55 protein-coding genes, 8 tRNA genes and 3 rRNA genes (2 of these 66 only partly in view) are annotated in these 57,671 nt (G+C 37.3%); 58 read left to right on the top strand and 8 right to left on the bottom strand.

What is annotated here, in order from left to right; translation table 11 throughout:
* From secY to AB3U99_RS00950, 22 genes are all read left to right on the top strand, one after another.
* Positions 1-1,058, top strand: the 3' portion of a protein-coding gene (gene secY / locus AB3U99_RS00845; protein WP_400244873.1) for a preprotein translocase subunit SecY. The gene continues 238 nt to the left of window position 1, outside the view; 1,058 of the gene's 1,296 nt are visible here — the last part of the coding sequence; its start codon lies beyond the left edge, outside the window; the stop codon is at positions 1,056-1,058.
* Between the two features lie 61 nt (positions 1,059-1,119).
* The gene (locus AB3U99_RS00850) at positions 1,120-1,770 is read left to right on the top strand and encodes an adenylate kinase (protein WP_400244875.1); all 651 of its coding nucleotides are present in this window, start codon (positions 1,120-1,122) and stop codon (positions 1,768-1,770) included.
* Between the two features lie 829 nt (positions 1,771-2,599).
* Positions 2,600-2,818 (top strand): translation initiation factor IF-1, encoded by a 219-nt coding sequence (gene infA, locus AB3U99_RS00855; protein WP_016204578.1) that lies wholly within the window; start codon positions 2,600-2,602, stop codon positions 2,816-2,818.
* A 37-nt stretch (positions 2,819-2,855) separates the two neighbouring features.
* Entirely contained in the window at positions 2,856-2,969 is a 114-nt protein-coding gene (gene rpmJ / locus AB3U99_RS00860; RefSeq protein WP_000868344.1) for a 50S ribosomal protein L36, read from the top strand.
* A 22-nt stretch (positions 2,970-2,991) separates the two neighbouring features.
* Complete coding sequence (gene rpsM, locus AB3U99_RS00865; protein ID WP_031537915.1) at positions 2,992-3,357, top strand: 30S ribosomal protein S13; 366 nt, start codon at positions 2,992-2,994, stop codon at positions 3,355-3,357.
* Positions 3,358-3,379: 22 nt separating this feature from the next.
* Entirely contained in the window at positions 3,380-3,769 is a 390-nt protein-coding gene (gene rpsK, locus AB3U99_RS00870; protein ID WP_312097526.1) for a 30S ribosomal protein S11, read from the top strand.
* A gap of 172 nt (positions 3,770-3,941) precedes the next feature.
* The gene (locus AB3U99_RS00875) at positions 3,942-4,886 is read left to right on the top strand and encodes a DNA-directed RNA polymerase subunit alpha (protein ID WP_109768975.1); all 945 of its coding nucleotides are present in this window, start codon (positions 3,942-3,944) and stop codon (positions 4,884-4,886) included.
* A gap of 57 nt (positions 4,887-4,943) precedes the next feature.
* Positions 4,944-5,306: a 50S ribosomal protein L17 gene (rplQ, locus tag AB3U99_RS00880; protein WP_016204582.1), complete on the top strand. Its 363-nt coding sequence runs from the start codon at positions 4,944-4,946 to the stop codon at positions 5,304-5,306.
* Between the two features lie 577 nt (positions 5,307-5,883).
* Positions 5,884-6,723 (top strand): energy-coupling factor ABC transporter ATP-binding protein, encoded by an 840-nt coding sequence (locus AB3U99_RS00885; RefSeq protein ID WP_400244880.1) that lies wholly within the window; start codon positions 5,884-5,886, stop codon positions 6,721-6,723.
* Positions 6,699-7,571 carry an energy-coupling factor ABC transporter ATP-binding protein gene (locus AB3U99_RS00890; protein WP_400244882.1) on the top strand — a complete coding sequence of 291 codons (873 nt, stop codon included), beginning with the start codon at positions 6,699-6,701 and terminating at the stop codon, positions 7,569-7,571. Before AB3U99_RS00885 ends, AB3U99_RS00890 begins: the two co-directional genes overlap by 25 nt.
* A complete protein-coding gene (locus AB3U99_RS00895; RefSeq protein WP_400244883.1) occupies positions 7,571-8,365 on the top strand; it encodes an energy-coupling factor transporter transmembrane component T family protein in 795 nt (264 codons plus the stop codon). The genes AB3U99_RS00890 and AB3U99_RS00895 overlap by 1 nt, the downstream gene beginning before the upstream one ends.
* Before the next feature lie 11 nt (positions 8,366-8,376).
* Positions 8,377-9,114 (top strand): tRNA pseudouridine(38-40) synthase TruA, encoded by a 738-nt coding sequence (truA, locus tag AB3U99_RS00900; protein WP_400244885.1) that lies wholly within the window; start codon positions 8,377-8,379, stop codon positions 9,112-9,114.
* Positions 9,115-9,424: 310 nt separating this feature from the next.
* Positions 9,425-9,862 carry a 50S ribosomal protein L13 gene (gene rplM / locus AB3U99_RS00905; RefSeq protein ID WP_235251447.1) on the top strand — a complete coding sequence of 146 codons (438 nt, stop codon included), beginning with the start codon at positions 9,425-9,427 and terminating at the stop codon, positions 9,860-9,862.
* Between the two features lie 22 nt (positions 9,863-9,884).
* A complete protein-coding gene (gene rpsI, locus AB3U99_RS00910; protein WP_016204588.1) occupies positions 9,885-10,277 on the top strand; it encodes a 30S ribosomal protein S9 in 393 nt (130 codons plus the stop codon).
* A 374-nt stretch (positions 10,278-10,651) separates the two neighbouring features.
* Positions 10,652-11,569: an ATP-binding cassette domain-containing protein gene (locus AB3U99_RS00915; RefSeq protein ID WP_400244889.1), complete on the top strand. Its 918-nt coding sequence runs from the start codon at positions 10,652-10,654 to the stop codon at positions 11,567-11,569.
* Positions 11,562-12,341: an ABC transporter permease gene (locus AB3U99_RS00920; RefSeq protein WP_400244891.1), complete on the top strand. Its 780-nt coding sequence runs from the start codon at positions 11,562-11,564 to the stop codon at positions 12,339-12,341. Before AB3U99_RS00915 ends, AB3U99_RS00920 begins: the two co-directional genes overlap by 8 nt.
* A gap of 10 nt (positions 12,342-12,351) precedes the next feature.
* Positions 12,352-13,023, top strand: a complete 672-nt coding sequence (locus tag AB3U99_RS00925; protein ID WP_400244893.1) for a response regulator transcription factor — start codon at positions 12,352-12,354, stop codon at positions 13,021-13,023.
* Between the two features lie 21 nt (positions 13,024-13,044).
* Complete coding sequence (locus AB3U99_RS00930) at positions 13,045-13,953, top strand: sensor histidine kinase (RefSeq protein WP_400247921.1); 909 nt, start codon at positions 13,045-13,047, stop codon at positions 13,951-13,953.
* A 384-nt stretch (positions 13,954-14,337) separates the two neighbouring features.
* Complete coding sequence (gene proC / locus AB3U99_RS00935; protein WP_400244895.1) at positions 14,338-15,180, top strand: pyrroline-5-carboxylate reductase; 843 nt, start codon at positions 14,338-14,340, stop codon at positions 15,178-15,180.
* A gap of 21 nt (positions 15,181-15,201) precedes the next feature.
* Positions 15,202-16,329: a glutamate 5-kinase gene (gene proB, locus AB3U99_RS00940; RefSeq protein ID WP_400244897.1), complete on the top strand. Its 1,128-nt coding sequence runs from the start codon at positions 15,202-15,204 to the stop codon at positions 16,327-16,329.
* A 17-nt stretch (positions 16,330-16,346) separates the two neighbouring features.
* On the top strand, positions 16,347-17,612 hold the full coding sequence (locus AB3U99_RS00945) for a glutamate-5-semialdehyde dehydrogenase (protein ID WP_400244899.1): 1,266 nt from the start codon (positions 16,347-16,349) through the stop codon (positions 17,610-17,612).
* 207 nt (positions 17,613-17,819) lie between these two features.
* Positions 17,820-18,260, top strand: coding sequence for a DUF2521 family protein (locus AB3U99_RS00950; RefSeq protein WP_400244901.1), 441 nt, complete (start codon positions 17,820-17,822; stop codon positions 18,258-18,260).
* A 38-nt stretch (positions 18,261-18,298) separates the two neighbouring features.
* On the opposite strand, the gene AB3U99_RS00955 is transcribed toward AB3U99_RS00950, so the two are convergent.
* Positions 18,299-18,910 (bottom strand): TetR/AcrR family transcriptional regulator, encoded by a 612-nt coding sequence (locus AB3U99_RS00955; protein ID WP_400244902.1) that lies wholly within the window; start codon positions 18,908-18,910, stop codon positions 18,299-18,301.
* Entirely contained in the window at positions 18,864-20,141 is a 1,278-nt protein-coding gene (locus AB3U99_RS00960) for an MFS transporter (protein WP_400244904.1), read from the bottom strand. The genes AB3U99_RS00955 and AB3U99_RS00960 overlap by 47 nt, the downstream gene beginning before the upstream one ends.
* A gap of 217 nt (positions 20,142-20,358) precedes the next feature.
* Here AB3U99_RS00960 and cwlD point away from each other — a divergent pair, with 217 nt between their 5' ends.
* Positions 20,359-21,078, top strand: coding sequence for an N-acetylmuramoyl-L-alanine amidase CwlD (gene cwlD, locus AB3U99_RS00965; protein ID WP_400244906.1), 720 nt, complete (start codon positions 20,359-20,361; stop codon positions 21,076-21,078).
* A gap of 145 nt (positions 21,079-21,223) precedes the next feature.
* Positions 21,224-22,279, top strand: coding sequence for an Mrp/NBP35 family ATP-binding protein (locus AB3U99_RS00970; RefSeq protein ID WP_400244907.1), 1,056 nt, complete (start codon positions 21,224-21,226; stop codon positions 22,277-22,279).
* A 65-nt stretch (positions 22,280-22,344) separates the two neighbouring features.
* On the opposite strand, the gene gerD is transcribed toward AB3U99_RS00970, so the two are convergent.
* Together gerD and pdaB are read right to left on the bottom strand one after the other, a co-directional pair.
* Complete coding sequence (gene gerD / locus AB3U99_RS00975) at positions 22,345-22,914, bottom strand: spore germination lipoprotein GerD (RefSeq protein ID WP_400244908.1); 570 nt, start codon at positions 22,912-22,914, stop codon at positions 22,345-22,347.
* Between the two features lie 205 nt (positions 22,915-23,119).
* A complete protein-coding gene (pdaB, locus tag AB3U99_RS00980; RefSeq protein ID WP_400244910.1) occupies positions 23,120-23,869 on the bottom strand; it encodes a polysaccharide deacetylase family sporulation protein PdaB in 750 nt (249 codons plus the stop codon).
* Positions 23,870-24,012: 143 nt separating this feature from the next.
* Here pdaB and AB3U99_RS00985 point away from each other — a divergent pair, with 143 nt between their 5' ends.
* The 13 genes from AB3U99_RS00985 (at position 24,013) to rocF (ending at position 31,762) form a co-directional block, all read left to right on the top strand.
* Positions 24,013-24,246, top strand: coding sequence for a hypothetical protein (locus AB3U99_RS00985; protein WP_400244912.1), 234 nt, complete (start codon positions 24,013-24,015; stop codon positions 24,244-24,246).
* A 276-nt stretch (positions 24,247-24,522) separates the two neighbouring features.
* A 16S ribosomal RNA gene (locus AB3U99_RS00990) occupies positions 24,523-26,070 on the top strand.
* 358 nt (positions 26,071-26,428) lie between these two features.
* Positions 26,429-29,365: ribosomal RNA gene (locus AB3U99_RS00995) — 23S ribosomal RNA — on the top strand.
* A 272-nt stretch (positions 29,366-29,637) separates the two neighbouring features.
* Positions 29,638-29,755: ribosomal RNA gene (rrf, locus tag AB3U99_RS01000) — 5S ribosomal RNA — on the top strand.
* The 16S, 23S and 5S rRNA genes sit together here with 8 tRNA genes alongside, the layout of an rRNA operon.
* Positions 29,756-29,767: 12 nt before the next feature.
* Positions 29,768-29,842: transfer RNA gene (locus AB3U99_RS01005), tRNA-Asn, on the top strand.
* Positions 29,843-29,870: 28 nt separating this feature from the next.
* A tRNA-Thr gene (locus tag AB3U99_RS01010) sits at positions 29,871-29,943 on the top strand.
* A gap of 16 nt (positions 29,944-29,959) precedes the next feature.
* A tRNA-Glu gene (locus AB3U99_RS01015) sits at positions 29,960-30,034 on the top strand.
* A 4-nt stretch (positions 30,035-30,038) separates the two neighbouring features.
* Positions 30,039-30,114, top strand: a tRNA-Val gene (locus AB3U99_RS01020).
* A gap of 25 nt (positions 30,115-30,139) precedes the next feature.
* Positions 30,140-30,215 (top strand) — tRNA-Thr (locus tag AB3U99_RS01025).
* 31 nt (positions 30,216-30,246) lie between these two features.
* Positions 30,247-30,330, top strand: a tRNA-Tyr gene (locus AB3U99_RS01030).
* Between the two features lie 44 nt (positions 30,331-30,374).
* Positions 30,375-30,449 (top strand) — tRNA-Gln (locus AB3U99_RS01035).
* 1 nt (position 30,450) lies between these two features.
* Positions 30,451-30,523 (top strand) — tRNA-Lys (locus AB3U99_RS01040).
* 342 nt (positions 30,524-30,865) lie between these two features.
* Positions 30,866-31,762, top strand: a complete 897-nt coding sequence (gene rocF / locus AB3U99_RS01045) for an arginase (protein WP_400244914.1) — start codon at positions 30,866-30,868, stop codon at positions 31,760-31,762.
* A gap of 102 nt (positions 31,763-31,864) precedes the next feature.
* Here rocF and AB3U99_RS01050 read toward each other — a convergent pair whose 3' ends face one another.
* The gene (locus tag AB3U99_RS01050; protein WP_400244916.1) at positions 31,865-32,032 is read right to left on the bottom strand and encodes an aspartyl-phosphate phosphatase Spo0E family protein; all 168 of its coding nucleotides are present in this window, start codon (positions 32,030-32,032) and stop codon (positions 31,865-31,867) included.
* Between the two features lie 525 nt (positions 32,033-32,557).
* Here AB3U99_RS01050 and sigW point away from each other — a divergent pair.
* From sigW to glmS, 6 genes are all read left to right on the top strand, one after another.
* A complete protein-coding gene (gene sigW / locus AB3U99_RS01055; RefSeq protein WP_312094554.1) occupies positions 32,558-33,121 on the top strand; it encodes an RNA polymerase sigma factor SigW in 564 nt (187 codons plus the stop codon).
* 19 nt (positions 33,122-33,140) lie between these two features.
* Complete coding sequence (locus tag AB3U99_RS01060) at positions 33,141-33,791, top strand: zf-HC2 domain-containing protein (protein WP_400244918.1); 651 nt, start codon at positions 33,141-33,143, stop codon at positions 33,789-33,791.
* A 348-nt stretch (positions 33,792-34,139) separates the two neighbouring features.
* On the top strand, positions 34,140-34,964 hold the full coding sequence (gene cdaA / locus AB3U99_RS01065; protein WP_400244920.1) for a diadenylate cyclase CdaA: 825 nt from the start codon (positions 34,140-34,142) through the stop codon (positions 34,962-34,964).
* Positions 34,957-36,279 (top strand): YbbR-like domain-containing protein, encoded by a 1,323-nt coding sequence (locus tag AB3U99_RS01070; RefSeq protein WP_400244921.1) that lies wholly within the window; start codon positions 34,957-34,959, stop codon positions 36,277-36,279. The genes cdaA and AB3U99_RS01070 overlap by 8 nt, the downstream gene beginning before the upstream one ends.
* A gap of 42 nt (positions 36,280-36,321) precedes the next feature.
* The gene (gene glmM, locus AB3U99_RS01075) at positions 36,322-37,674 is read left to right on the top strand and encodes a phosphoglucosamine mutase (protein ID WP_400244923.1); all 1,353 of its coding nucleotides are present in this window, start codon (positions 36,322-36,324) and stop codon (positions 37,672-37,674) included.
* 636 nt (positions 37,675-38,310) lie between these two features.
* Positions 38,311-40,113, top strand: a complete 1,803-nt coding sequence (glmS, locus tag AB3U99_RS01080; protein ID WP_400244925.1) for a glutamine--fructose-6-phosphate transaminase (isomerizing) — start codon at positions 38,311-38,313, stop codon at positions 40,111-40,113.
* 76 nt (positions 40,114-40,189) lie between these two features.
* On the opposite strand, the gene AB3U99_RS01085 is transcribed toward glmS, so the two are convergent.
* Positions 40,190-40,378: a hypothetical protein gene (locus tag AB3U99_RS01085; RefSeq protein ID WP_400244927.1), complete on the bottom strand. Its 189-nt coding sequence runs from the start codon at positions 40,376-40,378 to the stop codon at positions 40,190-40,192.
* Positions 40,379-40,615: 237 nt separating this feature from the next.
* On the opposite strand from AB3U99_RS01085, the gene AB3U99_RS01090 reads away from it, so the two are divergent.
* From AB3U99_RS01090 to AB3U99_RS01105, 4 genes are all read left to right on the top strand, one after another.
* Positions 40,616-40,915, top strand: a complete 300-nt coding sequence (locus AB3U99_RS01090; RefSeq protein ID WP_400244929.1) for a hypothetical protein — start codon at positions 40,616-40,618, stop codon at positions 40,913-40,915.
* A gap of 86 nt (positions 40,916-41,001) precedes the next feature.
* Entirely contained in the window at positions 41,002-41,838 is an 837-nt protein-coding gene (locus tag AB3U99_RS01095; protein ID WP_400244931.1) for a bacteriochlorophyll 4-vinyl reductase, read from the top strand.
* A 430-nt stretch (positions 41,839-42,268) separates the two neighbouring features.
* Positions 42,269-42,727, top strand: coding sequence for a hypothetical protein (locus AB3U99_RS01100; protein ID WP_400244933.1), 459 nt, complete (start codon positions 42,269-42,271; stop codon positions 42,725-42,727).
* Between the two features lie 541 nt (positions 42,728-43,268).
* A complete protein-coding gene (locus tag AB3U99_RS01105) occupies positions 43,269-43,937 on the top strand; it encodes a hypothetical protein (RefSeq protein ID WP_400244935.1) in 669 nt (222 codons plus the stop codon).
* A 244-nt stretch (positions 43,938-44,181) separates the two neighbouring features.
* Here AB3U99_RS01105 and AB3U99_RS01110 read toward each other — a convergent pair whose 3' ends face one another.
* Positions 44,182-44,640: a helix-turn-helix domain-containing protein gene (locus AB3U99_RS01110; RefSeq protein WP_400244936.1), complete on the bottom strand. Its 459-nt coding sequence runs from the start codon at positions 44,638-44,640 to the stop codon at positions 44,182-44,184.
* A gap of 252 nt (positions 44,641-44,892) precedes the next feature.
* On the opposite strand from AB3U99_RS01110, the gene AB3U99_RS01115 reads away from it, so the two are divergent.
* The 5 genes from AB3U99_RS01115 to AB3U99_RS01135 all read left to right on the top strand — a co-directional run bounded on the left by AB3U99_RS01115 (position 44,893) and on the right by AB3U99_RS01135 (position 48,527).
* On the top strand, positions 44,893-46,431 hold the full coding sequence (locus AB3U99_RS01115) for a hypothetical protein (RefSeq protein ID WP_400244938.1): 1,539 nt from the start codon (positions 44,893-44,895) through the stop codon (positions 46,429-46,431).
* The gene (locus AB3U99_RS01120) at positions 46,428-47,210 is read left to right on the top strand and encodes a DUF1385 domain-containing protein (protein WP_400244940.1); all 783 of its coding nucleotides are present in this window, start codon (positions 46,428-46,430) and stop codon (positions 47,208-47,210) included. Before AB3U99_RS01115 ends, AB3U99_RS01120 begins: the two co-directional genes overlap by 4 nt.
* Complete coding sequence (locus AB3U99_RS01125; RefSeq protein ID WP_400244941.1) at positions 47,207-47,644, top strand: hypothetical protein; 438 nt, start codon at positions 47,207-47,209, stop codon at positions 47,642-47,644. The genes AB3U99_RS01120 and AB3U99_RS01125 overlap by 4 nt, the downstream gene beginning before the upstream one ends.
* Before the next feature lie 32 nt (positions 47,645-47,676).
* A complete protein-coding gene (locus AB3U99_RS01130) occupies positions 47,677-48,150 on the top strand; it encodes a DnaD domain protein (protein WP_400244943.1) in 474 nt (157 codons plus the stop codon).
* 89 nt (positions 48,151-48,239) lie between these two features.
* Positions 48,240-48,527, top strand: coding sequence for an ankyrin repeat domain-containing protein (locus AB3U99_RS01135; protein WP_400244945.1), 288 nt, complete (start codon positions 48,240-48,242; stop codon positions 48,525-48,527).
* Positions 48,528-48,547: 20 nt separating this feature from the next.
* On the opposite strand, the gene AB3U99_RS01140 is transcribed toward AB3U99_RS01135, so the two are convergent.
* Complete coding sequence (locus AB3U99_RS01140) at positions 48,548-49,066, bottom strand: hypothetical protein (RefSeq protein WP_400244947.1); 519 nt, start codon at positions 49,064-49,066, stop codon at positions 48,548-48,550.
* Positions 49,067-49,253: 187 nt separating this feature from the next.
* On the opposite strand from AB3U99_RS01140, the gene AB3U99_RS01145 reads away from it, so the two are divergent.
* From AB3U99_RS01145 to pglX, 6 genes are all read left to right on the top strand, one after another.
* A complete protein-coding gene (locus AB3U99_RS01145) occupies positions 49,254-49,532 on the top strand; it encodes a multiprotein-bridging factor 1 family protein (RefSeq protein WP_400244949.1) in 279 nt (92 codons plus the stop codon).
* 411 nt (positions 49,533-49,943) lie between these two features.
* On the top strand, positions 49,944-50,180 hold the full coding sequence (locus AB3U99_RS01150; protein ID WP_400244950.1) for a TIGR04540 family protein: 237 nt from the start codon (positions 49,944-49,946) through the stop codon (positions 50,178-50,180).
* Positions 50,181-50,211: 31 nt separating this feature from the next.
* Complete coding sequence (locus AB3U99_RS01155; protein ID WP_400244952.1) at positions 50,212-50,808, top strand: DUF1819 family protein; 597 nt, start codon at positions 50,212-50,214, stop codon at positions 50,806-50,808.
* Between the two features lie 11 nt (positions 50,809-50,819).
* The gene (locus AB3U99_RS01160) at positions 50,820-51,386 is read left to right on the top strand and encodes a DUF1788 domain-containing protein (protein WP_400244954.1); all 567 of its coding nucleotides are present in this window, start codon (positions 50,820-50,822) and stop codon (positions 51,384-51,386) included.
* 18 nt (positions 51,387-51,404) lie between these two features.
* Positions 51,405-54,983, top strand: a complete 3,579-nt coding sequence (brxC, locus tag AB3U99_RS01165; protein ID WP_400244956.1) for a BREX system P-loop protein BrxC — start codon at positions 51,405-51,407, stop codon at positions 54,981-54,983.
* A 14-nt stretch (positions 54,984-54,997) separates the two neighbouring features.
* Positions 54,998-57,671, top strand: partial view of a BREX-1 system adenine-specific DNA-methyltransferase PglX gene (gene pglX, locus AB3U99_RS01170; RefSeq protein WP_400244957.1) — the 5' portion only. It continues 755 nt past the right edge of the window; the window shows 2,674 of its 3,429 coding nt (coding positions 1-2,674); its start codon is at positions 54,998-55,000; its stop codon lies off the right edge, out of view.

Raw genomic sequence — 57,671 nt, forward strand, 5'->3', positions numbered from 1 at the left:
CATCCATTATTGTTAGCTTATTACAAATGGATGTTGTTCCAAAGTTTACGGAATGGTCAAAGCAGGGTGAGGCTGGACGTAGAAAGTTAACACAATTTACGCGTTACTTTACAATTGTTCTAGCTCTTATCCAAGGTTTTGGTATGTCATACGGTTTTAATAATCTTGCAGGTGGTGCACTGATTACAAAACCTGGATTTACGTCATATTTAGTTATTTCTATTGTATTAACAGCAGGAACTGCCTTTTTAATGTGGTTAGGTGAACTAATTACTTCTAAAGGTGTTGGAAATGGTATTTCTATTATCATTTTTGCTGGTATTGCTGCAGGAATTCCTTCAATGGCTAATCAAATCTATGCACAGCAGTTTGATAACCCAGGAGATCAATTATTCCTTAATATTGTAAAGTTAGCTTTAATTATTATAGCTGTTGTTGCAATAGTAGTTGGAGTAATTTTTATCCAGCAAGCTCTTAGAAAGATACCTATTCAATATGCAAAAAGAATGGTAAATGGTAATAGCAGCACAGGTGGTCAATCAACACATTTACCGTTGAAAGTAAACTCTGCTGGTGTTATTCCAGTTATCTTTGCAGTTTCCTTCTTGGTAACTCCAAGAACAATTGCATCGTTCTTACCGCAAAATGACGTTACTTCCTGGATACAAAGAGTATTTGATTATACTCATCCAATAGGAATGCTTATATATACTGTGTTAATTATTGCGTTTACTTATTTCTATGCTTTCATTCAGGTAAATCCAGAACAGGTTTCTGAAAACCTGAAGAAACAAGGTGGATACATCCCAGGTATTCGTCCTGGTAAAAGTACGCAAGATTATTTGTCACGTGTTCTATCTCGTTTAACACTAGTCGGAGCTCTATTCTTAGCTGTTATTGCAATACTACCTGTATTTTTTATTAATATTGCAGGTCTTCCACAATCTGCACAGATTGGTGGAACAAGTATTATAATCGTGGTTGGGGTTGCATTGGAAACGATGAAACAATTAGAGTCTCAATTAGTTAAACGACACTATAAAGGTTTTATTAAATAGTATAATTTAGGGGACATTAGTCCCTTGAATTTTATGTAAGAGAACTTGAGGGGGAATACGCATGAATTTAGTCTTAATGGGGCTCCCTGGCGCAGGTAAAGGTACTCAAGCTGAGAAGATTGTCGAGAAATATGACATCCCTCATATCTCAACTGGCGACATGTTCCGTGCGGCTATGAAAGATGAAACAGAACTTGGACTTAAGGCAAAATCTTTTATGGATAAAGGTGAACTTGTACCGGATGAAGTTACAATTGGTATTGTTCGCGAAAGACTTAGCAAGGATGACTGTGAAAAAGGCTTTCTTTTAGATGGTTTTCCTCGTACAGTTCCTCAAGCATCAGCTTTAGAAAATATTTTGTCTGATTTAAATAAGAAGTTAGACTTTTGTATCAATGTTCAAGTGGATCAAGAGATATTAATGGAGCGTTTAACAGGACGCCGCATTTGTAAAAGTTGTGGTGCAACCTATCATTTAGTATTTAATCCGCCATCAAAGCCAGATACTTGTGATCGTTGTGGCGGCGAATTATACCAACGTGCTGATGATAATGAAGCTACTGTAAAAAATCGCTTAGAAGTTAATATTAAACAATCCCAACCATTACTTGATTTCTATGAGTCAAAAGGTTATCTTCGTAACATAAATGGTCAACAAGATATTAATAAAGTATTCGTAGATCTTGATGAGTTACTAAGTACTTTAAAATAAGAGTGACTTTTGCTTGGACTAATCTGTTATCTAGCATGGACATAAATCAGAGATAATAAATAGAAGAATTGGGATGAAATGGCTGAGGAGTTTATTCCTAAACATGATGCATTTCCTTTTTTCAAAAGGTATAATAATTTTCATGGTTATATCTGTAACAAAAAAAGCATAACCGTGTTATTTTGACATGTTTATCTTCGTTAAAAGATTAATCAATTTAGATAATTGGTGCAGAGTATTTTGGATTTCATGGTAACTCCGCTTAAATTGCTTTTTTATCTAGTAGTGAAGAAGGTAATGTAACTATTATTCTTTCTATTATGACGATTGGTATTAGACCAGGTGTGCAGTTGTCGAACACTCTACGAAATCCTGTAATACGAAATCTATGTGGCTTTTCAAGTGAAAAGAGTATGTAGGGAATGATTTAAGGCTAGACTCTTGAAGGATGATTTTTTTCTTGAAATGGTCTTTACGTTACATGCTTACTTCTATTCGATAAGACACACGCTGTTGATAGAATGTTCGTAATCAGAGGAAAGATCATTTCTTTTCCAATAATGAATGATCTAGCAATGCTAAGTTTAGTTGGTAACATTAAACTTTTTATTTCTTTCTTCCCTATAATTATATTTTTTATAATTAATAGCGGACGAAGTGCCTACTCTTATGGTATAATCAATTAGTTGCAGTCTCATGCAGTTTTATTTTATTATAGGAGCAGTTCAGAGTAGTTTAATGTACACCAATCGTGTGACAAGAAGAGCTACACTTTGCTATATTAGTTAAGATGGATCTCGTATTTTTTTATGGAAAGGAGAGATATTCGATGGCTAAAGACGATGTAATCGAAATTGAAGGCACAATCACCGAAACTTTGCCGAACGCCATGTTTAAGGTAGAATTAGAAAATGGTCATACTGTATTGGCTCACGTTTCTGGTAAAATTCGCATGCATTTCATCCGTATTTTACCTGGTGATAAAGTAACGGTTGAGTTATCTCCATATGACTTAACTCGCGGAAGAATTACTTACCGCTTTAAATAATCTGATTGCACTCCGTACTATCAAGGAGGTTAGGATAATGAAAGTTAGACCATCTGTTAAACCAATCTGCGAAAAATGTAAAGTTATCCGCAGACGTGGTAAAGTTATGGTTATCTGTGAAAACCCTAAACACAAACAAAAACAAGGTTAATAACAAGGAGGTGCGCATATAGATGGCACGTATTGCTGGTGTGGATATTCCACGTGAAAAACGTGTAGTAATATCTTTAACATACATTTACGGTATTGGAAAAAATACTGCACAACAAGTATTAGCAGAAGCTGGTGTTTCTGAAGATACACGCGTTCGTGATTTAACAGAAGATGAATTAAATAAAATTCGTGATATTATCGACCGTTTAAAAGTAGAAGGAGATCTTCGTCGTGAGATTTCTCTAAACATTAAGCGTCTAATGGAAATTGGTTGTTACCGTGGTCTTCGTCACCGTCGTGGCTTACCAGTTCGCGGACAAAACACGAAAAACAACGCTCGTACACGCAAAGGTCCTCGTAAGACTGTAGCTAATAAGAAAAAATAATCGGTAAAGGAGGTACAATATAATGGCACGTAAAACTAATACACGTAAACGTCGTGTTAAAAAGAATATTGAGGCTGGTGTAGCTCATATTCGTTCTACTTTCAACAATACTATCGTAACTATTACAGACGTTCATGGAAATGCTCTTGCTTGGTCAAGCGCAGGCGCACTTGGATTCAGAGGTTCTCGTAAATCTACTCCATTTGCTGCTCAAATGGCTGCAGAAACAGCTGCGAAAGCATCTATGGAACATGGTATGAAAACTTTAGAAGTAACAGTTAAAGGACCAGGTGCAGGTCGTGAAGCAGCAATTCGTTCTCTTCAAGCTGCAGGTCTTGAAGTTACAGCAATTAGAGATGTAACTCCAGTTCCTCATAACGGTTGTCGACCACCTAAACGTCGCCGAGTTTAATTTTTCTGTATAAATTTTGTATCCTTGTCTATAATGGGATATGAATAAAACTTTTAGAACCCGTACAGATTTATTAACTAACCCAGTTGTTGTGCACAAGCGGGAACGTAAACATGGGGAATTTCGGTAATGCTTACCGAGGTTTCGACGTTTTGAAGGAGGGTATATCTTGATGATCGAAATAGAAAAACCAAAAATCGAAACGGTTGAGATCAACGATGATGCCAAATATGGTAAATTCGTCGTCGAGCCACTTGAGCGTGGATATGGTACTACTTTGGGTAACTCCTTACGTCGTATTCTACTATCCTCACTGCCAGGTGCCGCTGTCACATCCATTCAAATTGATGGGGTACTTCATGAGTTCTCAACAATTGAAGGTGTCGTAGAAGATGTTACAGCTATCATATTAAATATCAAAAAACTAGCATTGAAGATATACTCTGATGATGAAAAAACTTTAGAGATTGATATGCAAGGTGCAGGGGTAGTTACAGCAGCTGATATTACACATGATAGTGATGTAGAGATCTTAAATCCAGATCTTCATATCGCAACTTTAGGCAGCAACGGGAACTTCCGTATGCGTTTAACTGCAAAGCGTGGTCGTGGTTACACACCAGCTGAGCAAAACAAACGTGAAGATCAGCCTATTGGTGTAATTCCTATTGACTCTATCTTTACACCAGTATCTCGTGTTTCTTATCAAGTAGAGAATACTCGTGTTGGTCAATTGACTAATTATGATAAGTTAACTTTTGACGTGTGGACTGACGGTAGTACAGGTCCTCAAGATGCTGTTGCACTTGGTGCAAAGATTTTAACTGAGCATTTAAATATCTTTGTTGGTTTAACTGATGAAGCACAAAATGCTGAGATTATGGTAGAAAAAGAAGAAGATCAAAAAGAAAAAGTTCTTGAGATGACAATCGAAGAATTAGATCTTTCTGTTCGTTCTTATAACTGCTTAAAACGTGCGGGTATTAATACCGTACAGGAATTAGCTAATAAGACGGAAGAAGATATGATGAAAGTTCGAAACTTAGGTAGAAAATCTCTAGAAGAAGTAAAACATAAATTAGAAGAGCTTGGATTAGGCTTAAGAAAAGATGACTGATTAGTCTCTTGATTATGTCTATAAAGCTTGTACTTTAACAAAAGGAGGGAATCTCACATGGGTTACAGAAAGTTAGGACGCACAAGCGCACAACGTAAAGCTATGTTACGTGACTTAACTACAGACTTAATCATCAATGAGCGCATTGAAACAACTGAAGCTCGTGCAAAAGAACTTCGTTCTGTTGTAGAAAAAATGATTACACTTGGTAAACGTGGAGATCTACATGCACGTCGTCAAGCAGCTGCTTATGTACGTCACGAGGTTGCTAACGCTGAAACAAACCAAGATGCTGTACAAAAATTGTTCAGTGATGTTGCTGCTCGTTATACTGATCGTCAAGGTGGTTACACTCGTATCATGAAAATGGGACCTCGTCGTGGAGACGGAGCACCAATGGTAATTATCGAGTTAGTGTAATAGGATTTCAAAGAAACTTAGGGTGCGGGACAGTTTATATTGTTATGAAACTTGTTCAAGTGCCCTTTTTCTTTAATTCTCGCTTTATGATCAAGCCAATTTAGAGTGTTACGATGAGCATTGGTTTCTTTAATGACTCGTCTAGCTCGTGCGCCTCTTCTTTCGATATATCGTTTGAATGAGGTGCGGGCTTTTTTCATTTTTAATTAGGACTGCTGGGTGCTAAGAAGTGGAATACCATAAGATATATTTTAACAAGCATAGAAATAGGATATCAAAGATTATTCAAATAATCTTATGTTAAACCAATTCAAAGCTCGCCCAATTGGCGAGTTTATTTTTTTATCCACCTCTTAAACTTCAATAAGATCCAACCGTAAGCTTATGATTTTTGAGGAAAATGGGTGGTGAATGACTGTCTGTATAGGTCCGAATGGTTCAATTAACCATCAGTGGGGATGGAGGAAAACCCTTACTGATGAAAGTTTCACTTTATCTAATTATTAATACTTTGTTTATAAATAGTCCTATGTAATATAAAATCGACAATATCTAGTAAGTAAATGGTGGGAGTGTAATGGACCAAACGATTTTAGTAAAGGTAGAAGATGTATCCTTTAAATATGAGGAGCAATTAGAAAACGCCCTAGATCACGTTTCTTTACATGTTAATAGAGGGGAATGGGTTGCTGTAGTTGGACACAATGGTTCAGGTAAATCTACGCTAGCTAAGTTATTAAATGGATTACAATTTTCTAATGAAGGTTCAATTATAATAGATGGTATTCCGATTACAGAGGATTCTGTGTGGGATATTAGAAAAAAGGTTGGAATGGTATTCCAGAATCCTGATAACCAGTTTGTTGGTACAACGGTTAAGGATGATGTGGCTTTTGGTTTAGAAAATAACGCCGTTCCAAGGAGTGAGATGGTAACAAGAGTAGAGAGTTCTTTAGAAAAAGTAAAGATGTTAGCTTTTCTTGATCAAGAGCCGCACCATCTATCTGGAGGACAAAAACAGAGAGTCGCTATTGCAGGAATTATTGCCTTAAAGCCTGAAATTATCATATTAGATGAGGCTACCTCTATGCTTGATCCTCAAGGAAGAGAAGAAGTATTTGAAATCATGAGAGATTTGCAAAAAGAGAATATGACAATTATCTCGATCACCCATGATTTAGATGAGGCTGCTAAGGCTGACCGAATCATCGTGATGAATAAGGGAAAAGTGTATAAAGAGGGAAGCCCTAAAGAAATTTTTAAGCTTCAGAAGGAACTTGTAGAAATTGGTTTAGATATCCCTTTTACCATTAAACTAAGAGAAAGTCTATTGAATAAAGGTATTCCATTAGAAGAAGTATATTTAACAGAAGAAGAGTTGGTGACAGGCATATGGACATCTCACTTCAAAAAGTAGAGTATCGTTACCAGGAGAATTCGCCATTTGAACGGTTAGCGATAGAGGACGTAAGTTTTGATATTCCCTCAGGAAGCTATGTTGCCGTGATAGGGCATACTGGCTCTGGGAAATCGACTATTTTACAGCATCTTAATGCGCTTTTAACTCCATCAAAGGGGAAAGTTATAATAGGTGACCGCACTATTGAAGGTGGACAAAAGCATAAAAATTTGCGGAGTATTCGACAAAGAGTAGGTATTGTTTTTCAGTTTCCAGAACAGCAGCTGTTTGAGGAAACAGTAGAAAAAGATATTTGCTTTGGTCCTCTGAATTTTGGGATCTCCGAGTCGGAGGCAAAGATTAGAGCGGAAAAGGCATTGCGTGAAGTAGGTTTATCGGAAGAGTTTCTTTTAAAATCTCCTTTTGATTTATCTGGTGGCCAGATGAGAAGAGTCGCCATTGCGGGTGTATTAGCAATGGAACCGGATGTGCTTGTTTTGGATGAGCCGACAGCTGGCTTAGATCCAAGAGGCAGACGAGAAATAATGGATATGTTTTATAAGCTTCATAAAGAGCGGAATTTAACTACTATTTTAGTTACGCATAGTATGGAAGACGCAGCTCATTATGCTGATCAAATAGTCATTATGAATAAAGGGAAAGTACATCGTCAGGGAACACCGATAGAGATATTTAAGAATGCAGAAGATTTGGCATCTATTGGGTTGAATGTACCTGAGGTAGTGCGATTTCAAATAAAAGTAGAAGCAAAATTTGGGATGAAGATGGAGCAAGTGCATTTAAATATGGAAGACTTTACCGAAGAATTGGCAGTGTATTTAAAAAAGAAAGTAGGGAGTAGTTAATGGGAAAAATGATTATTGGGCGTTTTATTCCCGTTGATTCGATTTTGCACAGAATGGATCCCCGTTCAAAATTACTGCTTGTTTTTCTATTTATCTGTGTTGTATTTTTGGCTAACAATATTTGGAGTTATTCTTTACTAATTGTATATGTAGGTACGTTAGTAGCCTTTTCCAATGTACCGATAAAATATATTTATTTAGGATTAAGGCCCATTTTTTGGCTAATTATCTTTACGTTTATGTTGCATTTATTTTTTACGAAGAATGGAGATCTATTGTTTGAATGGGGATGGATTACTATCTATGAAGAAGGCGTCAGAATGGGGATTCTTATTTCGATTCGGTTCTTCCTGCTTATTATCATGACATCCTTGCTTACGTTAACAACTACACCAATTGAATTAACAGATGCAATTGAAACACTGTTAGGGCCGTTAAAGAAAGTGAAATTTCCTGTCCACGAGTTGGCGCTTATGATGTCTATTTCATTGCGTTTCATTCCAACTTTAATGGATGAAACAGAGAAGATTATGAAGGCTCAGATGGCAAGAGGAGTAGAATTTTCCAGTGGTTCGATTAAAAGCCGTGTCCAAGCAATTATTCCTTTATTGATTCCTTTATTTGTTAACTCCTTTAAACGAGCGGAGGAGCTTGCTATTGCGATGGAAGCACGTGGTTACCAAGGTGGAGAAGGAAGAACGAAATATCGCCAATTAGTATGGAGTCCAATCGACACAATTATGATTATTATTTTGATACTAGTAACAGCCCTGCTGTTTGTATTAAGAACATAGTGGAGAATAAGATGCAAAGATATAAATGTACAATTAGCTATGACGGTTCAAATTATAGTGGTTTTCAGATTCAACCAAAGGATCTAACGGTGCAAGGTGAAATCGAAAAGGCTTTAAGAAAGCTTCATAAAGGGATAGAGGTAAAGATTCAGGCATCAGGCAGAACCGATGCAGGTGTTCATGCGAAGGGACAAGTTATTCATTTTGATAGCACTCTTGATATTCCGGCAGAAAAATGGCCGATTGCACTAAATACTTTATTGCCCCATGATATAGTGGTTGCAGATGCTGTGATAGTGCCTGAATCCTTTCATGCAAGATATAATGTAACAGCAAAGGAATATCGCTACTTTATCCAATTAGGAGAGCGGAGAGATCCATTTAAACGCCATTATGCTTATTACTATCCATATACCCTAAATGTGAAGGCAATGAGAGAAGCGTTGACCTATTTTATTGGTGAATATGATTTTACTAGTTTTTGCTCTGCTAAAACAGACAAAGAAAGAAAAGTAAGAACGGTAACTGGGGTAAAGTTAATAGAGAAAGAAAATATGCTAATATTTTCTTTCCAAGGGAATGGATTCCTTTATAATATGGTGCGCATTATGGTTGGAACATTACTAGATGTTGGAAGAGGAAAGAAATCCCCAGAGGATATCCCTATGATTATCGAGAAAAAAGATAGAAAAGCAGCTGGAAAAACAGCTTCTGCACATGGATTGTATCTTTGGAAAGTATTGTATTAAATGAATATCGTAGATTTCCGCGCAAAATAGACTTTCTCTGATGGTGAAATGAGTGAAATAGCTTATATTTTATAAGCGGAGATCAGTATTTTTTGAGTAAAAACTATAAGAAAACTAATTTTTTTCTCATAACAACTAAACCTGGTGTAACATTCCCTTGACATATACTAGTCTAGGATATATCATAATATGGTATGTATTTTAATCCCACATTAAGCCCCGGAACTTAATTGTGTGAACATATAGACGTAAGAACAGAACATTCGTAATTTAAAACAAATTATAATTTAACATTTCAGGAGGGAAACTCATGCGTACAACGTTTATGGCTAATTCAAACACTATTGATCGTAAATGGTACGTGATTGATGCTGAAGGCCAAACTTTAGGTCGTCTTGCTAGTGAAATAGCATCAATTCTACGTGGTAAACATAAACCAACTTTCACACCTCATGTGGATACTGGTGATCATGTAATTATTTTAAATGCTTCAAAAATTGAATTGACTGGTAAAAAATTAACTGACAAAATTTACTACCGTCACTCCATGCACCCAGGTGGATTAAAGCAAAGAACTGCTTTAGAAATGCGTACTAACTATCCAGAGCAAATGTTAGAACTTGCAATCAAAGGTATGCTTCCAAAGAATTCTCTTGGTCGTCAAATGTTTAGAAAATTACACGTATATGCTGGTAGCGAACATCCGCACCAAGCTCAACAACCAGAAGTTTACGAACTTCGTGGATAATTAATAAAGGGAGGTAAAACAAATGGCACAGGTTCAATATATCGGTACTGGTCGTCGTAAAAGCTCTGTTGCTCGTGTACGTTTAGTTCCAGGTGACGGACAAATCATCATCAATGGTCGTGAAATCGAAAGTTATATCCCGTTTGCAGCTTTACGTGAAGTTGTTAAACAACCATTAGTAGCTACTGAAACTACTGGAAGCTACAATATTTTAGTAAATGTTAACGGTGGAGGTTATACTGGTCAAGCTGGCGCTATCCGTCATGGTATCGCTCGTGCTTTACTTCAAGTAGATCCTGAATACCGTCCAACATTAAAACGTGCAGGATTATTAACTCGTGACGCTCGTATGAAAGAACGTAAAAAATACGGTCTTAAAGGCGCTCGTCGTGCACCTCAGTTCTCAAAACGTTAATTTTGGTGTTTCAAAGGCTCTTTCCACATTTGTGGAGAGGGTCTTTTTTTTATATTAAGAAACAAGTTCTTAAATATGTTTACTCAGAAACCTTTTTGCTGCCTTTTGTTCGAATAACAGCTATGAGTAGTGTGTAAACAGTGATTACCATATAATACTCTATACATAAGAGAAGTGGGCATGAATTAATTATTGGTCTGCTTTTCATACAATGCTAGCTGGGAAAACTAGAAGAAGCCGGTTGGAAAAACAAATTAAAATCATTGGGAGTAGAGCTAGTTCTCATTCTTTATACTTTCTTTATACTTTTCTAGTCAAATTATTTATACTTGTCCCTTATTCTAAATAAATCAACATCGAAAGGAAGAATGGTTATGTCAGAAACAATTCTTAAAGCAACGAATGTTTCAAAAATATATGGAAAACACAAAGCACTTGATAAAGTATCAATCGAAATTAAGCGAGGAATGATATATGGTTTAATCGGGGAAAATGGTGCAGGAAAATCGACGTTTATGCGTACTGTTATGGGCTTAATCTCAATCGCTGAGGGTGACATAGAGCTTTTTGGCGAAAGTAGTACGAAGGGATTGCAACAGGCAAGAAGAAAAATGGGACAATCGATTGAAACACCAGCACTTTATCCGGACTTAACGGCTCGAGAGAATCTTAAAGTACAAGCAGCAAACGGTGGTGTAAGTGAACGAGAAATTGATGATTTACTTCGCTTGATGAGCCTTGAAGATACAGGAAAGAAGAAGGTTAAGGATTTCTCATTAGGGATGCGCCAACGTTTAGCTATTGCATCGACTCTGATTACAAATCCAGAATTCTTAATTTTAGACGAGCCGACAAACGGTCTTGATCCATCAGGGATTGTGGAGATGCGCGAAATCATTCAACGATTGGTGAAGGATCGAGGGATTACTGTCTTACTCTCTTCGCATTTGCTTGACGAACTATCACAGATTGCTACACATTATGGGATTTTGCATAAGGGGAAACTCATTAGTGAGCTTTCAAGAGAGCAATTAGAATCTGAAACTCGTCAATATATTGAATTAGAAACAACCGAGGTTCATAAAGCAGTAGTTGTACTAGATGAAATGGGGATAAAGGAATACGAGGTTGTAAATGGAACGGAGATTAATATTTATGAACGTTTAGAGGAAGTGGCTTCTATTAACCGTTCGCTAGTATTAGCTAATGTGAATGTTTCGAGAATAGGGACAACAAGACAAAAGCTCGAAGATTATTTTTTACAATTAACAGGAGGAACCACCCATGCTTAATCTCTTAACAGCTGAAAAAATTAAGTTAGTTCGAAGTAAAAAATTATGGATTGTCCTAGGGATTTTATCGATATTTCCTATTTTGCAAGTAATGAATAGTAAAATTTCTGTGAATAATGGAGCGCAGCTCAATCAAACCATTGATACAGTGATCAATGGAGCGACAGGAATTTTAATGATGGAGAAAAACGGATTAACCGTTTTACTCGTTATGAGTGCTTTTATTAGTTTTATTATTGGGGAAGAATTTCAAAAAGGGACCATTCGAAATGCATTGTCTTTAGGACGAAGCCGGACCTATTATTATATGACAAAATTGGGGGTTGCTGCACTGCTTACCCTCGTTGGTGTCATCTTAATGACTGTATTTGGTATAATAGGCTTTTCCGTTGTGTTTGGCTTTGGGGAGGTAGCAGAAATTAGCAATTACCTTTGGTTTGCTATAAAAGCTTTCATAACACTTTATTTTCTAATTTTGGCAAACGTATCTATCTATGTCATGATTAGTTTTTTAACAAAAAACAGCGCAGTTTCCCTAATATGGAGTTTCCTTTATACGATTGCAACAGGTTTTGGGGCTGGGATTTTTCAGCAAACGGAGCATTTTAAGCAATTGACATTCTGGTTTACAGAATCTTTCTTGTTTTACTCTGATTTCGCAAAACCAGTAGATATTGCAAAATACCCTGAGATGATAGTAGTTAGTATCATCACAATCGTTTTAACCTCCATTATAGGCATCCTTCTGTTTAAACGAACAGACATAAAGTAGGTAGGTAGAGATGGCAACGATATTAATCATGGAAGACGATATGGCCATTCATTCACTTATAAACGAAGCGTTGGAATTGAATGGTTTTAAAACAATTAGTGCATATTCAGGGACTGAAGGGAAATTACTATTCGAACAAGCACAAATGGATTTAATCTTATTAGATTTAATGCTTCCCGGGATGAATGGAGAAGAATTTCTTCAACAAATTCGGCATAACACAAACATTCCTGTAATAGTGATTTCAGCTAAAAATGATCAAGATACGAAGTTAGAGCTTTTGACAAGTGGAGCGGATGATTATATGACAAAACCATTTGATGTGAAGGAGCTACTTGCAAGGATTCACATTCAGTTACGTCATGCTATCAAAACTTCAGAGGATAATAAGAAAGAAATTCAATACAAGAACATCAGCATAGATATTGACACACGTGAAGTAAAATTAAATGATGAAATTATTCACCTTACTGGACGGGAATATGCAATACTTCTACTTTTTTTAGAAAATCCTCAAAAAGTATTTAGCCGTGCCAATATTTATGAAAGTGTTTGGGACGAACCATATTTTGATAGTGATAAAACGATTAATATGCATATCAGTAATATACGAAATAAGCTCAACTTAAGAGATACAAATTATATTAAAACAATATGGGGCATAGGCTTCAAATTTGATTAACGAAGGGGGTTGGTGAATGTTATGTGGGGGTGGGTATTTTTCTTACTAACATTTGCGCTTCTTTTTTATCTTTACTTTTTAAAAAGAGAACTGCGAAAGTTGAAAGAGGAGGTCCATAATCTTCCCACTCGTGCCAGTTTTGGAAGTAGACTATCTCTAGATTTTCGTGAGAAAACTTTGTTAGAGTTAGTAGATGAATTGAATCTGATGATTAATGTGTTTGAAGATAAGAATCGTCAAGCGAAACAGATGGAAGAAAATGTGAAGTTATCAATCGCAGGGCTCTCTCACGACTTGCGGACACCGCTCACATCCATTAATGGCTATGTGCAACTTTTACATGCGACGAATGATGAGACGCGGCGGAAACACTATGTAGCGATTATTGAACAGTCTGTAAAACGACTGATTGAAATGACGGAACACTTTTATGACTTAGCCCGTATGGAAACAAACCAAAAAGAAATAGTACTGACATCAATTTCTTTATCTAATTTAGTGGAAGAAATCTTCTTATCCTTTTATGAACAATTGGAAGAGAAGAAAATTGAACTCCAATTTCCCGAAGAAATAAAGGATAGAAAAATTATTACGGACAAATTAATGACGACACGTGTCCTTCATAATATCGTTCAAAATATACTTCGTTATGCTAAAAATACAGTTATTATCAGCTATGATATGGAAAAAGACTTCCTAGTTTTACGCATCAAAAACGATATTAAACGAGATAGTAAAGTGGCAATAGAAAAAGTCTTTATGCGTTTCTATACGGAGGTCAGCAGTAGAACTAACACGGAAGCAAGTGGGTTAGGTCTTTACTTATCAAAAAAATTAGTTGAAAAGATGAATGGGAAAATGGAAGCGGAGCTACAGGATAATTGGTTTATTCTTAAAATGTATTTTCCTATTAATGGGATTCAACCTTAAATGTTACAATCAATATTTGTATCCTTGCATTGCAATTAGTTTTTATATGTAACTCTCAAATCTTTGGGAGTTTTTTATTTTTTTACAAAGAAAAAGCCCGTCAAGTATGGAGGGGAGAAATCGATATTTGTTAGCATATGTCAGATGGTGTCCCTTATTCTTTAAGTACGATTTAGTCAGTATCGGTAATTCCTCTTCTCCAGCCGAGAAACAGGATTATCCCGTTTTAAATGAACTTAGGTAATCAATATTACACCATTTTCACTATCTCGCCCCTATCCTCGTCAATTGAGCCTTTCCCCTTGAAACAAAATTTGAGCATGTTACGATTAGAAATGTTGAAAAAGAATATGGAATGAAATGTTAATAATTAGGAGGGTGTGAATGTTAAAAGACAAGACAGTAGCATTTTTAGGGGCAGGCTCGATGGCAGAGGCAATGATTGCAGGTGCTCTTCAAGCGGAAAAACTTCTCCCCAACCAAATAATTGCAACCAATAATAGCAATACTGCTCGTTTACAAGAATTAGCCAATGAATACGGTGTAAGAACGATCCAAAAAGAACAATTACCCTATAAGGATATTGATTTGTTTATATTGGCGATGAAGCCGAAAGGAGCGAGAGAGGCACTACGTTCGTTAAAGGAGAGGCTAACCCCAAATCAAGTAGTAATTTCTGTATTAGCTGGCATAACAACAAGTTTCATGGAAGACCATCTACAAGGAGGACAACAAGTTATACGGGTGATGCCAAACACTTCAAGTATGGTGCAGCAATCAGCAACAGCGCTAACAAGGGGGAAACATACAAAGGCAGAAAACATCGAAGCGGTAAAAGAATTACTTCAATGTATGGGAAAGGTCTTTGTGATAAAAGAAGAGCAGATGGACCTCTTTACTGGAATTGCAGGAAGCGGACCGGCATACTTTTATTACTTAATGGAGCACATGGAGTCTGTTGGTTTGCAATATGGGATGCCCAAAGAACAAATTAGGGAAATCGTGTCACAAACCGTTTATGGAGCAGCGAAAATGGTAATAGAAAAAGGAACATCACCTACTATCCTAAGAGAAAATGTAACTTCGCCAAATGGAACAACCGCCTCTGGCTTGAAAGCTTTAGCAGATTATAAAGGTGGAGAGGCCATATCCCAAGCAATCAAACATGCAGCAAGTCGATCCCAACAGATAAGCGCGGAGCTTGGTGGTGCGAAATTAAATTCTTAATGGAAAAATAGGAGGTACAGAATGTTAACAGAGGATTTGCAAGAGAAAGATAAACAGATAAAAAGAGTTGTAATTAAGATTGGAAGCAGTTCCCTAACCAGCATGCATGGAGAAATAAGCCGGAAAAAACTCGAGAAATTAGTAGAGCAACTTGTGGAGCTAAAGGATGCTGGTTATGAAGTGGCGGTGGTTTCCTCAGGTGCGGTAGCTGCTGGGTATCGAAAGCTTGGGTGTATAAAGCGTCCAACCTCGCTTCCAGAAAAACAGGCAGCGGCATCTATCGGTCAAGGCCTATTAATGGAATCTTACTCAGAACTCTTTTTATCTCATGGATACGTTGCTTCCCAAATATTAATCACAAGAGGTGATTTTGCAGATGAAAAGCGATATACCAATATGAAAAATACATTAAATGTATTATTGAATAGGGGTATTATTCCAATCATTAATGAAAATGATACGGTTACAATTGATCGCTTGAAATTTGGGGATAATGATACACTTTCGGCTAAAGTAGCAGCTCTCATTCATGGGGACCAGCTCATTATATTATCAGATGTAGATGGATTGTATACGGATAACCCGCATAGGAACCCACAAGCAAAGATGCTAGAAGAGGTTCAAACCATTACTTCTGAAATTGAGTCTTTAGCAGGCGGAGCAGATAGTGAAGTAGGAACAGGTGGAATGAAATCGAAAATTGCAGCAATGAAAATTGCATTAGCTTCTGGCATAGATGCTTTTTTAGGAAGAGCAGGAAAGCCTGATATTTTAATGGATGCAGTGAATGGTACAGCAAAAGGAACTTATTTTAGACAAAAGCAAAATGCTTATAATTTATGTGATGAGCAGCAGTGGATTGCTTTTCATTCTGGACCTGAAGGGAAAATTGTTGTTAGTGTTACGGGAAAAGAAGATATGATTGAAAACCATATAGATCTACTGGTAGAAAATATTGTACAGGTGAATGGACACTTTGATCAGGGAGCGGTTGTAAGAATCGTAGATGAACACCAAGAGGAAATTGGGTTAGGTAGAGTGAACTTTTCTCACTTAGAGCTAAAAGAAAAGGCTGAAAACGAAAATATTGCGGTTGAGCAATCTACCTTTGTTTATTCTCGTAATTATATATCATCAGAGGTTGGATAAAAAGAGGAGGCGGATGAGTGGCATCCATAGTGGAAGATAAGCAGATAGTTGAAAAGCAAGCAATCGCTGCGAAAAAGGCAGCAAAAAAACTTAGTGTCCTAAATACAACTGAAAAAAATGAAGCACTAAATGTTGTTGCTGACGAATTAGTAAAGCAGCTAGCCTTTATTTTAGAGGCCAATGAAAAAGATTTACAAAATGGCAAAGCGAGTGGTTTTGAGAAGGCCTTTATGGATCGCTTGACTCTGAATGAAAGTAGAATTAAGGATTTTGCCGAAGGGCTTCGTGTAGTGGCAGAATTACCAGATCCGGTAGGGGATGTTTTATCAAACTGGACGTTAGAAAATGGCCTAAGAGTTGAGACAATACGTGTTCCTCTTGGGGTTATAGGAATGATCTATGAAGCTCGTCCCAATGTTACAGTCGATGCGACGGGATTAGCGCTTAAGTCAGGAAATGCCATCATTTTAAAGGGAGGATCTTCCGCTATTCATTCTAATATGGCAATTGTTGAGGTTATGCATAAGGCCTTGGAGAAAACGGCTATTCCAAAAGAAGCAGTGCAATTTATTTCTTCAACAGATCGAAATGCTACAAAACAATTATTTACGATGAAAGAGCATATAGATGTACTTATTCCAAGGGGAGGCGGATCCCTTATTCAAACCGTAGTGGAAAATGCAACTGTTCCTGTACTAGAAACAGGTGTAGGAAATTGCCATCTTTATGTAGACAAAGAAGCCGATTTGAAAAAAGCACTCGATATTATCGTTAATGCGAAAACGGACCGACCTGCTGTATGTAATGCTGCTGAAACATTAATCATTCATCAAGAATTTCTAGCTAAATATAAATTGGAGCTAGCTCAAACGCTATCAGCGAATGGTATTCTCGTTCATGGGGATGAAATGGCTTGTAAGGAAATGCCTGACGTTATTCCAGCTACTGAAAAGGATTGGGCTGAGGAGTATTTAAGCTTAGAAATTGCCGTAAAAACGGTGAATAGTTTAGAAGCTGCAATAGAACATATTGACCGGTATGGAACGAAACATTCTGAGGCAATTATTACGGAGAATCAAAAAACAGCAAGGAAATTTATGCAGTTAACAGATGCGGCGGCTCTTTACCATAATGCATCAACAAGATTTACCGATGGAGGAGCGTTAGGATTTGGTGCAGAGATTGGAATTTCTACACAGAAACTTCATGCGCGTGGACCAATGGGTCTTCCTGCACTAACGACGGTAAAATATATGATGCGTGGGAATGGGCAAATAAGATAGGTACAAAAACTCTCCATGAGCAAATGGAGAGTTTTTCGTCTATAATATTCAGATTTTATTATTATTTGGGTGGTTTATATACTGGATGAAAAATGGTAAGAAAACACTCAAATAGCAACTATTCTTTCAATTGGATAGCAAAAGGCTTGTTGGGCTAGTATGGTCCCTTCCTGTTGGATGAAAAATAACAACAAGAGGTGAAATCAATTGGCAGTCATTACAAGCTTTGATATAAAAAAACGAGAAAAACAAATAAAATACGAAAGAGCCGTTCTTAAGGAAATATCTATTAAAGAGTTAAAAGAAAAGGTAGCTCGCTATTTTGGTTCCTCAAACTTGACTTCAAGTGTTTTAATGAATGAGGGAATAGAAGAGGCTTGTTATGATGTTGCGATAGAAGCCTTTCTGCTAGGAGCAAATTACAGTAAATTTAGTGAATATGGTGAAGATATTCAAGCTATAAAAAATAGATGTAAGGAAGAGGATAATCATTTAAAGGAAACACTTTACCACTTTCTACTTTATTGGGGAAGTGAGGAAAGCAATAAAAATGAATCGCTTTACTACCTATGTGAACAGTTCGTGGATGAATGGTGGTTAGAAGGCGTTCAGAAAGCAAATAAAAGAAGAAAGCTTAGGCTTCATTAAAGGTGGCAGTACTGCCACCTTTTATCTTATGGTAGTTATTATTTTAAAATCATTTTCAGATATTCTACAAAAAGCGTGGATTGTTCTTTTAGATTTACTTCTTTAGGTGGGAGTATAGCATAATCAAGTGCAAGCCCATCAGTAAACGTAATAATGGATTGTGCGATAGTTTTACTATTAAAGTTTTGATTAAATTCTCCCTTATTCTGTCCTGCTTTAATAATTTCTTCATAGAGCTTCAAGGCAAGCTCATATCTTTTTTTTGCGTATTCTCTTCTCCTAATATCATTCCTTCCTGTAACAAAAAACTCTAATATACTCGGTGCTAAAGGATTGATTTCATTTTCCGATGCAGGACTTTCATCGATAATATAGGATAAAAGTAACTGCCAATAAGATTCTATTTCTTTGTGTAGTAGTTCTTCCAAATTTATTACTTCGGAAGATAGGTTTTCTGCTAAAATGGCTTCGAATAAGTCTTCTTTATTGGAGAAATATTGGTATAAACCACCTCTGCTAACACCGGCTTCCTCCATTACGTGTCTCATTGTCGTTTTTTCATATCCATGTTCAATAAAGACATTCTTAGCTGCTTTAAGGATATTAGCTCGTCGCTGTTCCAGATGCTTTTGACTGACTTTTGGAGTCAATTTTCTCCCCCCGATCTAATCTATTTCTAGTTACCCATCCAATAATAGCTGCCAAAATTAACAAGCATGCACTTACCAGAAATGTTATATAGACTCCTAAAATAGTGGATAGCCATCCTCCAAGCAGTGGGCCGATAATAGTGGCAGTAGTCGTAACGCTATTAATGACACCAAAGACTCTTCCGGTAAGTTGCACAGGTGTAATGGCTTGAATGTATGCTTGGTAGGGAACTAAAACATACGTCGCAGTGAATCCACCAAGAAATCCGAATGCTGAACCCCATAGATTCGGATGACTAACGTTGAAATAAGTGAATAAAGACATCATACCAAAACTAATCCCAATTCCACAAACACCAAAAAGCATAGATATAAAAGGTTGATAATCTGTTTTTTTAGCAAGAATATAGCCAGATAAAAACATCCCTGTTCCAGACGCTGTTACAATATAGCCAAATAAATTACTGGAGGCTAGTTCAAGCTCTCTTATTAGAATGATGATTTGTGAATCTGCTAGTTGTAAGATAAGGAGGCTCAGACCTAAAAAGATCATTCCTGTTAACATGAAAAGATTGGATGTAATGAATTTTATCCCTATCGCTAAATCTTTCCTAAAAGAAGGTTTAATCCCCTTTTTAATTTCAGTAGAGACAGTAGTTACTCGAGACTTTTCCTTTGGAAGGAATAGGAGTAACAATGCGGAGAAAAGAAAGGAGAAAGAATCGAGATAGAAAATGGTTTTTACCTCTAAGAATGAAACTAACATCCCACTTAATAATGGTCCTAATATTTTGGTGCCAGAATCAATCATTGTGGTAATGGAAATAGCACTTTTTATATGGTGATTGTCTACTAATTCTTTTAGTTTCCCATTTTTTGAAGGGATAAAGATAGTGGATATGGTTCCAATTGCCAATAAGCAGATATAGACGGTGAGGATACTATCTGCGGTAGCCAATAATAGAATCAGCCCTGCTCGAATAAGGTCGGATAAAATCATTAATAGCTTGCGATTAAAACGATCAGCAAAAGTACCAGCTATAGGTCCAAGAAAGACCATGGGTAAGGCAAGACATAACATAATAAGAGATACTTCGATTGGAGTGGCATTCCATTTTAGTCCAACCATTGTCATGATAGCTATAATACTTAACCAATCACCTAAACCTGAAATAATCTGAGCTGCTATAAGGCTTTTAAATCCATTCGTTTTTAATAATCCAGAAAGCATAAAAATTCCTCCTTTTTAAAATGACACTGATGTCATTTATATATGTATTATAACGACATATATGTCGTTTAATCAATACCTATAATGAAAAACAGGTATTTTTTTGTAGATAATATGGTCGAAGTAATCTAGGAAGCAAAAGGACTTGCTGTTCTAAAATTTCTTGTTCCCCCATATAGTAAGAATAAGGACGGGCATAGGGGGAATGAGGGAGACTGTGAGTAAAAAGTGGAAGATAAGCATATATATCATGGGGTTAGCGCTCCTTTTCTTTATTTTGCAATTTGATTTCTCGAATGATGATTCATGGGATGCCTGGAATTTACCGTTGACCGGAAAAGTGATCATTATCGATCCGGGACATGGAGGACCAGATGGTGGTGCAGGAGATAACGAAGTATTGGAAAAGGATATTGCATTAAAGGTCTCTTTGAAGATTCGTGATTATTTACAGGAGCAAGGCGCCTTAGTCATTATGACAAGAGAAGTAGATAAGGATTTAGCGAGTGAAAGTACGAAAGGATATCGCAATAGAAAAGTGGAGGACTTAAAAGAGAGAATCAATATCATTAATAAATCGGATGCAGATTTATTTTTGAGTGTTCATTTAAATGCGATCCCTTCATCGAAATGGAGCGGAGCACAAACCTTCTATTCATCTCAGATGGAAGGAAATGCTAGAGCGGCTAAATTTATTCAAGATGAGTTAATTGATAACTTAGAGAATACTACTCGTAAGGCGAAACCACTAGAGAGTGTATACATACTTAAATATGCAGAGAAGCCGGGAGTATTAGTAGAGGTAGGTTTCCTATCAAATCCACAAGAAAAAGCGAATCTTATGAAGGAAGATTATCAAGAAAAAATCGCAGCGTCCATCTATAAAGGAGTTAATCGTTATTTTACGAATGAAGAGGAACTAGAAGTAGAAGAATAGGGACTAATTATGTCTCTATTTTTATTTTGCATATTAATCATATTCCCGGGAAATAAATCTCTTATCTTACGTTCGAATTTTCAGAATGTAAACGATATCTGTTTTTGTGCTATACTGTTAGTAAAACAGGAAAGGGGATTGTGTCATGATAACAAAAGAAGAAATCGAGAAGATAGTGGAGAATATGATCGATCCTTTTTTACATAAATCATTGCTAGAATTAGGCGCAGTGAAAGATGTTAAATGGAATGAAGAAAAAGAACATGCGAGTTTAAAGGTTGCTGTTGCAAAGCTTGGTTCTGCTTATCAAATTGAGTTGCAAAAAGAAATCGTTAGTGCGCTTAAGGAAAAGGGGGTAAAAAGTGTAGGATTACGATTTACCGAACTATCAAGCGCGCTCGTTGCGGAAATGCTAAACGAAACAGAATCTACAGAGAAAAAGCCAACTTATATTGCTGTTGCTAGTGGTAAAGGTGGAGTAGGGAAATCTACTGTTTCTGTCAATTTGGCTGTTTCATTAGCTAGATTAGGGAAAAAAGTTGGATTATTGGATGCGGATATATATGGCTTCAGTGTTCCAGATATGATGGGCATAACTAAAAGACCAGAAGTAATAAATGAACGAATAATTCCAGTCGAGAGATTTGGAGTAAAAGTTATATCAATGGGATTCTTTGTAGAGGATAATACACCAATTATATGGAGAGGTCCTATGCTTGGCAAAATGCTGACAAGCTTTATAGAAGAAGTAGAGTGGGGAGAGCTTGATTATCTACTATTAGATTTACCACCTGGCACAGGAGATGTTGCACTAGATGTTCATACCATGCTTCCTACAAGTAAGGAAATAATCGTCACCACTCCACATCCAACTGCAGCCTTTGTAGCAGCTCGTGCTGGTGCAATGGCCTTGAAAACAGAGCATGAGATCCTAGGAGTTATTGAAAATATGTCTTATTTTGAAAGTACCTTAACAGGGGAAAAAGAGTTTGTATTTGGCAAAGGTGGAGGCAAGAAATTAGCTGATGATTTGGAAGTCCCGATTCTAGGAGAGCTACCATTAGGACAGCCTGATTGGAATGAAGAGGATTTTGCTCCATCTGTATATCAAGAAACACATCTTATTGGCGGAAAATATAAAGAAATCGCCGAACAAATAATAGGAGTGCTAGAGAAGACAGGGGATAAAGTAGAAAGCTGATTCCTGGCCGATAAAATAAGGTACCTTCTAAAGGAAAACACATTCCTTTATGAAGGTACCTTATTTTAAATTTTTTGTTTTTCAGAAATGAAAGAGAGAGAGGCTTCTTTGGCAGCTTTATCGAGCATTTCTTTAAACTTAGACTTAAATTCAGGTGTTTCCATTGTTTCTTGGAGTATTTGTTTAATATGCTCTCTGTATTCTGTGCTTTTCAAAATGTTTTTCATTTCCGTTTCTAAGGAAGGGTCTTGTAATAACTCGACCATCATCTTCCGGTATCCAGGATCTTTCATTAGATCTTTTATCAATTTTTCGTTTTCCGTCTTCATGCTTTTTGCCATAGTTTCAGCAAACTCAGGGTCTTTGAATTTTTTCTGCCAGAAGTCAGCCGCTTTTTCGGAAACTAGTGTTTTTTCTATCGTGCTTGTTACTGCTTTTTCGTTCATCACTAAATTTTGCTTTATTTCTTCGTCATCCATTACTTCCCGTATCGCTTTTTTTCCATCGTCGGTTTTCAATATATCTACAACCATTTTCTTTGTTTGGTCATAGTCCATTTGTTGAGAACTTTCGCTATCTGAACATCCACTTAATAAAGAAATGACTAATAGGAGGGTAATCCCTTTTTTTAGCATGATAATTACCTCTTTCGTTAAAGATATCTATTAAGTAGAATGGATTCTTTTTGATTTTTTATTCCTAATGTAAATGAAAAGATGTTGGTATATGGAAAAAGAAAAAACTGTTCCTATGAAAGAGTTATCCGACTTTTTTGAGTAACGTTCTAAAATAAGTTAGTTACTATCAATCGTTTAACACTTATAGAAACAGCTTTATACTTTAATGTACCTCTTTTGACTTGGATTCAGCATTAGAGATCATCTCTGAAACAGTAACAAATTCTAAATTCTTTTTCTGTAATTTCTTTATGATCTCTGGAAGGGCATTTGCAGTTTGTTTGGCTGAATCAGAAGCGTGTAATAATACGATATCTCCTTTTTTAGCAGATGCTGCTTTCTTAATAATTTGTTCTGATCCAGGATTTGTCCAATCCTTTGAGTCGATGCTCCAGTGAACTAATGTGTAACCGTATTGATCTGCTATGCTTAAAGCAGATTGATTAAAATGACCAGTTGGGGCACGGGAGAGAACGATATTTTCGATCTTTAATTTTTCAAATGCAGTTTTAGCCTTGGATAAATCTTGCCGTATTTTTTCTTCTTTTACCTCTGAATAATCTACATAGTCATAGCCTAAAACCCCAATCTCATGACCTTCTTTTACCATTCTGTTTACTAACTCAGGATGTCTTTCTGCCCATGAACCAGCAAGGAAAAACGTTGCGTTAACTTTCTCTTCTTTCAAAATATCAAGAATAGGTTCTGCTTTTTTGTCACCCCATCCAATGTTAAAGGTGAGGGCGACTCCCTTTTCTCCTTTATATACAGCCTTAGGTCCGTCCTTGGAAGAAAACACTGGAATTTGGACAATGTTTTCAACATATAAAAACCATGCTGTAAAGATGGATACTACAAGAATTAATGCAAATTGCTTTACGGATTTACTGTTAAGAACATAAAAGAAATTCATCTGTTTGTCACCTCGTCCACTTTACTGCTCGTCTCATTATTATGTAGGAAAAGGAAAAATAATTACAAAAACTTTTATAAAAAAAGGAAAACTAGTACATAATACAGAGACTAAAATAAGGTTATGCATCAGGAGGGACAGTAATGATTGGTTTATTAGTAAATAAAAAAGAAGTAAAAGAGATTGAATATCTAATTAAAAGGGAATTAGATGAAATATTACTGGATCTGGGAGATAAAAGAATCGATTTCTCTGTAAAAAAAGCAATGATAGAAAGATATAAGGATTTGTTTTCTTTGTTAAAAAGAGTTGCGGCTCCAAAGGATTGTTTAGCTTATATCCTGCCGGAAAATAAGATGTTAGATGAAAAAATATAAAATTGTAAAAAACGGTTGACGAATTTTATTTATCTTGGTATATTAGTAAACGTCACTTCGACAGGAGAGAAAACAACGAAAAAGAAATTTTAAAAAGTTGTTGACTCTTAAAAGAGAATATGTTAAATTAGTAAAGTCGCTTCTTGAGTGACTAACTAAATTGCTCTTTGAAAACTGAACAAACAAACGTCAACAATAATCGTTTTATAACTAACATTATAGAATGAAACAACAAGTAATAAAAAGCTAGAGTTTAGCAATGAGCTAATCAACTCTTTATTGGAGAGTTTGATCCTGGCTCAGGACGAACGCTGGCGGCGTGCCTAATACATGCAAGTCGAGCGGACTTTAAAAGCTTGCTTTTAAAGTTAGCGGCGGACGGGTGAGTAACACGTGGGCAACCTGCCTGTAAGACTGGGATAACTTCGGGAAACCGGAGCTAATACCGGATAATCCTTTTCTACTCATGTAGAAAAGCTGAAAGACGGTTTACGCTGTCACTTACAGATGGGCCCGCGGCGCATTAGCTAGTTGGTGAGGTAACGGCTCACCAAGGCAACGATGCGTAGCCGACCTGAGAGGGTGATCGGCCACACTGGGACTGAGACACGGCCCAGACTCCTACGGGAGGCAGCAGTAGGGAATCTTCCGCAATGGACGAAAGTCTGACGGAGCAACGCCGCGTGAGTGATGAAGGTTTTCGGATCGTAAAACTCTGTTGTTAGGGAAGAACAAGTACAAGAGTAACTGCTTGTACCTTGACGGTACCTAACCAGAAAGCCACGGCTAACTACGTGCCAGCAGCCGCGGTAATACGTAGGTGGCAAGCGTTGTCCGGAATTATTGGGCGTAAAGCGCGCGCAGGCGGTCCTTTAAGTCTGATGTGAAAGCCCACGGCTCAACCGTGGAGGGTCATTGGAAACTGGGGGACTTGAGTGCAGAAGAGAAGAGTGGAATTCCACGTGTAGCGGTGAAATGCGTAGAGATGTGGAGGAACACCAGTGGCGAAGGCGACTCTTTGGTCTGTAACTGACGCTGAGGCGCGAAAGCGTGGGGAGCAAACAGGATTAGATACCCTGGTAGTCCACGCCGTAAACGATGAGTGCTAAGTGTTAGAGGGTTTCCGCCCTTTAGTGCTGCAGCAAACGCATTAAGCACTCCGCCTGGGGAGTACGGCCGCAAGGCTGAAACTCAAAGGAATTGACGGGGGCCCGCACAAGCGGTGGAGCATGTGGTTTAATTCGAAGCAACGCGAAGAACCTTACCAGGTCTTGACATCCTCTGACACTCCTAGAGATAGGACGTTCCCCTTCGGGGGACAGAGTGACAGGTGGTGCATGGTTGTCGTCAGCTCGTGTCGTGAGATGTTGGGTTAAGTCCCGCAACGAGCGCAACCCTTGATCTTAGTTGCCAGCATTCAGTTGGGCACTCTAAGGTGACTGCCGGTGACAAACCGGAGGAAGGTGGGGATGACGTCAAATCATCATGCCCCTTATGACCTGGGCTACACACGTGCTACAATGGATGGTACAAAGGGCAGCAAAGCGGTGACGCCTAGCAAATCCCATAAAACCATTCTCAGTTCGGATTGTAGGCTGCAACTCGCCTACATGAAGCTGGAATCGCTAGTAATCGCGGATCAGCATGCCGCGGTGAATACGTTCCCGGGCCTTGTACACACCGCCCGTCACACCACGAGAGTTTGTAACACCCGAAGTCGGTGGGGTAACCGTAAGGAGCCAGCCGCCTAAGGTGGGATAGATGATTGGGGTGAAGTCGTAACAAGGTAGCCGTATCGGAAGGTGCGGCTGGATCACCTCCTTTCTAAGGAAAATGGAATTTACATTCCATCAAAGATTGTTGACGATTTGTTGTTCAGTTTTGAGGGAGCAATTCCTCAAAAACAGGCTTATAATAAGCCAATTGTTCCTTGAAAACTAGATTATGAATAGTAAAAACAAGAAAGAAACCGAGTAATCGCCATCTTAGATTCTCTATTTTAGAGAATTACTTCTTTGGAAAGTAATCGTATCAATCGAATACTCTTTCAAAGATTTGAGAGCAAAGAGAAGCAAGTAGGTCAAGGAAGCGACCGAGCGAGCACCGGAGCGTACGCTAGTACGTGAGGAGCACAGTGAGAGAGCTGACGAAGAGATACGACGCTTATCTTTGGTCGAAACTAAGTTAAGTTAGAAAGGGCGCACGGTGGATGCCTTGGCACTAGGAGCCGATGAAGGACGGGATTAACACCGATATGCTTTGGGGAGCTGTAAGTAAGCTTTGATCCAGAGATTTCCGAATGGGGAAACCCTCTATCCGTAATGGGATAGAATCTTTACCTGAATACATAGGGTACTGAAGGCAGACCCGGGGAACTGAAACATCTAAGTACCCGGAGGAAGAGAAAGCAAACGCGATTCCCTGAGTAGCGGCGAGCGAAACGGGATTAGCCCAAACCAAGAGGCTTGCCTCTTGGGGTTGTAGGACACTCTATATGGAGTTACAAAGGAACGGGGTAGACGAATCGATCTGGAAAGGTCAGTCGTAGAAGGTAAAAACCCTGTAGTCGAAACTTCGTTCCCTCTTGAGTGTATCCTGAGTACGGCGGGACACGAGAAATCCCGTCGGAAGCAGGGAGGACCATCTCCCAAGGCTAAATACTCCCTAGTGACCGATAGTGAACCAGTACCGTGAGGGAAAGGTGAAAAGCACCCCGGAAGGGGAGTGAAATAGATCCTGAAACCGTGTGCCTACAAGTAGTTAGAGCCCATTTATGGGTGATAGCGTGCCTTTTGTAGAATGAACCGGCGAGTTACGATTACATGCGAGGTTAAGTTGATAAGACGGAGCCGCAGCGAAAGCGAGTCTGAATAGGGCGAAATAGTATGTGGTTGTAGACCCGAAACCAGGTGATCTACCCATGTCCAGGGTGAAGTCCAGGTAACACTGGATGGAGGCCCGAACCCACGCACGTTGAAAAGTGCGGGGATGAGGTGTGGGTAGCGGAGAAATTCCAATCGAACTTGGAGATAGCTGGTTCTCTCCGAAATAGCTTTAGGGCTAGCCTCAAGATTTAGAGTATTGGAGGTAGAGCACTGTTTGGACTAGGGGCCCCCATCGGGTTACCGAATTCAGACAAACTCCGAATGCCAAATACTTATTCTTGGGAGTCAGACTACGAGTGATAAGATCCGTGGTCAAGAGGGAAACAGCCCAGACCACCAGCTAAGGTCCCAAAGTATACGTTAAGTGGAAAAGGATGTGGAGTTGCTTAGACAACCAGGATGTTGGCTTAGAAGCAGCCACCATTTAAAGAGTGCGTAATAGCTCACTGGTCGAGTGACTCTGCGCCGAAAATGTACCGGGGCTAAACGTATCACCGAAGCTGTGGATTGACATCTATGATGTCAGTGGTAGGAGAGCGTTCTAAGTGCGTCGAAGCTAGACCGTAAGGACTGGTGGAGCGCTTAGAAGTGAGAATGCCGGTATGAGTAGCGAAAGATGAGTGAGAATCTCATCCACCGAATGCCTAAGGTTTCCTGAGGAAGGCTCGTCCGCTCAGGGTTAGTCGGGACCTAAGCCGAGGCTGAAAAGCGTAGGCGATGGACAACAGGTTGATATTCCTGTACCACCTTTAAATCGTTTGAGCAATGGGGGGACGCAGGAGGATAGGGTAAGCGTGCTGTTGGATTAGCACGTCCAAGCAGTTAGGCCGGTAATGAGGCAAATCCCATTACCACAAAAGCGGAGCTGTGACGGCGAGGGAAATATAGTACCGAAGTTCCTGATTCCACACTGCCAAGAAAAGCCTCTAGCGAGATTTATGGTGCCCGTACCGCAAACCGACACAGGTAGGCGAGGAGAGAATCCTAAGGTGAGCGAGAGAACTCTCGTTAAGGAACTCGGCAAAATGACCCCGTAACTTCGGGAGAAGGGGTGCTCTTTTGGGTGTTAAAGCCCGAGAGAGCCGCAGTGAATAGGCCCAGGCGACTGTTTAGCAAAAACACAGGTCTCTGCGAAGCCGCAAGGCGAAGTATAGGGGCTGACACCTGCCCGGTGCTGGAAGGTTAAGAGGAGGGGTTAGCACTTAGTGCGAAGCTCTGAATTGAAGCCCCAGTAAACGGCGGCCGTAACTATAACGGTCCTAAGGTAGCGAAATTCCTTGTCGGGTAAGTTCCGACCCGCACGAAAGGTGTAACGATCTGGGCACTGTCTCAACGAGAGACTCGGTGAAATTATAGTACCTGTGAAGATGCAGGTTACCCGCGACAGGACGGAAAGACCCCGTGGAGCTTTACTGCAGCCTGATATTGAATTTTGGTACAGCTTGTACAGGATAGGTAGGAGCCTTGGAAGCCGGAGCGCTAGCTTCGGTGGAGGCATTGGTGGGATACTACCCTGGCTGTATTGACATTCTAACCCGCACCCCTTATCGGGGTGGGAGACAGTGTCAGGTGGGCAGTTTGACTGGGGCGGTCGCCTCCTAAAAAGTAACGGAGGCGCCCAAAGGTTCCCTCAGAATGGTTGGAAATCATTCGTAGAGTGTAAAGGCACAAGGGAGCTTGACTGCGAGACCTACAAGTCGAGCAGGGACGAAAGTCGGGCTTAGTGATCCGGTGGTTCCGCATGGAAGGGCCATCGCTCAACGGATAAAAGCTACCCCGGGGATAACAGGCTTATCTCCCCCAAGAGTCCACATCGACGGGGAGGTTTGGCACCTCGATGTCGGCTCATCGCATCCTGGGGCTGTAGTCGGTCCCAAGGGTTGGGCTGTTCGCCCATTAAAGCGGTACGCGAGCTGGGTTCAGAACGTCGTGAGACAGTTCGGTCCCTATCCGTCGTGGGCGTAGGAAATTTGAGAGGAGCTGTCCTTAGTACGAGAGGACCGGGATGGACGCACCGCTGGTGTACCAGTTGTCTTGCCAAAGGCATCGCTGGGTAGCTATGTGCGGAAGGGATAAGTGCTGAAAGCATCTAAGCATGAAGCCCCCCTCAAGATGAGATTTCCCATAGCGTAAGCTAGTAAGATCCCTGAAAGATGATCAGGTTGATAGGTCAGAGGTGGAAGCGTGGCGACATGTGGAGCTGACTGATACTAATAGATCGAGGACTTAACTAAAACGAAAAGCGGAAACGCCTGTTTATCGGCGTACAAACTGGATGAGCATGTTCTTTCGATAAAGGAAACACGATGAGCGCAAGTGAATCGATGTTGACTTACGCAAAAGAGATGATCGGAAGTTTGCTAGGCGATAGGCGTTGGAGCTGGACAATCTTGATTACTCATTTCTTATCTTTACTTCATAATCTAGTTTTCAGGGAATAATTTTTAAAAATTATACTTGAAAAAATCTCAAAAACATGTATAATAATACATGTCTTGAGAAAAAGTCTGGTGGCGATAGCGAGAAGGTCACACCCGTTCCCATACCGAACACGGAAGTTAAGCTTCTAAAGCGCCGATGGTAGTTGGGGGTTCTCCCCCTGTGAGAGTAGGACGTCGCCAGGCATACCATATTATTCCGCAGTAGCTCAGTGGTAGAGCATTCGGCTGTTAACCGAACGGTCGTAGGTTCGAGTCCTACCTGCGGAGCCATTATTTTTAATTATATGTTAGCCAAAGTGCTTCCATAGCTCAGCAGGTAGAGCACTTCCATGGTAAGGAAGAGGTCACCGGTTCGAGCCCGGTTGGAAGCTTACAAAAACAACATATGGCCCATTGGTCAAGCGGTTAAGACACCGCCCTTTCACGGCGGTAACACGGGTTCGAATCCCGTATGGGTCACCATTATGGAGGATTAGCTCAGCTGGGAGAGCATCTGCCTTACAAGCAGAGGGTCGGCGGTTCGATCCCGTCATCCTCCACCATTATTTAAAAAAATTTATAAATTGCGCCGGTTTAGCTCAATTGGTAGAGCAACTGACTTGTAATCAGTAGGTTGGGGGTTCAAGTCCTCTAGCCGGCACCACTATTTTTAAATTGTCATTAGTTTGAATATCGGAGGGGTAGCGAAGTGGCTAAACGCGGCGGACTGTAAATCCGCTCCTTCGGGTTCGGCGGTTCGAATCCGTCCCCCTCCACCATTTATCATTGGACAATATTAAGGTATATGTCCTTTTTATATTTTTGGGCTATAGCCAAGCGGTAAGGCAACGGACTTTGACTCCGTCACTCGTTGGTTCGAATCCAGCTAGCCCAGCCACGAGCCATTAGCTCAGTCGGTAGAGCATCTGACTTTTAATCAGAGGGTCGGAGGTTCGAATCCTCCATGGCTCATTTTTAAATCGAAACCAAACACATTAGTGTTTGGTTTTTTTGTCTTTCCATTCTGGATATAACAAAACATTTTTAAATAAAAAATGGATTTTTTAAAAGAGTATAATATGATTTATTTTTACTGTTATACATTTTGTTTCAGTGACCTGAAAGGATACATTAAAAGGGAAAAGCCAATAATCTCACTGTTTTGTCTATCCATCTTAGTAGATAAGATTCGTTTATCTCGTTTTCGTTTTTTGAATATTCGCATATATATACATAAAAATGTCGAGTTGAGTCATCGATTTGGAAAAAGGTACAATATAGGGAAAATAGACAAGAGGGTTGGGGAGGATTTTTATGAGAAAGCTGACTATTATTGGTATGCCAATGGATCTTGGACAAATGCGCAGAGGCGTAGATATGGGACCTAGTGCAATTCGCTATGCGGGAATATTTGATAGATTATCAAAGCTATTTTCTTCTATTGAAGATTGGGGAGATATTGCAGTAGGAAGACCAGAAACAATAATAGATAAACAGAGCAATCTTAAAAATCTGCATTTAATAGCAGAAAAAAATCAAATGCTTGCAGAAATGGTGGATAAAATTATTCAATCGAAGTCATTTCCACTTGTATTAGGTGGAGATCATAGTATCGCAATCGGGACATTAGCTGGGGTAGCCAAGCATTATAAAAATTTAGGCGTCATTTGGTATGATGCACATGGAGATTTAAATACAGCAGAAACCTCCCCATCTGGGAATATTCATGGGATGCCACTTGCTGCTAGTTTAGGATATGGGCATGAGCTTTTAACCAATTTACTAGGAATCTCTCCTAAAATTAAACCTGACCATGTAGTGATTATTGGTGCAAGGTCTTTAGATGATGGTGAGCGTAGGTTAATAAAAGAATTAGGAATAAAAGTATTTACGATGCATGAAATAGACCGGTTGGGAATGACGAGAGTAATGGAGGAAACAATTCGTTATTTAAAGGACAAAACAGATGGGGTCCATCTATCTCTTGACCTAGATGGACTAGATCCAAATGATGCGCCGGGCGTAGGAACACCAGTGCCTGGGGGTATAAGTTATAGGGAAAGTCATTTAGCTATGGAAATGCTAGCAGAATCAGAGCTGATTACTTCTGCTGAATTTGTAGAGGTCAATCCTATATTAGATGAAAGAAATAAAACTGCAGCTTTAGCAGTAGCATTGATGGGGTCATTGTTTGGGGAAAAACTACTATAAGGTTCATAAAGGTAACTTTATTCCAAAATCTAAAAAGTAGGAATGGAAGTACACCATTTTTCATATGATAAGTGGATTAAATGGAATAAAGTTACCTTATTATTATTTAATAATTAATTCACTACATGATTTTTCATATTTATTCAATAGCAAATCTAATTTTGTGCTTATGTCAACAACTGTTGGGTGTGAAAAAGAAGTGGTGTTTGCCAAATAGATCATCATTTCCCGATGTTCTTCAATGTCTTTTAATAGTTTTCTATCACTCAATTGTTTCACCCTCTATATGTTTTTTGATTGTTTCTCCATAGTTATAAAGCTCCATAAATCCAAATATTACTTGTCTTGATTTTAGCATATTATTACTTTTTTTATAACCAATTCTAAAAATTTTAAACATTATGTGGCATTATTTGTTAAAATAAGAATGAGTATCCGAAAAAAGATAGATGTGCATAATAGGGAGAATTTTCACTTCTAGAAAGTGATATATATTTTTTTGCTGTTTTCTAAAGATTATTTTTTTAGTTAGTATAAAAGTAATATGGAGTAGCTCGATTATATGTTGACTCACGCAAGGATAAGGGAGAAAGAGTGAAACCTGCAAGCTAAGCTTAGGAGGTTAAAAGCTAGGTCATGGAAAACGAAGGGTATTCAGGCTGTTCACTTATAGCAACATATATAACGAAAACAGTTAATTTTTTAATACATAATGAAAAAATTTCAAGAAAAAATGAAACCTTTCCTGCTGTCGATTCGTAAATCGATTAGCCGCACTAGAGCGGAGGTAAATAGATGGAAGCAATCGTGAAAAAAAGGATTCAACAAGTTTTAAAAGGGGACAAAAATGCATTTGGTGACATAATCGAGCTATATAAAGATAAAGTGTTTCAAATTTGTTATCGGATGCTAGGAAATAGGCATGAAGCGGAGGATATAGCGCAAGAAGCTTTTATTCGTGCATATGTTAATATCCATCGATATAATATGGAATATAAGTTTTCGACATGGCTATATCGAATTGCAACAAACCTATGTATTGACCGTATAAGAAAAAGAAAGCCGGATTATTATCTTGATGCGGAAGTTCCAGGTACAGACGGCCTGAATATGTATTCGCAGATTCCGTCAGATGGCAGATTGCCTGAGGAAGATGTGGAAGGCATGGAACTACAAGCAATGATACAACAGGAAATTTCAAAGCTTCCTGAAAAGTATCGAGCAGTCATCGTTTTAAAATATATCGAAGAGCTTTCTTTAAACGAGATAAGTGAAATTCTGGAGCTTCCTTTAGGAACAGTTAAAACACGCATTCACAGGGGAAGAGAAGCGTTGAGAAAACAATTACGGTATGTCTGATAAAGAAGGTGAAATGAATATGACTTGTTCAACAAAGATTATTTCCTATATGCATCAATATCTTGATGATGAAATAGAAGAAGAACATTTAAAAGAATTAAAGGAGCATTTAGATCAGTGTGAAGAATGTGCAACACATTTTCATGAACTGAAGAAAACTATCGCACTGGTCCAGAGCACGTCTCATATCCAGGCACCAATGAACTTCACGGAGAATATACTTGCCAGGTTGCCAGATGAGCCAAAGCAAGTAAGAGTGAAGCGATGGCTACGGCACCATCCTATGTTGGCTGCAGCCTCACTATTTTTTATTTTAATGGTATCAAGCTTAATGTCGGCTTGGAATGAAGATCATCAATTTTCTGTTTCGAAACAGTCCAATATAATAGTAGAAAATAATACAGCTATTGTACCTGAGGGAGAAACAGTAAAAGGTGATATTATCGTTCGAAATGGTGATATTAAAATAGAAGGACAAGTTGAAGGAAATGTAACAGTCATTAATGGAAAGAAGTATATGGCTTCTGCTAACCAAGTTACTGGAGAAATAAAAGAAGTGAACGAAGTATTCGAATGGCTATGGTACCATATAAAGAAAACCGTGACGGATTTTACGGGGTTATTTAGCAAAGAAGACAATATAAGAGAAAATAGCCTCCCTGCAATTTAATGATTGCAGGGTTCTTTTCTTTGTGTAAGGGGACAGGACCTTCTGTAGTACTATCGGTCCAAAAAAACAATACTCCTTAAAATAATGAAGTCATGTATCTTTCTGGTAAAAAGAGGGCTAATTACACTGGAGACACATATACTAATAATATGGACAATCTAACTGTTTCTTGATACTTGGTTGTGCTTTTCTTTGTATTAAATTGAATTGTGTTATAATATGATAATTGTAGGTTTTTTCATCCCGTTATGTTATCTATATAGGGGTTATAAAAAACTCGATAAATAGAGGATTCATTTCTATGTAGTGGGCAGCAACTTTTGAAATATATACTTTGGAGGAAGGAAAATGTCGTTTGCAGATTTCCCTTTTTTAAAATATTTAGCGAATACAGTAGACATTATCCTTGTTTGGTATGTCATTTATAAAATTATCACGATTATCCGAGGGACAAAAGCTGTCCAGTTATTAAATGGGATATTTGTTATTTTAATCATAAAAATGTTAAGTGACTATTTCCAATTACAAACATTAGGCTGGATGATGCAGCAGGTAATACAGTGGGGTGCATTAGCACTTATTATTATTTTCCAGGGAGAATTAAGAAGAGCTTTAGAGCAACTGGGGAGAGGAAAGTTCTTCTCAAGGTCTGTGATTCAGGAACATGAATTGCAAGAGCAATTAGTGGAGTCCATTGTAAAAGCTGTAGACTATATGGCAAAGCGACGGATTGGAGCATTAATCACGATTGAAAGAGAAACAGGAATGAGTGATTACATAGAAACAGGAATTGCTCTTGACTCAAAGATATCTTCCGAGTTATTGATCAACATTTTTATTCCGAATACTCCACTGCATGATGGAGCCGTAATTATACAAAAAACGAATATCGCCGCAGCTGCATGTTACCTTCCTCTATCGGAAAGTCCTTTTATTTCAAAAGAGCTTGGAACTAGACATAGAGCTGCACTGGGTATTAGTGAAGTAACGGATAGTTTGACCGTAGTTGTTTCAGAGGAAACGGGTTCTATCTCTATAACGAAAAACGGTGATTTGCATAGAGAATTAAAACTAGATGCCTTTAGAGAAATGTTATCTAGTGCCTTGATAACACCTTCTACCAAACAAACCACTTCAAGTAAGTGGAGCTGGAAGGGGAAGAAAAATGAATAAACTGTTTAATAATGTAATAGGTAAAAATTGGTTTACTAAAGTATTGTCTTTGGCTTTTGCCCTTTTACTTTTTTCCTATGCATATGATCCCAACGAAAGTTCAACAGATGTTAACGTTCCTAGTGATTCAGAAACAGCCATTATAGAGGATGTTCCGGTAACCGTCTATTACGATACAGAAAATGTTGTTGTAACAGGCATACCAAAAACAGTGACTGTAACATTGAAGGGACCAACTGTTCATATACAACAGGCAAAATTGAAAAAAGACTTTGAAGTATATGTTAATTTAGCAAATGCAGAACTAGGCAGTAAAACTGTTCCGCTGTTAATAAAGGATTTATCCGATAAAATTAAAGCTACAATAGATCCCGAAACAATAAAAGTTACGGTGAAAGAAAAGGTAACACAAGAATTCACTGTGGAAGCGGAATATAGTAATAATTCCATTGAGAAGGGCTATGCAGCTGGAACACCGAAAGTTGAACCGAAAACAGTTAAGATTACAGGGGCAAAAGAAGATATTGAAAAAATTGCTTATGTAAAGGCAAATGTAAATCTTGACGGAAACACAAATGAGACGGTTAGTCAGCAAGCGAAGGTTTCCGTGTTGGATAGTAGTTTAAATAAATTAAATGTGCAAGTAGAACCAGAAACAGTGCAAGTGAATATTCCTGTTAAAAGAACGAGTAAAACAGTACCTATCAATATTGTAGAGCAAGGTACGCCGCCTGCAAATATAACGATTGATTCTATTACTTTAGATAAAAAGGAAGCAACCATTAGCGGACCAGAAGATGTTTTAAAAGAAGTGGAAAGCACAAGAGTTGAGGTTGATCTAAGTAAAATTCAAAAGGATGAGGAATTAACATTACCAGTCATCATATCCAATGGTGTAACGGCAGTCGATCCCGAGCTTGTTACGGTAAAGGTAAAAGTAACCGTCGCGGAAGAACAACTAGATACGGATACGGATGAGGATGAGCAGGGAGATCAGGATTCAGAGGAAGCTGCAGCAGCAGAAAATATAGAAACTAAAACGTTAAGCAGTGTACCAATTACTGTTCAAGGATTGAATAGTGATTTGAAAGCAACCATTGATAATCCAAAAAGTAGTAGTACAAGTCTTCGTATTTCTGGAGAGGAAAACAGGATAAGGGATTTAAGTGTCTCTGATTTTAATCTCTATTTAGATTTAACAGGAATGGATGATGGGAAGCACGAAGTACCTATTAAAGTAGATGGACCTGAAGATATAGATTGGGAACTGGCGATTGATACAGCAAGTGTGTCTATTACGAATAAAGAAGCTTAACATAAAACGTGATCTATACTAGTTAGAAGGAGCGATATAGAAATGGGTAAATATTTCGGTACGGACGGAGTACGAGGTGTTGCAAATAGTGAACTGACACCAGAAATAGCGTTTAAGCTAGGAAGATATGGTGGTTTCGTCCTAACAAAAGACCACGATAGACCAAAGGTATTAATCGGACGAGATACTCGTATTTCCGGACACATGCTGGAAGGAGCGCTTGTAGCAGGATTACTTTCCATTGGTGCAGAGGTAATGCGCTTAGGTGTTATTTCTACACCAGGTGTTTCCTATTTGACAAAAGCTTTGGGAGCACAGGCAGGAGTAATGATTTCTGCATCGCATAACCCGGTCGCAGATAATGGAATTAAATTTTTTGGTCCTGATGGTTTTAAGCTCTCAGATGAGCAGGAGTTAGAAATTGAAGCACTAATCGATAAAGAAGCAGATACGTTACCTAGACCAACTGGTGCTGACCTTGGTCAGGTGGATGATTATTTCGAGGGTGGTCAGAAGTATCTACAATTCCTAAAACAAACAGTGGATGAAGAATTTGCCGGAATTCATATTGCACTTGATTGTGCACATGGAGCCACTTCTTCCTTAGCAATGCATTTATTTGCAGATTTAGATGCTGATATTTCTACAATGGGTGCGTCACCGAATGGCTTAAACATTAACGATGGAGTAGGTTCTACACATCCAGAGGCCCTTGCTAAATTTGTTCTGGAGAAAGAAGCAGATGTCGGATTAGCATTTGATGGCGATGGAGACCGTTTGATAGCTATAGATGAAAATGGAGATATTGTAGATGGCGATCAAATTATGTATATTTGTGCAAAATATTTAAAAGAGACAGGAAGACTAAAAAATAATACAGTAGTATCTACTGTAATGAGCAATTTAGGCTTCTATAAGGCGTTAGAGCAGCATCAAATCACAAGTATTCCAACTGCTGTTGGTGATCGATATGTAGTGGAAGAAATGCGTAATAACGGCTATAATCTTGGTGGAGAACAGTCTGGCCATATTATCTTCCTTGACTTCAATACAACGGGTGATGGTCTTTTAACTGGATTGCAATTGGTTAACATCATGAAAGTAACGAAGAAAAAATTATCAGAGCTTGCAGGAGAAATGAAAAAATTCCCGCAAAAATTAGTGAATATTAAAGTTACAGATAAATTCCATGTAACAGATAATGAAAAAGTAAAAGAAGTAATTGCTAAAGTGGAAAAAGATATGAATGGAAATGGTAGAATATTAGTTCGTCCTTCTGGAACAGAGCCACTTGTTCGTGTTATGGCTGAGGCACCCACAGAGGAATTGTGTGAGGCCTATGTAAATGTAATTTCAGAAGTAGTTAAAGCAGAAATGGGTTTACCAGAAGAATAAGCTTATAACATAAGGAGCTTATACTAATATCTATGCAATTAGGAACGAATTTAGCACGGTAGAATACATTATTAGGGTGAAGGACATTTCAAAAGGAATGTTTTTCACCCTATTATTTTTTCCGCTTTTCGTGTCGGGAATGTATCCTACCTCACTTAGTGAAATAAAAATTTACGATTTTGTCATAGGAATGTATTTGACGGAAAGATTCTAGGTAGGGTATGATTAAATTGCTTTTTGAAAAAGCAAACCTGTTAACAAGGAGGATAGGAGTTAAAATAGGAAATTGAAGCGCCTGGACTAGTGATGGACGACATGAAACTAGTTGACGAGGAGGAGGTTTATCGATTTTTCGGCGGATGCCTCCCGGTTGTGTTAGCCAATCGTACGTACTACTTTAAAACATTAAGGCAACTTAATGCACAAAGAGTAGGGCATGCTAATAATAAGAGCATTTCTTTTAAGGAGTATTATTACATTGTTTTTATCTGCTTTTCCACAGGGAATATGAACGCATGAATGAAAACATTAACAATGATAGTAATACAGCTTATGAAAAAAATAATCAGAGGTAAGGGAGCAAGTTTGTTCCCTAAAAAGTGACTTCTTGCTCCCTTAGAACGGAGGAAAAGAAGTATGTGCGGAATTGTTGGTTATATTGGAAACCAGGATGCGAAAGAGATTTTATTAAAAGGCTTAGAAAAACTAGAATATAGAGGCTATGACTCAGCTGGTATTGCTTTAAGCAATGGAGAAGGAGTTCAAGTTTTTAAAGAAAAAGGACGAATTGCAGACCTTCGAAATATTGTGGACGAAGATGCGTTTGCACCTGCAGGAATTGGTCATACACGCTGGGCAACACATGGTGTACCAAGCAGATTAAACGCTCACCCACATAAAAGTGCTTCAGAACGTTTCACCATTGTTCATAATGGAGTAATTGAGAACTATGACTTATTAAAGAAGGAATATCTTGCTGATGTTCCTTTAAAAAGTGATACAGACACAGAAGTAGTAGTTCAACTTATTGAACATTTTGTTGAAGCTGGAAGCGATGTAAAGGCAGCTTTTGTTCAAACATTAAAATTATTAAAAGGGTCTTATGCTTTTGCTTTATTAGATGAGCAAAACAAAGATATGATATATGTAGCAAAAAATAAAAGTCCCCTATTGATTGGCTTAGGAGAAAGCTTCAATGTTATTGCTAGTGATGCAATGGCTATGCTGCAAGTAACAGATCAATATGTGGAATTAGTGGATAAAGAAATTGTTATCGTGACGAAAGATGGCGTAACAATTGAGACTTTAGAGGGAGAAATTATTTCCCGGGAAGCATATACAGCTGAACTAGATGCTAGCGATATTGAAAAAGGCACATATCCTCATTATATGCTAAAAGAAATAGACGAACAGCCATTAGCTATTCGTAAAATCATTCAAGAATATCAAGATAAGGATGGAAAGTTAACAATTGATCCAGCGATTGTTGAAGCAGTAAATGCTGCAGATCGACTATATATTGTTGCTGCTGGTACATCTTATCATGCAGGTCTTCTTGGAAAGCAATTTATTGAGAAATTAGCAAAAATTCCAGTTGAGGTTCATGTTGCAAGTGAATTTGGCTATAATATGCCAATGCTTTCGGAAAAACCTTTGTTCATTTTCATTACACAAAGTGGAGAAACAGCAGATAGTCGCGCAGTACTTGTACAAGTGAAGGAAATGGGTTATCCAACGTTAACCATTACAAATGTACCAGGCTCCACACTGTCTCGTGAAGCGGATCACACCTTATTATTATATGCTGGTCCTGAAATTGCTGTAGCATCTACGAAAGCTTATACTTCGCAAATGGCTGTATTATCTATCCTTGCAGAAGTAATGGCGAAAAGCAAAGGCTATGACGTAGATCTTGACCTTATTCATGAATTAGGTATTATTGCAAATGCAATGGAAGTAATTTTTGAAGATAAGGAAGAGCTTGAGGCAATTGCCAAGGAATATCTTGAAACATCAAGAAATGCTTTCTTTATCGGACGTGGAATTGATTACTATGTTGGTTTAGAAGGTGCTTTAAAATTAAAAGAAATCTCTTACATCCAAGCAGAAGGCTTCGCAGGTGGAGAATTAAAGCACGGAACCATTGCTTTAATTGAAGATGGAACACCTATTATCGCATTAGCAACACAAGAAAGTGTTAACTTAAGCATACGTGGTAATGTAAAAGAGGTAGTGGCCCGTGGAGCAAATCCTTGCATCATTTCTATGAAAGGCTTAGAAATGGATGGTGACCGCTACATCGTACCAGCTGTGCACGACCTGTTAACACCCCTTATCTCTGTAGTACCATTACAATTAATTGCTTACTATGCAGCACTTCATAGAGGCTGCGACGTAGATAAACCACGTAACTTGGCTAAGAGTGTTACGGTGGAGTGAATTATAGCCGAAGGTCTGTCCGGGTTATCGCCCTGTCTTATAGTCGGTTTTCATGCTAAAAAGTCGGTACCTACTGTTAAATAGTTGGTATCCAAACGGCAAAGGAAGCGGGAAGTGCAGCGGGTAGTTCCGATATGTATTCAATCGGTTTTTCAATCATAAAAACAATACAAATCCAGGCTGGATCCAATACGGGTTCAGTCTTTTTCTTTTGCTCAATGTCTGTCCAATCCCTTGTCCAGTCAGGGTTCAAGTGGTTTTTCATATCGTTTTCTATACTGTTCGAAAGAACACGAGATAGAAGAAAGAGAGTGCTGAGGAAAGATGTTTTTCAGTTCTTTTTTCGTGTTTTCCTCTTAATTCTTTTCCCTTTCAGGGAAAATCTATTTAACATTATCTGAATATTCTATGCAAGCCAGAAGGTTGATTTCAGGTCATTTGCGGTGGTTTTAGGGAAGGACTTAATAACATAATGGAGGGAAGAAAAAAGGCGAGATAAGAGGTGTGGAACTTAGAGCCGCAAGGGTTTGACGAGAGTGATAGGGAGGGAAGAACTTTTTGGCAGGGGAATATAGTAGAGAGAAGGAAAAGAAGAGGAAAGATAAAAAGTGCGTATAATTCACGAAAATATAGAGAACCGTTCATAAGAGTTATAATTGATATAAAAGATGGAGATTATCCGATTGAAATGTTAGAAAGAATAAAAAGGGTAACAGAGTTAAAATACCGAATGAATCAATTAGAAACTGAAGATAAAATTGCTGAGTGTTGGGAGAACAACTTTAAAAGGAAAGACTGTTGAGTCTAATTTAATTAAAAAAGCTCTCGCTTTGAATAATGAAAGTGATGAATCATTAAAAAGTTTCTAAAAAGAAAGAGGGAAAAATCATGGCCAATAATGGAGAATCCACAAATGTTGAATTAGTTATTGCAAACGCATTAAAAATACCAGGTGTTAAAGTAAATCGAAAAGAATTTTTGGTGAAAGTATTTGGTGATAAAGTAAGTTCGGATAAAATCCCTCTATTAATTGAAAAAGGACCCCTAGAAGTCGGAATAAGCACAGAACAAATTAACAGAATAGCAAAATCCCTAGTAAATAAAAGGACTTTGCAAAGTTCTGGTACATCATTTGTAGCTGGAATACCTGGTGGTTTGGCTATGGCAGCCACGATTCCAGCAGATACTCTTCAATTTTTTGGAGTAGCTTTACGTTTATCACAAGAACTAGCTTATATATTTGGATACAAGGATTTTTGGGATGATGAGGAACTAGACTTGGATCGAGTGAGAAGTGAATTAATTTTATTTCTTGGTGTAATGTTTGGTGTGGGTGGTGCTGCCTCTACCTTAAAAGTAGTTTCTTCTAAAATCGCACAACAGACATTAAAAAAACTACCTCAAAAAGCATTAACAAAAACATTCTACTATCCGATTATTAAAAAAATAGCAGCTCTTATTGGGGTTAAGATGACAAAAGATACATTTGCCAAAGGAGTTTCTAAAGTAATTCCTGTTGTTGGAGGGGTAGTTTCAGGTGGTCTAACCTATACTTCAATGACTAAGATGGGAAATCGTTTAAGGAATACAATGTGTGATACTTTAAACTACTCACCACAAGAATTTCAAAAGGATATGGATGAAATCAAGAGAAAAATGCCAGATATCATTGACGTAGAATTTGAAGAGATAGAAAAACATTTAGTTAACGGCCAAGATAGGTAGCAATACGAGTAATATTTCAAATCCAAGTATCCAAATATCGGAGATGAGGATGGGTGTTGGAACTTAATTTTTTATTCTTTGGTGACACATGGTAAATGGGTGAAGTCTTAAATTTCTGAATGGGTTAAAAAAGCATTAAAATTTTAAAGTTGAATAAAATAGATTAAACCACTTGTTTTTAAATCTAATGCAACATTTTTCAATTATTGCGTATACTAATAGTAATCGTTGACATATCTTACTTATAAGTGTATTATAATAAGTAAGAAACGATGGGGTATTTTTTCAGAATGACCCGGCAAAATAAAAAACTGATACCGTTGGGGTACTTTCTCAGGATGACCCGGCAAAATAAAAAACTGATAAAGCGTTTCGTAAAAGGGGCTTAGATGATTCTAAGTCCTTTTTTATGATAAAAAAGGAGTAATTTATGAATACTGGGGACATTATTGAAATTTCAGACTCCTATTTTGAAGATTTTCCAGATCTGAAGGAAATTATGGAAGCTGATAATAGAGTTTATCTAGGTATTATACTTAAAATGGACAATAATAATTATTTTATTCCTTTGAGGTCACGTGCACCTAAGGATCCGGTTTATCGTAAAAGTATTTATCCGATTCCTTCTAGCACAAGACCTGATGCAGGTTTAGATATGCGGAAAGCCCTTATTATTAATGACCTCAAATACATAACTGTAATTTCAAATCCTAAAATTGCCAATAAGCAAATGAAAAAGATTAATAATGATATTTCAACTATTGAAAATATGTTTGAAATATATGTGAGGGGTTACAAAAGAGCATTTAGAAAAGGCAGGATTGAAAGGGAACTACCTTTTAAATACTCAACATTAAAAAACTATCATGTAGAGTTAGGTTTAGAGTAAAAGATATTTTGAATTTAATAGCTTAGTATTTTTTCCTTTTAATTCAATCGTGAAATCAATACGCATACAGACTTGATCCAATAGAGATCGAGTCTTTTTTTTCCAATATCTGTCTAACCTTTGACCAAATAATGCTCTATGCTTCATTTCCAAGCTATATTCAGTTTGTTTCCTAACCTAATAAAGTATCAAAAACTACTATGAGGATTGGTTACTCTTATAGCAATCGAGTAACAGTTAATAAAGAAAAATTACATGGAATGAGATAAATAAACAATCCGCAACTCATTTTAATAAAACTCAGCAAAAAGATAAGATGTAGCTTGGAATTGAATTTGATACAATTTCGGATTAAAAACATGTAAATCGAGGTGTTAATAATGGTATTGGGTAAAAGACATGGATTGAGCAGGACCAAAGTGTACAAAGTTTGGAAAACGATGAGGCTCAAGTGCTATGGCAGCAATATGAGCAATCGCTATAAAGGGGATAATTTATGGATTTGCGATGAGTGGAGAGAGGATCCTGTAGCATTTGTTAATTGGGCCACCAACACGGTTACAAAGAAGGGTTAGAATTAGTAAGAAAAAATAAGGATGACGGGTATTATCCTGAGAACTGTGTTTTTCTTGAAAAGAGAGAAACGAATAAAACTCACGGAATGCGATGGTCCAGATTGTATAATATTTGGACTCAAATGAATCAAAGGTGTATAAATCAAAAACTTGATCACTACGATAGGTATGGTGGGAGAGGAATATCTGTTTGTGATGAATGGAGCAGTTTTGAAGTCTTTGAAGAATGGGCGATGAATAATGGCTATAAAGATGGTTTATCAATTGATAGAGTAGATGGTGATGGAAATTATGAACCTAAAAACTGCAAATGGAGTACGAATCTCGAACAATCAAGAAATAAAAGGAATAGTGTGTACTTAACGATTAATGGTGAGAGAAGGACCATTGGAGAATGGGCAGAAATTAGTGGTCTCTCCTATAAAACCATACAAAGAAGGCTGTATACGGGATGTAAGGAAGAAGACCTTTTGCTTCCAATTGGAGAACATTGGCAACATGTTGAAATTAACGGCATAACTAAACCGTTGAGTGTATGGGCAAAAGAAGCTGGGTTACAGTATACAACTGTTCAAAGAAGGTATCAAAGAGGTGTTAGAGGCGTAGATTTACTTAATAAGAGAAGGCTTAAGTAAGTAGGGAAGTTTATACGATCTATTCTATTACACTTCAATACGGTGAGGTTTAACGTGATAGAGAAAAAGGATTCTTATGCTTGGAGTATTTGTGTATACACATTGTAATAATTCAGGCTGGAAAATCAGATAGGTACTCAACACTTTTCCTTATTAAAACATTGTTGTATCAAGTCCTCAGTTAAAAAGTGTTAACAGTTTTAAGACGGACCAAAAGTGTTAACACTTTTTTATGAATTTTGTATTATTCCTCAATTTCAAAATCCCAGTCTACTATATCCGAACCGAGGAACTTTTTGATTTCTTCTTCTGTTGCATCTGACTCTCTTCTCGCTTTAAGGTATTCAAACTCCTCTTCTGGTACGAAGCATTCTTCCTTCACTTGCTTTCCAGAAAGGTAACCTTCTTTAATCCACTTTTTCACTTTCTCTAGTGTAACCCCATAATGATCAGAGACTAATTTTGCTGGAATATAAGATATTTCATTTTCATCCCTATCGCCACGATTTTTCCTATCAATTTGCCGCAAGACTTCTTCTGCTCTTTCATCTTGCTCTCGAGATGTAATGAAGTTATAATCTGGAATCAGCCAAAAGCCATTTTCATTTTTATGAGCATCTTGGAACTTTCCTTTTTCACACATTCCTTCTACAGTTTGACGATCTAACCCTAGTTTCTTGCATACTTCAGCAACTGTGTACATCTATCCAACCTTCTTTCACAATGTAAAGTTTATCCAAATATTCAACTTGATTATCGCACTATTCTTATTTATAATACAAATTAATCAAATGAAAAGTAGGGAAAATGATGGTTCTAAAAACGTCCATACAAATAGAATTTGAATATTTTAAACGGCTCGCATTCTAATTAAGATGAATGCGGGCTTTTTTATTTTCCTTTGCCAATAGTCATTGGAAAAGATACTAAAAATCACATTTATTGGAGGAGAAAAATGGGAATTTACATTGGACTAGATATTATCCCAAATAAAATCAACCAAGAAGAATGGCAGAACGTTTTTGAAGAGACGTTGCAATTAATTAAGGCATACCCATTCGCCACGCAAAAAGTGGATAACGTTAATGGTTTCAAGCGATTAGTGTTAGATCGCACAGAAGTCGAGTTTGTTGAAGGGTATGGACCAGAAGAGAAGTATTGGAAAATAAATGGGGATTTAGAAAGCAAGGAAACGGGAGAAAGTTTTACCCTGTTCTCAAACTTAGAAAGATACAGTGAATTTAATGAAGACAAATTGAAGGAGGACATTCTACTCTATCTAACAGAAGAAGGAGGTGGTCGAGCGAGAAAAGTTTTCTACTCTAAGACTCAAGGAAAGGACTACCATACATTCTTGCTAGGTATCGCTGCATTGATTGAAAGTAGGTTCCCTAAGTTTGCTTGTGTCTATGGTGACATTTCCAAAGAGCAGGCCCAAAAGGCTGTTGAGTGGGCTAATTCGATTTTAGACAAACAAATAGATATGCCGATTCGGGTTAACTATTCGAAGCTCTTGCAACGATTAGAAGTAATAAAAATAGAGGAAAAGCGTATTGAGGCTCTATTTGATCTGTCGATAAGTGCTAACGAAGAAGTGGATGCAATTTTACCCCAAAATTTTAATGTGAATGCGATTCAAAAATATTTTGCGAAACGCTTGCAGGGGTTTAAAAGTCCAACACAACTTGGGGCTGAGTTAATGATTATTAGGTATCTAAACACAGGGCTACCTATAGAACCCCTTATTGATATATGTTGCTTTGACAATAATGGCCCACAGTTTGAGCCGATTGAGTTTGCAAAGGCAATTTGCTCTACATGGGTATTTATTGAGCCAGAAGTAAGAGGATTTATGGATGCTGCCAAGAGACCAGCAGATAAACCGGAATCCGTTGAGACGCAAATAGGTAACATGTACTTGGATTTAGGATATATGGGCAGAAGAACAAGGAGATATATCCCTAAAGACGAGGTGTTATTGACTCTCGGTGAGAAGTTTCAAGAATTAAGTGAGATTGAAGAGATTGTGAATAAACGGTACCAAGAGATTGTTGACATGTTGAAAGAAAAAGGAAAGAAGTTCAAAAGAATTGAAGAGGAATACGTGGAGGAGTTGAATCAGACTACCATCGACACTGTAGATGGGCTGTTGTATTGGAATGATAGTCATGTGATTAGTGATAGCATATTAAAAACATTTGCGACAATCAAAGGGGGAATTGAAGACAGTCTTGAAACAAGTGAAAGTCTAATACAGATCATCGGAGAGGCAGAAAAACAAGGTCTTTTAATCAAAGCATTGAGCCAGATAATCCAAGAACATCAATCTCTAGTATTAACTAGAGGGGCTTGGGATTGGATTGAAAACGAACCCAATGATGTTATAAAACGAATGATTATTATGCTTCTAACATTTGAGAAGAACGAGGGGATGCGGAAGATTTATAGAGCATGCTTTGAAAATAAAGAGTTATTTTATAAGTATTTACGATGAGAAAGAGAAGAGTGAAAATATACGGAGGAAGAGCGGGCTATAATTCTGTTAGTTTTACCGGGGGTAAGTATCAAGTAATATCCCGGTTCAAGAATAGTAAAATCACAACAGAAACAAGAATAAATAGGGAAGGTAACAAAATAGTCAGCATCCTCTCGAAAATCCCTTTTGTTCGCTCTTTTTTGATGCTGTTTGAAGTTTTAATTGAATTTTGGAAACGATTTTTGCTAGTGACAATAGTCTTTTTTCTAGTGAGTTTTTTTCTCATAGAAAGATCAAATTCTATTTTTGTATATACCATACCAATTAACGGTTTAGAGATGTTATCTATTTTTCTAGTAATGGCTGGTCTAATCATAAAGATAAGTCCCTTGGCTAAGTATCATTCGGGAGAGCATAAGGCCTTTTCGGCATATGAGAAAGGGCTGAATTTAACGTTAGAAAATGTCAGAGGGCAACCGAGAACTCATCGCAAGTGTGGCACGAATTTAGTAGCAACTTTTTTCATCTGTTTTTCTATTTTATTTATAGCATTTGGCGATTCAGTTTTTGTTTACCTAATTGCATGGATGATTGGATTCGAAATTTGGCGAAATGAACCAAAAATAATTTGGGCTTTAATAGTGGTAATAGGAAAAGCTGCACAATATCTTCTTTTTACCTCTCAGCCTCAAGAAAAGCATTTAATCGTTGCAATAGAGGCACTGACTCGATTAGAAGAGGTAGAAATAGCAAATGCAATCCTTAAACGTAGGAAAGTAGGAAGTGATTCTAAATGAACGAGCAAAAGAAACGGAGAGGAACACCTTTATTATATATTTACTCACAGAAACAGCCGCACGAAGACGTAGTGATTGTTTCTAATAAGACAGCTCTACTCCGATTGAGGGATACCATAGAGCATGCACTTGAGAAAGGAGAAGGAGATTGTCAGGGAGTTTTCTCCGACTTTGAGACATATGAAATCAAGATAATACTAAATGATGAACAATATGATTCGGAGTTCTGGCAAAGGTTGCAACTGCCTTTTTTCGAGGTTGATTTTAATGAAGAGGAACATGTTTTGTCAGTTGACGACATTATTGGTTTTGATTTGAGAAGCTCTGAGGACGTAAGAAAAGCCCAATCAACAATGCAGGAACATCGAAAATATAATGTGGAAATGATGAGAAGTATAATTGAAATTATGGAGCGGAATAAACAAAGTGATTAAAAGATAATTTAGTTTCGAAAAGGGAGTACGTTATGGAGATAGGCGATAAAGAATATGAACTTATTCAACATTTTGGAAATGCTACACTTGAAGAAATTTTAAATGAAGTTTCAGGTGTTACTGGTCCATCGAAAGAAGACCTTGAAATTTTGGAATACATAAGCAAGGTCGGACTTCCTAAAGGGGTATTAAATGTTTTGATTTTCTTTACTAAGATGATTTGTAATAATGGGTTGTCAAAAAACTTGATGGAGAGAATAGCGATTGAATGGTCAAGGAGAAATGTGAAAACACCGATGGAAGCCGTGAAAATATCAAAATTGAATGGTGAGAAATATCGAGAATGGGCAAAAATTGCTGAAGAAGTAGAGAAGGAGGTTAAACAATCTTTACAATTAATTAAAGAAGAAAGTACAAGATTAAAAGCATTGGAACTTGCTGCGAGTAGCTCAAGTATGAGCGATAAAGACTTGGGTAAATTCGTTAGAGAAATGTTTAAGTCATAGTTTTAGAAATGTAATGGGTTATGTAGCAGTAAGGTGATTCAAAAGTCAGACTTGAGAATTTATAAGTTATGATAAAGGGAGAATAATCTATGGATGATTCCTTGTTCCAATCGGTGTATATGAACGATTTAGACACAGTTAAGAAGTTAATTGATGACCAAAATGTTGATATTATTGAAATGGATCAGCTTGGACGGACCATTTTACAAATCGCTTGTTATTTCGGTTTTTACGAGGTGTGCAAGATACTCCTTGAAAAGGGTTCGAAGATTGATGAGGATTGCTTTCGAAGAGCGGAAAATAGTTGGTACGGAAAATCGCAGAATGAAATTATAGAATTGTTAAATGAATGGAAAGGAAATCAAAAAACTAATTAGAAAATAACATCCCCTAGAAATCATAATCTAGGGGTCTTCTCCTTATTTCTCTCACAAAATTCATAGATGCACTGTGATAAGACATCCCGTAATCTAAGGTGTCCGAATTTTTTTGAGCATAAATTAGAGAAGTCGCTGTACACACTTGAGTTAATTTGAACTGTCTTTGTTACGGTTTCGATGTTTGGGTCATAAACGATTGGATTCAAGACTAACTGACCGGAATGGACTTTCAACAGAGCTTTTAGTTCATCAATATGTTCTTCGATAAACTGGACTACATCCCCCGTATCCTCACTTTTGTTCATATGTTTCTCGATCTCTTTATACTCTTCGATAGAGAATGTCTTCTCGTATTGCTTCCTTGACTGGTTAAATGAATACCCGCCTTTACGCATTTCCTTACAGAAGGAACTATAATTCAATTGAAGTTTCTCCGCCACTCGTCTAAGTGGGTCCTCTGTTTCTTTTGATAAGCAGCCATTTACATATTCTACACGTTCGATTAAATCCATATTTTGAAATTCTTCTTGTTTCATTTCTTATCACTCTCCTAATTTTTTGTGAATTTTTAATTCCTTTTATACTACACCGCAAACAATTATTTAATAACTCTTTAATAGTTTTAGTGCCAGTTATAAAACTCAATTAAGTCTAGTAGTATACAGGGCAATAACAAAAATGGGACTGGTGATTGCCAGTGAAATAAATTGGAGGATGTGTAACATGAATAAAGAAGAAATGATAGAAATGGCATTAAACGATTTTGGGGCATATGTCAGAAAATCTCGAAAACAGTATGGCATGAGTTTAAAGGATATGGCGGATAAAACTAATTTGTCTGAAACATTCATTTACAGAATTGAGGTAGGCGAAAGACAGGCACTTTTGAATACTAGGTTAGTAATACTTCTTTGTGGATTCAATTGGGATACGAACATCCTTATGGCGTATTTAGAAAGGGTTATAAAGGATATTAAGGAGTTTAAAAAAATAACGAATTAGAAAAAATGCTATTGAATAACACTGAATATATCAGTTATTCAATGGCATTTTTTAAGTTCAAAGGTCATTGGAACCGGATTAAGGACGTTCCGGGTACACTATAAAACGGTCATGACAGTTTTGATTGATATAGTGTGCTCACTCGGGCCACAATACCGACTTTATAAGAAGATACACCAAATGTGAGTTCGATCAAATTCAATAAGAACCTTAAACAGTTATTTTTTACGGAGACGGGACCATATGGTTAGTCTCTTTTGACGTTATATAGTGATGAACCTAACTACAGTCGATTTCCTTTTGCTATATCATTACAGCGGAATCAACAATATATTAACCTTTCACGTTGAGTTTCCAATTGAATAAGACTAAAATAAGAAATAAGTAAGAATTATGCAAGAGGTGAACCCTGTGGAACTGAAAATGTTTTACCGTACGCAGAGAGAGTTAGCTGTCGATTTGAACAAGTTAGTCGATTCTTATTGGCAGGAAGAGATAAAAGAGAATGAGCTAATAGATGGCATTAAGAACTTATACGAAAATAATAATGAAAAACTATTAAAGGATAATCAGTTTACAAAGGTAGTTCAGCAGCACTGCGGTAAAAGACGCTTGGCTGTAGTAGAGAAGGTATTAGAAATAAAGTAGGCAAATAGTATTGTCTGAAAGGTTTGGTTGTATGACAATAGAGTTGGAATATTCTTCAAGTTTGAATGGTGCCTCATTTTTACTTTTTGAATTAAAGCAGGTTTTGAAATTGAAGCAGCTTGGATTAACTAATCAGGAAATTAGGCAAAAAGTAAAAGAGGATAATCTGTTTCAATTTAATAATCAAGGCAGAATTAACCGAGCATTGCCTTCTGTTATGAAAAGAGCAGAAGCTATAGATGAAACTCTTGCTTCATTAATATTAGAAGATTCCATTGAAACGGGAAAACCCCTAAACCTGTATGCCATTATGAAAACAGATCTGCTGTTTTTTGAGTTCATGGATGAAGTAATTGGGGAAAAGCTACATACTAATGACTATTTAATTGAAAAGAAAGACATCAATCTCTTCTTCATTTCTAAGGCTGAACAAAGTGAGAAGGTAGCTAGTTGGAGTGATAGCAACATCGAAAGGTTAAAAGGTGCTTACATGCTAGTCTTGTTTGAAAGCGGGATTTTAAGAACGAGAAAAGGTAAAGAACTTAACAGGCTGGTTATTGATGAACGAATCAAGAATCATCTCAGATATATTGGTGATGCTCGTTTTATACGTGCAATGGGTGAGTAGGAGGTAACAGTGTGAGCAACTTGAAAGCAAGAGCTGATAAGATTATTGATAAAATTAAAGAAGACAAATTTATTGAAGGTCGTGGTTTAGGAAACGAAATTAGTTTTTATGTGTTTGACTACGAACCGAACCAGGAGCTTTACATCAGAGATTACGTTAAGCGGATCAAAAGACAATTGAATTATGAAGGATCCAATCGAAGAGTAGTTGAGTTTGATTTGTATAAGATGCTCATTGATATTACAAAGGAAAAAAGAATTTTTGACCGTATTTTTGAAATGGAAGAACGTCAAGGTAGAGAGGCATTGTTTAAAGCGATGACAACGTTCGCTAAGCCTGAAGTGTTTCTAAATAAAATTAAGGAACAAGTGGGTGACTATGATGTGGTGTTCATCACTGGAATCGGTAAGGTTTACCCATTTGTAAGGTCTCACAATATCCTAAATAACTTACAAGAAGTTTTGGACAATATACCTGTAATCATGTTTTTTCCAGGTAGATACGATGGTCAGTCATTACAATTGTTTGGAAAGTTTATGGATGATAACTATTACCGAGCATTCCGATTAGTCGATTAATGAGTCAGGGGGATAAAGATGATTATTAAAGATATGTTTCAAAAAGATATTGAACGTGATATTCGTGGGGTCATAAAAGTAGCCCAACAGGACGAAGAAAATATTTATCAGGAATTAGATGAGTATGTTGTTACTCGTGAATTGCAAAAACACCTTTCTAAGTTCTACGAGAATTATCAAAAAGGGATTAATGGTGTAACGGATAAAATGGGTGTTTGGATTTCTGGATTCTTTGGTTCTGGTAAGTCACACTTTTTAAAGATACTTGCTTACTTACTTGAAAATAAGGAGATAAATGGTAAGCAAGCAATTGATTTCTTTCAAGATAAAGTACAAGACCCTCTCGTATATGCGAACATGCAAAGAACTGCTGATGTGGAAACGGAAGTTATTTTGTTCAACATTGATTCAAAAGGTTCGCTTGATAATAAATCAAAGGAAGATGCAATACTTCGTGTATTTATGAAGGTATTTTATGAACATCGTGGCTACTACGGAGATATTCCTGGTGTGGCTGAAATGGAAAAGTACCTTGATAAACAGGGGGTCTATGGTGCCTTTAAAGAAGAATTCAAGGTATTAGCTGGAGAATCGTGGGAAGAGCGTCGTAATAGCTTTTACTTTGATGCAGATTTTGTTATTGGTGCCTTAACAAAAGTAACGGATATGACCGAAGAGTCTGCACGTAATTGGTTTGAAAACGGTGTTAATAATTTTGAGATTAGTATTGAAAAGTTTGCGAAAGACGTAAATGAGTACATCCAAAGTAAAGAAAGGAACTTCCATCTAATTTTCCTTGTGGATGAGATAGGTCAATACATCGGTGATAACCGTAATTTAATGCTGAATTTGCAAACAGTAGCAGAAGATTTAGGTACTCACTGTAAGGGGAAAGTTTGGATTATGGTTACTTCTCAAGAGAGTATTGATAGCATTATCAAAGTCAAAGGCGATGACTTCTCCCGTATCCAAGGAAGATTCGATACAAGACTTTCTCTATCGTCCATCTCAGTTGACGAAGTTATCAAAAAACGTATCCTATTGAAAAAAGATTTCGCTAATGACAAATTGAAGGTTCTTTATCCTGAAAAAAGTGCTATTTTAAAGAACTTGATTAGTTTCCGAGAAAGCACTGCGGATTTACGAGGATACGATAATGATCAAGAATTTGCAGATGTGTATCCTTTCATGCCTTATCAATTCAAGCTGTTGCAAAACGTATTTGAGCAGGTAAGAAAACATGGTTCTTCTGGTAAGCATTTATCTGAAGGTGAGCGTTCCATGTTATCGGCATTTAAAGAAGCGGGTCTTCAATATAAAAATGCTGAAGAAGGGGCACTAATCCCATTTTACGCTTTTTACGACACAATTAAGGAATTCTTGAATCCTACTATTTCAAGAGTGATTGAAGGTGCGTACGAGAATCCAGCTTTAAAAGATGATGACTTTAACGTGGATCTATTGAAGGTTCTATTCATGATTAAGTATGTAAAAGAACTTCCAGCAAATCTTGATAATATTGCTACTCTAATGGTTACACATATTGATGAGGATAAGTTACAGCTTAAAGAGAAAATTAAAGTTTCTTTACGAAAGCTAATTTCCCAAACATTAGTTCAGAAAAATGGGGATAATTATATCTTTTTAACCGATGACGAACAAGACATCAATAGGGAAATCAAATCTCTAAATATTGATGAAGACATCGTTAAGCGGGAGTTAGCAAACTACATTTTCCAAGATTTATACGATGAAAAGCGTTTCCGTTACGACAGTGAATACTCGTTTACCTATAATCAGAAAATGGATGAGAAAAACTATGGGAATCAAACATCTAACATAGGAATGCAAATTCTCTCCCCGTTATCTGATCACTATCATAAGTCTGAACAGGAACTAATGATGATGACTTCTGGAAACGGTGAGTTGATCATTAAACTCGGTGGTAATGAAGCCTATATTGAGGAAATCGGGGAAGCGTTACGAATTGAGGAATTCCGAAAGAAGACGAACATTACACAACTCGCAGAAAACATCCAAAATATTTTAAATAATAAACAAGCAGAAGTTCGTGAACGTCGTAGAAGGGTTCGTGAGCTCTTAGAAGAAGCAATTAAGAATAGTGAGTTCTTTATCAATGGTGACAAGGTAGATATTAAAGGATCGACTGTTCGTGAGAAAATGAATGCTGCCTTTACACTGTTAGTTGATAATGTTTATACAAAGCTAAGTTATGTAAAGGAACACTTGGAAAATGAGCGGGAATTAATTTCAATCTTAGCTGCAAATGAGGAACAACTATCCTTTGGGGACACTATTAAAGATCCAAATGACTTGGCAAAGCGAGAAGTGTCCGAATTTATTAGCTTACAGGACGATTTGAAGAAGCAAGTGCGTGTGAAAATCTTATTTGAACGCTTTGGAGACAAACCATACGGTTGGAAAACCCTTGATATAGCAGGAATGGTAGCCCAATTACTTAAAGAACAGCGGATTCGGATTCGCTTTAATTCGGAATACTTGGAACCAGAAGATAGCGTTAATACACTTATTACAATTTTCACCAAGACACAAGAAGCTGATAGAGCAATTGTATTAAAAAGGGTGAAGGTTGACGAAAAGTTAATCAAAATAGCCAAAAATATTTGTTCGGATGTTTTTAAGAAAACCGATTTAGCTGATGATGAAGATGGATTGCTGAAGGACATACGACAACTTGTTGAAAAACAAATAGACGAAATTAAGAGTTATAAGGCTCGTTATGAGGGAAGAAAGTACCCTGGTATGAGCCTGCTTGATAAAGGGTTGGCATACTTTGGAGAGTTTGATAATCGTTTAGACAATGTATCCTATTTCAAAAAATTAAAGGAATTAGAAGATGACTTGCTTGATTGGGAAGAGGATATTGTCTATGTGAAAAGTTTCTTCGGTACTGATCAGAAAAAGATTTTTGATGATGGATTAACAGCTATAAGAAAGTATGATGAAAATAAATCTTATTTAATAGGTGCAGAGGTAGAGGAAGCTATTAAAAAGCTCCAGTCCATACTTCAAGACCCTATTCCTTATAAAAAGATAAAGGATATTCCAGAGCTTATTCATGCGATGGAGGAACAAATCAATACAGTTCTAAATGAGAAAAGAGCAAATGCACATAAAAAATTAAAAGAAGATAGTGATTACTTGTCATTATTAACATCACAATACGGTGTATCAAACGATACAAAAGAACGAGTTAATCGTTACTATCAAGAACTTAATACGAATGTGGATACTTTTACAGATATTTTTAAAGTTGATGCAACAGTTTCTCAAAGCTCGAGCTTTAAAGAAAAAATGGAAGGGCATATCGAGCGAGAAATTTCTGAATGGCAACGTAAAAAGGGTGAGGAACAACAAATGCGTCCTGGTGAAGTAGTTGACCCTCCTGTATCGCCTGTAGCTCCAATTATTCAAAAGCAACCGGTAAAAGTAACAAAATTAGTCAATGTAAAAACATTAGCTACAGAAGATGATGTCGATAAGTACATCAATGCTCTATCAAGTAAGCTAAAACAAATCATTAAGGAAAATAAACAAATTGAGTTTGTTGAGTAATCGGGGTGAAATGAATGAATAAAACTGCATTAAAGTCTTTTGCTACGAATGCACGTAGGGAGCTGTTGAAAAAAGTCGAAGCAAAAGCCATGAAAATAGGAATTACCGAAGATAACATAAAAAAAGCGGATATCGAAAGTTCAGATGCCGTCTTTATTGATGGCAGACAGCTCTCAAAGGAAGAAAAGATTCAAAGAGATAGGCTAATTGATCGCATTAAACAAATTGGATTCAATCAAGTAATGGAAGAAGTTTCTTATACTTGGTTTAACCGTTTCACGGCCTTACGCTTTATGGAGGTAAATGACTACTTACCAACGAAAGTAAGGGTGCTTTCTTCTATTAATGCTGGTAGTACGGAGCCAGATATGATGAAAGAAGCAATATCGTTAGATTTAGATTTGGACAAGGAATATCTCTACAATCTTAAAATGAATAATAGTTCAGAGGAGCTGTTTAAATATCTTATTATCAAGCATTGTAATGATTTGAATCGTTATATGCCATTCATGTTTGAAACCATTGATGATTATACAGAAATCCTATTTCCAGAAGGTTTACTTGCAACGGATTCATTTATTCGATATATGACCAATACCGATATTATACCTGAAGATAATTGGGAGGAAATTGAAGTAATTGGATGGCTATATCAGTATTATATTGCGGAAGAAAAAGATCGGGTTTTTTCAAATTTAAAGAAGAATATAAAAATAACAAAGGATACACTTCCTGCGGCCACTCAACTATTTACACCTAATTGGATTGTAAGATATATGGTAGAGAATTCATTGGGACGAATTTGGCTAGATAGCTATTCAGATAGTCATTTAAGAACAGAGTGGAAATATTATGTAGATGAAGCGGAGCAAGAACAAGTTGTCATCAATCAGCTAGAAGGGATTCGTTATAAGAATGTCAATCCAGAGGAAATAACGTTTCTCGACCCTTGTTGCGGAAGTGGCCACATACTTGTATATGCTTTTGATGTATTCTATGATATGTATCTTGAAAAAGGATATGTTGAAAGCGAAATCCCGCAGCTGATTTTAGAGAAGAATTTATATGGATTAGATGTGGATGATAGAGCTGCCCAATTGGCCTCTTTTGCGTTAATGATGAAGGCGAGGGAAAAATCAAGGAGAATATTTAGACAGGGAATTCAACCAAACGTTTACTCTTTACAAGAAAGTAATTGGTTAATGGATGAAATGATCGAAAATATTTCTGGAAATGACAATGAAACTAAGGAAGTAATTACCTCTATTCGAGACGCATTTATAGATGCTAAAGAATATGGATCAATATTGGAAATAGAACCTTTTGATTATGAACTAATCGAACGTCGACTTCATGAGTACAGTGATAAGCAAGCTGATTTGATAGAATTGATTGATAAACAAAAGATTGAAGATAGGCTACCTTTGTTATTAAAACAATCCTTATTTTTATGTAGAAAATATGATGTTGTTTGCACTAACCCTCCATATATGGGAAGCAAAGGGATGAATGTTAAACTTTCAAAATATCTACAAGAAAATTATCCAAGTACTAAGTCAGATATGAGTACAGTTATGATGGAAAAATCCCTTTCCATGTGTAAAAGTACAGGAGTTATTTCGATGATTAATATCCCTGTGTGGATGTTTCTCAAGAGTTATGAAAAGTTAAGGCAAAGTATGATAAAAAATAATACTTTTTTGAGTATGCTACACCTAGGAAGAGGCGTTTTTGGTTCTGATTTTGGAACTACGGCTTTTGTTATCTCCAAGTCTTTGATACCAAATTATCAGGGGGTCTATAGAAGGCTTTTTAAAAAAGAGGGTGCGGTTGATAATCTTGAACAAAAAGAGAAATGGTTTTTTGAAAATCTAGGGTATTATATTGCTAAACAAGAAGAGTTTTGTAAGATTCCAGGAAGTCCTATAGCTTATTGGGTTAAAAATACGAAAATATTTGAAAATCAAAAGGTAGGAGATTTTTTCATTTCAGGTGGCAGAAACAAGACCCATAATAATGAAAAATATATTAGATACTTTTGGGAAGTTTCCCATAAAGATAAAAAGTGGACAAGTTATCTTAATGGTGGCGAATACAAAAAATATTATGGCAATGATATATATGTTGTAAATTGGTCCGAAGAGGCAAAAGAGTTTTATGCTTCCCATGGAGGTTTAGTAAATCCAAAGTTTTGGAATAAAAAGGGAATAACATGGAATTTAATTACTTCAGCAAATCCTGGATTTAGATTGAAAGAAGAAAGTTCCCAATATAGCTCAGGCTCCCCGACAATATTTAATGAAGAATATGAATATGACTATTATCTCTTAGGATTTTTAAATTCAAAAGTTTCACTGTATCTTTTAAAAATACTTAATCCTACCATTAATACAACGGTAGGCGACGTGCTGTCACTACCATATATATCAAATGAGAAAAAGTCTAAAATAATTGATTTGGTTTCAGAGAATATTGACCTTGCAAAGGATGATTGGAATTCCTTTGAAACTTCAAGGAACTTCCTTTACCACCCACTCATCAAAAAGAAATTGAGGTCAAATAACCTGTCTGAAACTTTTTCAAAGTTGAAGATAGATAAAGAACAGCGTTTCAATAAAATGTGGGAAAATGAAGAAGAGATAAATAGAATTTTTATAGAACTATTGTCATTTCAAAATGATATTAATA

The sequence above is a fragment of the Niallia tiangongensis genome, assembly GCF_044704065.1.
GTDB classification, from domain to species: domain Bacteria; phylum Bacillota; class Bacilli; order Bacillales; family Cytobacillaceae; genus Niallia; species Niallia tiangongensis.

Bases quoted from the DNA above. Each gene is read 5' to 3' on its own strand.
- AB3U99_RS00970 (WP_400244907.1), top strand. From the start codon at position 21,224: ATGATAACAAAAGAAGAAATCGAGAAGATAGTGGAGAATATGATCGAT.
- rpsK (WP_312097526.1), top strand. From the start codon at position 3,380: ATGGCACGTAAAACTAATACACGTAAACGTCGTGTTAAAAAGAATATT.
- AB3U99_RS01140 (WP_400244947.1), bottom strand. From the start codon at position 49,066: ATGAAACAAGAAGAATTTCAAAATATGGATTTAATCGAACGTGTAGAA.
- proC (WP_400244895.1), top strand. From the start codon at position 14,338: ATGTTAAAAGACAAGACAGTAGCATTTTTAGGGGCAGGCTCGATGGCA.
- cdaA (WP_400244920.1), top strand. From the start codon at position 34,140: ATGTCGTTTGCAGATTTCCCTTTTTTAAAATATTTAGCGAATACAGTA.
- gerD (WP_400244908.1), bottom strand. From the start codon at position 22,914: ATGCTAAAAAAAGGGATTACCCTCCTATTAGTCATTTCTTTATTAAGT.
- proB (WP_400244897.1), top strand. From the start codon at position 15,202: ATGTTAACAGAGGATTTGCAAGAGAAAGATAAACAGATAAAAAGAGTT.
- rocF (WP_400244914.1), top strand. From the start codon at position 30,866: ATGAGAAAGCTGACTATTATTGGTATGCCAATGGATCTTGGACAAATG.
- AB3U99_RS00850 (WP_400244875.1), top strand. From the start codon at position 1,120: ATGAATTTAGTCTTAATGGGGCTCCCTGGCGCAGGTAAAGGTACTCAA.
- AB3U99_RS01145 (WP_400244949.1), top strand. From the start codon at position 49,254: ATGAATAAAGAAGAAATGATAGAAATGGCATTAAACGATTTTGGGGCA.
- AB3U99_RS00885 (WP_400244880.1), top strand. From the start codon at position 5,884: ATGGACCAAACGATTTTAGTAAAGGTAGAAGATGTATCCTTTAAATAT.
- sigW (WP_312094554.1), top strand. From the start codon at position 32,558: ATGGAAGCAATCGTGAAAAAAAGGATTCAACAAGTTTTAAAAGGGGAC.
- AB3U99_RS01100 (WP_400244933.1), top strand. From the start codon at position 42,269: ATGAATACTGGGGACATTATTGAAATTTCAGACTCCTATTTTGAAGAT.
- AB3U99_RS00875 (WP_109768975.1), top strand. From the start codon at position 3,942: ATGATCGAAATAGAAAAACCAAAAATCGAAACGGTTGAGATCAACGAT.
- AB3U99_RS00985 (WP_400244912.1), top strand. From the start codon at position 24,013: ATGATTGGTTTATTAGTAAATAAAAAAGAAGTAAAAGAGATTGAATAT.
- glmM (WP_400244923.1), top strand. From the start codon at position 36,322: ATGGGTAAATATTTCGGTACGGACGGAGTACGAGGTGTTGCAAATAGT.
- AB3U99_RS00915 (WP_400244889.1), top strand. From the start codon at position 10,652: ATGTCAGAAACAATTCTTAAAGCAACGAATGTTTCAAAAATATATGGA.
- infA (WP_016204578.1), top strand. From the start codon at position 2,600: ATGGCTAAAGACGATGTAATCGAAATTGAAGGCACAATCACCGAAACT.
- AB3U99_RS01095 (WP_400244931.1), top strand. From the start codon at position 41,002: ATGGCCAATAATGGAGAATCCACAAATGTTGAATTAGTTATTGCAAAC.
- AB3U99_RS00930 (WP_400247921.1), top strand. From the start codon at position 13,045: ATGTGGGGGTGGGTATTTTTCTTACTAACATTTGCGCTTCTTTTTTAT.
- AB3U99_RS00890 (WP_400244882.1), top strand. From the start codon at position 6,699: ATGGACATCTCACTTCAAAAAGTAGAGTATCGTTACCAGGAGAATTCG.
- AB3U99_RS01130 (WP_400244943.1), top strand. From the start codon at position 47,677: ATGGAGATAGGCGATAAAGAATATGAACTTATTCAACATTTTGGAAAT.
- AB3U99_RS01155 (WP_400244952.1), top strand. From the start codon at position 50,212: ATGACAATAGAGTTGGAATATTCTTCAAGTTTGAATGGTGCCTCATTT.
- rpsI (WP_016204588.1), top strand. From the start codon at position 9,885: ATGGCACAGGTTCAATATATCGGTACTGGTCGTCGTAAAAGCTCTGTT.
- AB3U99_RS01060 (WP_400244918.1), top strand. From the start codon at position 33,141: ATGACTTGTTCAACAAAGATTATTTCCTATATGCATCAATATCTTGAT.
- rpsM (WP_031537915.1), top strand. From the start codon at position 2,992: ATGGCACGTATTGCTGGTGTGGATATTCCACGTGAAAAACGTGTAGTA.
- AB3U99_RS01085 (WP_400244927.1), bottom strand. From the start codon at position 40,378: ATGAAAAACCACTTGAACCCTGACTGGACAAGGGATTGGACAGACATT.
- AB3U99_RS01120 (WP_400244940.1), top strand. From the start codon at position 46,428: ATGAGAAAGAGAAGAGTGAAAATATACGGAGGAAGAGCGGGCTATAAT.
- truA (WP_400244885.1), top strand. From the start codon at position 8,377: ATGCAAAGATATAAATGTACAATTAGCTATGACGGTTCAAATTATAGT.
- brxC (WP_400244956.1), top strand. From the start codon at position 51,405: ATGATTATTAAAGATATGTTTCAAAAAGATATTGAACGTGATATTCGT.
- AB3U99_RS00895 (WP_400244883.1), top strand. From the start codon at position 7,571: ATGGGAAAAATGATTATTGGGCGTTTTATTCCCGTTGATTCGATTTTG.
- glmS (WP_400244925.1), top strand. From the start codon at position 38,311: ATGTGCGGAATTGTTGGTTATATTGGAAACCAGGATGCGAAAGAGATT.
- rpmJ (WP_000868344.1), top strand. From the start codon at position 2,856: ATGAAAGTTAGACCATCTGTTAAACCAATCTGCGAAAAATGTAAAGTT.
- rplM (WP_235251447.1), top strand. From the start codon at position 9,425: ATGCGTACAACGTTTATGGCTAATTCAAACACTATTGATCGTAAATGG.
- AB3U99_RS00925 (WP_400244893.1), top strand. From the start codon at position 12,352: ATGGCAACGATATTAATCATGGAAGACGATATGGCCATTCATTCACTT.
- AB3U99_RS01110 (WP_400244936.1), bottom strand. From the start codon at position 44,640: ATGTACACAGTTGCTGAAGTATGCAAGAAACTAGGGTTAGATCGTCAA.
- AB3U99_RS01135 (WP_400244945.1), top strand. From the start codon at position 48,240: ATGGATGATTCCTTGTTCCAATCGGTGTATATGAACGATTTAGACACA.
- AB3U99_RS01125 (WP_400244941.1), top strand. From the start codon at position 47,207: ATGAACGAGCAAAAGAAACGGAGAGGAACACCTTTATTATATATTTAC.
- pdaB (WP_400244910.1), bottom strand. From the start codon at position 23,869: ATGAATTTCTTTTATGTTCTTAACAGTAAATCCGTAAAGCAATTTGCA.
- rplQ (WP_016204582.1), top strand. From the start codon at position 4,944: ATGGGTTACAGAAAGTTAGGACGCACAAGCGCACAACGTAAAGCTATG.
- AB3U99_RS01115 (WP_400244938.1), top strand. From the start codon at position 44,893: ATGGGAATTTACATTGGACTAGATATTATCCCAAATAAAATCAACCAA.
- AB3U99_RS00960 (WP_400244904.1), bottom strand. From the start codon at position 20,141: ATGCTTTCTGGATTATTAAAAACGAATGGATTTAAAAGCCTTATAGCA.
- AB3U99_RS01070 (WP_400244921.1), top strand. From the start codon at position 34,957: ATGAATAAACTGTTTAATAATGTAATAGGTAAAAATTGGTTTACTAAA.
- AB3U99_RS00920 (WP_400244891.1), top strand. From the start codon at position 11,562: ATGCTTAATCTCTTAACAGCTGAAAAAATTAAGTTAGTTCGAAGTAAA.